We start from the raw sequence: 56647 nt of genomic DNA on the forward strand, positions 1-56647 counted from the left end.
CGGGGCAGAAGAACTCGCCGTCACCCACGGTCCGCCACAGAGTGCGAACGCCTATCACACACAGATCCCGGCCGCGTCGGGCTTGCGCGTGCGCCACGTCACACCTCCATAACGCTTCGGCCACGTTGCCGCGCTGACGTGATGCTAGCCACATCCATGATGCGGCGTCAGTACCCCGAACGGAGACAACAGGCCAAAGACGGAACCCCGCCCGCCGTGACATCCGGGTACACGGCGGGCGGGGCCCATGTGGGTGAAGGCGTTTCGTGGTGCCTTACGCGGTTGACGCGGCCCCCGCGGCAGGGGGCGGCGGGTCAGCGGCCGGCGCGGTTGACCGCCGAGACGACGGCCTTCAGGGAGGCCCGCACGATGTTGGCGTCGACGCCGACGCCCCACAGCACCTTGCCGTCGATCGCGCACTCGATATACGCGGCGGCCTGTGCGCCCGCACCCTCGCTGAGGGTGTGCTCGGAGTAGTCCAGCAGCCGAACGTCCACGTCAATGGCGGCCAGGGCGTCGAAGAACGCGGCCAGCGGGCCGTTGCCGGAGCCGGTCAGCACGGTCTCGGCGCCGTCCACGACCGCCTCGACGGTGAGCGCGTCGGTGCCCTCGCTCGTCGTCGAGGTCTGCGCGGTGCGCAGCGAGATCCGGCCCCACTGGTTGTCGTCGGTGGGCAGGTACTCGTCCTGGAAGACCGACCAGATCTGGGCCGGGGTGACCTCGCCGCCCTCGGCGTCGGTCTTGGCCTGAATAATCTTCGAGAACTCGATCTGCATCCGGCGCGGCAGGTCCAGCTTGTGGTCGTTCTTCAGGACATAGGCGATGCCGCCCTTGCCGGACTGCGAGTTGACGCGGATGACCGCCTCGTACGAACGGCCGACGTCCTTGGGGTCGATCGGCAGGTACGGGACCGCCCACTCGATCTCGTCGACCGTCCTGCCCTGCTCGGCCGCGCTCGTCTCCATCGCCTCGAACCCCTTCTTGATGGCGTCCTGGTGGGAACCGGAGAAGGCGGTGTAGACCAGATCGCCCGCGTACGGGTGGCGCGGGTGGATCTCCATCTGGTTGCAGTACTCGGCGGTGCGACGGATCTCGTCGATCTGCGAGAAGTCGATCTGCGGGTCGATGCCCTGGGAGAAGAGGTTCATGCCCAGCGTCACCAGGTCGACGTTGCCGGTGCGCTCGCCCTGCCCGAACAGACAGCCCTCGATACGGTCCGCGCCCGCCATGATCGCCAGCTCGGCGGCGGCGACGGCGGTGCCGCGGTCGTTGTGCGGGTGGACGGACAGGCAGACGTGCTCGCGCCGGGACAGATGGCGCGACATCCACTCGAAGCGGTCCGCGTGCGTGGAGGGGGTGGAGCGCTCGACGGTGGCGGGCAGGTTGAGGATGATCTCGCGGCCGTCCTCGGGCTGCCAGACGTCCATGACGCCCTCGCAGACCTCCAGCGCGAAGTCCAGCTCGGTGTCGGTGAAGATCTCGGGGCTGTACTGGTAGCCGAAGACCGTCTCGTCGCCCAGGATCTTGTCGGCGTACTCCACCACCAGCCGGGTGCCGTCCACCGCGATCTGCTTGACCTGCTCGCGCGAGCCCCGGAAGACCACCCGGCGGAAGACGGGCGCGGTGGCGTTGTACAGGTGGACGGTCGCCTTGTGGGCCCCGCGCAGGGACTCCACGGTGCGCTCGATCAGCTCCTCGCGGGCCTGGGTGAGGACGGAGATCGTCACATCCTCGGGGATCGCGCCCTCTTCGATGATCGACCGTACGAAGTCGAAGTCGGTCTGGCCGGACGAGGGGAAGCCGACCTCGATCTCCTTGTAGCCCATGCGCACCAGCAGGTCGAACATCTCGCGCTTGCGGGCCGGGGACATCGGGTCGATCAGGGCCTGGTTGCCGTCGCGCAGATCCGTGGACAGCCAGCGGGGGGCGGCGGTGATGCGCTTGTTCGGCCAGGTGCGGTCGGGGATGTCCACGGCCTCGTAGTGGCCGTACTTGTGGATCGGCATCCCGGACGGGCGCTGGGTCACGGTCGCGGCGGTGATCGGCGTACGACGGCCGACGGGGCTCTGGGCGCTCGCGGAATGATCAGACGTGCTCATGATGCGTGGGGCTCCTCGTATGTCCGCTGGGCGGCCGACGGGGCGAATACACCGCAACACCGAACTCCGCGGGGAGGGGGTCGGCCTACGACTACAGGCCCTCGCCGCGGCAGCTAAGAAGAAGCAGCCCGAAACGCATGATGCGTAGAAGCGTAACCGAGACCCAGGGGACCGGCTGACCCGTATCACTATGCGGGACGACGCATTCGCCACTCTCACTTGGCACGATTGGTCATCAACCACTCGTTTTCAGGAATCGTGACGTCAAGGCGTGACAAGCGATGCACAGACTGCCACATTGCCTCGCATGGACGCCAACGCGAACAACCACGCTGTTCCCCGCACCCCTGTTTTCTGCACCATCGTGCCGCCGCACGTCCTCGACAAACTGGCCCGCGCCCAGGACCCCGCGCTGGCCGAGCCCGCCCGCCGCACCCTCGAGCGCGACGCCCTGGAGCGCACCCGCCGCCGCATCACCACCGTCCGCGGCCTCGCCGCCCCCACCGGCGCCCCCTCCGACAAGCCCAAGCGCACCATCTTCGACGCCGGGCACAAGGAGACCCTGCCGGGGAAGAAGGCGCGCGCCGAGGGCGGCCAGGCCACCGGCGACGCGACGGTGAACCGCGCGTACGACGGCCTCGGCTCGACCTTCGAGATGTTCCTCAAGGCGTACGGCAGGCACTCCATCGACGACTCCGGGCTGCCGCTGAACGCGACCGTCCACTACGGCCAGGAGTACGGGAACGCCTTCTGGAACGGCGAGCAGATGGTCTTCGGCGACGGCGACGGCGAGATCTTCAACGACTTCACCATCCCGGTCGACGTGACCGCCCACGAGCTCACCCACGGCGTCACCCAGTACACGGCCAACCTGGAGTACTTCGGCCAGTCCGGCGCGCTCAACGAGTCCCTGTCGGATGTCTTCGGCTCGCTCACCAAGCAGTTCCAGCTCGGCCAGACGGCCGACGAGGCCGACTGGCTGATCGGCGCCGGGCTGCTGGCCGACCGGGTCACCGGCGTCGCGCTGCGCTCCATGAAGGCCCCCGGCACGGCGTACGACGACGACGTCCTCGGCAAGGACCCGCAGCCGGCGACGATGGAGCACTATGTGCGCACCTCGCAGGACAACGGCGGGGTGCACATCAACTCCGGCATCCCCAACCACGCCTTCTACCTCGTCGCCAAGGCCCTCGGCGGCCACGCCTGGGAGCGGGCCGGGAAGATCTGGTACGCCACCCTGACCGGCGGGGAGCTGACCGTCGACGCGGACTTCGCCGCCTTCGCGCAGGCGACGGTGGCGACCGCGCAGTCGCTCTACGGGGACGGCGAGGAGCAGCGGGCGGTGCTGGACGCCTGGGCCAAGGTGGGCATCTCCGACCTGCGGGCGCGGGCGGGGGCGCGCTAGCCCCTACGGTGCGTCGGGGTCCTGTCGGGGGTCGTGTCGGGGGCCGTACGGACGGATCTTCGGTGGATCTCCGCGTCTGCGGCGGGCCGCGGCCCGTACCGGGTAGTGATGGATCCATGCGCATTTCCGTCACCCGCACCGGCGGGTTCGCCGGTATCGAGCGCCGGGCCGAGCTGGACACCTCCGGCCGGCCCGACGCCAAGCATCTGCAGGCCCTGGCCCACCAGGCCGTCGAGACCGGACACATCACGCCCACGCGCGGCGTCCCGGACGGCTTCCACTACGAGATCACGGTGGACGGGCGCACCGTCCACGCCGCCGACCCGCATCTGAGCGACGCCCAGCGGGAGCTGGTGCGTACGGTGCTCAAGGAGGGCGCGTAGGGTGGCCGCGCCGGCCTCCGGCCGGCGGTGACCAGTGCGGCTAGAACCCCAGCTTCCGCAGCTGCTTCGGATCCCGCTGCCAGTCCTTCGCGACCTTCACATGCAGGTCCAGGAAAACTGGCGTGCCCAGCAGCGCCTCAATGTGCTTGCGGGACTTCGTCCCGACCTCCTTCAGGCGCTTGCCCTTGGGGCCGATGATGATGCCCTTCTGGCTGGGGCGCTCGATGTAGAGGTTGGCGTGGATGTCGAGGAGCGGCCGGTCGGCGGGGCGGTCCTCGCGGGGCAGCATCTCCTCGACCACCACGGCGATGGAGTGCGGCAGCTCGTCCCGGACGCCCTCCAGGGCCGCCTCGCGGATCAGCTCGGCGACCATGACCTGCTCGGGCTCATCGGTGAGGTCGCCCTCCGGGTAGAGCGCCGGGCTCTCCGGGAGCAGCGGCACGAGCAGGTCCGCGAGCAGGCCCACCTGGTTGCCTCCGGTGGCGGAGACGGGGACGATCTCGGCCCACTCGATGCCCAGCTCCTTGCCGAGCCGGTCGACGGCGATCAGCTGCTCGGCGAGCTGCTGGGAGTCGACCAGGTCGGTCTTGGTGACGATGGCGACCTTGGGGGTCTTCTTGATCCCGGCCAGTTCGCCCGCGATGAAGCGGTCACCGGGGCCGAGCTTCTGGTCGGCGGGCAGACAGAAGCCGATGACGTCGACCTCGGCCCAGGTGGTCCGTACGACGTCGTTCAGGCGCTCGCCGAGCAGGGTGCGCGGCTTGTGCAGGCCCGGGGTGTCGACCAGCACCAGCTGGGCTTCGGGCCGGTGCACGATGCCGCGGACGGTGTGACGGGTGGTCTGCGGGCGGTTGGAGGTGATCGCGACCTTCGTCCCCACCAGTGCGTTGGTCAGGGTCGACTTGCCCGCGTTGGGGCGGCCGACGAAGCAGGCGAAGCCCGCGCGGTGCGGGGTCGCCCGCGGCTCGGGCTGGGAGGGGGACGTAGCGGCACTCATGGCGCCCATTGTCCCCGATGCCCCGGCCCTCGCCGACCGCGCGGTTCGGACCGTCGGCCCGACGGTCCGACCTGTACCTACGGGCCGCTCAGGCCTGGAGCGTGGTGCGCAGCCCGCCGTCGGGGCCCGCAACCAGCACCGGGGTGCCCGCCCCGCCCAGGTCCCGTACGGCCGCGCGGTCCTCCTCCGGAAGGTCCTCGGCCTCGGTCACGACGGCCGCGGCCTCCAGGGACTTGGCGCCGCTGGCGACGGCCATGGCGACGGCGGTCCGCAGCGCGCTCAGCGGGAGCGAGGGGAGGGCGACGGTGCCGGCGACATACGTACGGCCCGTCTCGTCGCGTACGGCGGCGCCCTCGGGCACGCCGTTGCGGGCTCGTGCGGAGCGGGCGAGGGTGATGATCTTGCGGTCTTCGGGGTCCAGAGGTGCGGCTTCGCTCATGCGGATGAGCATAGGCGGGGCGGGCGGGGCTCATGGAGGCGACGCCGGGCGGCAGACGCCGGGCGGTATTCGACAGCCATGGGTACGGCCAAGGGTGCGGCGCGACGGTCGCCGCCGCTACTACTGCGGCGGCTGCGGGAAGCCCTCCGGCCAGATCATCTTCGCACCGGCGAGGGCGCCGCCGTCCACCGGCACCGAAGCCCCCGTCATGAAGACGAACTGGTCGGACGCGAGCGCCAGTACGGAGTCCGCGATCTCCTCGGCGGTGGCCATCCGCTGCAGACCGGGCACGTTCAGCGGCCCCCACGCCTTCTTGTACGCCGCCCAGTCGGCGTCGGACACCCCCGCGGGCCGCACCAGCGGGGTGTCGGTCGTGCCGGGCAGGATCGCGTTGACACGGATGCCCGGGCCGTAGTCGAGCGCGGCGGACCGCACGATGCCCTCCACACCGCGCTTGCTCGCCGTATAGCCGGCATGGCCCGGACGGGCCCGCTCCGCCCCGGCGGACGCGGTGCACACGATCACGCCGCCGCCCCGCTCCAGCAGGTGCGGGATCTCGTACTTGATCGCCAGGAAGACCCCGCGCTCGTTGGTGCCGATGATGTTGTCCCAATCGGCGACGCTCGTCTCGTGCAGCGGCTTGGAGAACTCGATGCCCGCGTTGTTGAACGCGACGTCCAGACCGCCGTAACGGCTCGCCACCGTGTCCACGAATGCCTGGACCTGGTCCGCTTCACGGACGTCGGCCCGGATGTAGACGGCCTCGCCGCCGGCCTTCCGGATCTCCCGCTCGACCTCGGCGCCGAGGTGCTCCCGGCGCCCGCAGAACCCGACCTTGGCGCCCTCGGCGGCGAACGCCTTGGCCGTCGCCCGGCCGATGCCCGACGTCGCACCCGTGATGACCACCACCTTCCCGGCGAAGCGCCCCTCGCCCCCGGCCCTGGCACCGCTGCGCCGCGCGCCCGGCGCGGCCTGCGCCCCCTGCGCCCCGGCGGTGGCCGCGGCGAACCCGGCGGCGCCGGCCAGCGCTCCCGAGATGACTCTGCGGCGGTCGAAACGGTTGAAGGATTTCTCGGACACGATCCGGCTCCTCGACCCTCGTGAGTGGTGTGCTTCTGTCGGGTTCGAGCTTCCGCCGGGGAGCGGGGCGCGGGCATCTGTCATATCGACTGGTCACCGGTGCGCCCAGCCCACTCAGCCGTACCGGATCAGCACCGGTCGTTCCGTGACGCGCACCGTGTCCCGGTGGTCGACCTCGCGCGTGGTGCTGTCCAGGTACTCGACGGTGCGGGCGTCGGCACCGGCGCGGGTGTCGGCCGTACCTGCGTGGGTCCAGCGGATGCGGGCCGTACGGTGGGTGCCTCGTCCATCAGGGATGAGGAATTCGCACTGCCAGACGTTCTCGGGCAGGGCGATCTGGACGCCGTGGCCGCAGGAGCGGAGGTCCGCGTCGGCCAACCACTGCTGGAGGCGGTCGACGAACCGCCCGGCCCTGGTGGGCGGTTGACCCTCGGCCTGGAGGACAAGGGGTATCTTGCCGTTGCCCCAGGCGTAGAAGTACATGCGCGCCAGGTTCCAGTTCCGGGCGTACAGGCCCGTCAGATAGAAGCGGACCGCGTGGTCGGCTGCTGTTGCTTCCTCCAGTGGATCGTTCAGCGGCAGGGTCTGCGTGGTGCCGGTGTTCCACAGCGGCAGGTGGTATCCCGCCAGCTGGAACGTCCGATCGACCTTCCGCACTGCCTCGAGCATGGTCTCCGGCGGGTCGGCGATCCGACGCTGGTACAGCTTGATCCCCGCTGCATCGCAGTACTGGTAGCCGCCCAACTCGGCGAACCGCAGCAGGTACTCGTGTGCCTCGGCCGACCACAGCTCGGTGATCGACGGGCACACCACGGTCGCGTTCCTGTCGACTTCCCGGATGATGCGGCTCGCCCGCCGGGTCATCTCGACGAGTGTCGTGACGCTTCCGTTGTAGTGATGCCCATGGTTCGCCATGACCCACAGTTCGTAGGCATCGATACGGGTACCCGCATGCCGTACGAGAGCGCGCACGAATGCGTCCCAGTCGTCGAGGTCGTCCGGAGGCGCCGCTCGGGAACCGTCCGGATACGGGGCCTTCCGGGCGTCCGGGGCAGCCCAGGCGGGCGTACCGCCGAAGACGAACAACGCGGGCAGGCCCTCCCGTTCCGCGCCGTCGAGGAGCCGGTCGAGCGTGGACCAGTCGTACTCTCCGCGCGCCGGTTCCACCTGGGCCCAGCGGGTCTCGCTGTCCCACAGCCTCAGTGCGCCGGTCCGAAAGGAGGGCATGGCCCCGCTGGAGCTGTTCATCGTCACACCGAACAGTTCCGGATCGACGGGCTTCGGTGCCCGCGCCCAGCTCGTCGCCCCGCTCGGCGCGGGCACGGACGCCGGCACGGCCGCCGTCGCGGCCTCGTACGGGGCGCTTGCGACGGCGGTGCAGAGAACGACGAGTGCCATGACGGCGGCGAGGACGAACCGCATGCCGGGGGCAGGCCGCCTCGTTGTCGGACCAGCGGTAGCGGCGCTGACGGCCGCTCCGGCGGAGGCGGTGCCCACGACGGGAGACGGGCCGCGATCCACCGCGGCGGACACCGGACCGGGATCTTGCCCCTGCCCCGTCGCAGCCCTCCAGTATCGCAGCAGCTTGTTCAGCTCGTCCGCGTCGGCTCCGCACTCCTTGGCGATACGGACGATGAGGTCGTAGTCCCCCGGCGTCCCCTTCCCGTTGCAGTACCGGTGAAGGGTGGAACTGCTCGTGAAAACTCGCCGCCCCAACTCCTGGTAGCTGAGGCCACTACGCTCCTTCAGCCCCGCCAGGACGCCGGCTAACTCCTGGACGCCCTCTGACCCGTCCAAGCCCTCCACCCCCGTGGCGTCTGCCTCCGAATCCCGTCCCAGCATTCCACACGCGCGTCCCATTCCATCTGCAACACACCAGGTCAGCAGGGCAGCGTACGTCCCACGCCGACTTGGAACGCGAGATGGCTGGCCCTCGGCCGGGGCGGAACAGCACAGTTGATCTCGCCGACACGACACATCGGCATCACAGCGGTCCACACTCTGCTGAACTCACTTGCTGTCATTGCCGCATCGGGTGAATCACGGGGTGCGCCCGCCTCACACATCGGGGGATCGAGAATGAAGCTTTGCCTGCCCATGCTCACCGCGGGCACGGTGGCGTCCGTCATGGTGCTGTCCGCCTGCTCGTCGCCGACCCAGACGGATGACGCGAAGGACAGCAAGCCGAAGGCCGCTCAGCATGAGGCCAAGGCCGCGGGGACCGGTGACCCGACGTACATGGCCGCCGCGTCGTCGTCGTGCACGTACAACTCCTACAGCTCTTTCGGTCCCGGCGAGGTGGTCACGCGCAAGGGAAGCGGCTCGAACACGCAAAACGACGGCTACACCGACAAGCACGGCCGGAAGCTCCAGCTGGCCACCGGGAAGCTGTACGACCGCTCGGCGGGCAGGCTGACGCACGCCAAGAAGGGCGACAAGGTCTGGGTCGACATCAGCCATGACAAGGGCAGGACCTGGAAGGTCTGCGGGTCCGTGACCAAGGGCAACACCATTGGGCACGTCCTCACCAGCAAGATTTTCATCCACAGCAGCGGCGACGTGAAGAACCGCTACATGCGGGCCTGCGCCAAGACGGGCGACAAGACCTGGTGCGCCGACATCGGCAACAAGAGCAACAAGAACGTCGTCGGCGACAACTGGACGCGCTACTGGTGGACCGACAGCTGAGCCTGGACGGGGTGTGCCGCATCCAACGGGGGGGGGTACCACCGGTATGAAGCGATTGTCCGTTCCTGTCTGCCTCGGCACACTGATCGTCGCGGTCGCCATGACCGGCTGCACCGCGGTCGCCACCGGCGAACCCCCACAGCCGCGGAAGGCAGGAGCCCAGACCCCGGGCCGCGAGCTGACCGATGCCGAGCAGGTCCGGGTGGAGCGCGCCGAGGAAATTCTCGTCAAAAAGTGCATGGAGCGGGAAGGCTTCAAGTACTGGGTGGGGCGGGTGCCGAGTGTCCCGGAGCGCCAGAGCTACAGCTACGTGCTGGACGATGTCGGCTGGGCGGAGAAGTACGGCTACGGCACGCAGCTCCAACAGGAAGCCGAGGAAGCTCGGCTGAACGACCGGAACATCGCGTTCGAGAACGCGCTTCCCAGGGCAGGGCGCATCCGTTACTCCAAGGCTCTCGACGGCAGGCCGTCGAGCGATGTCCTGTCGGCCGAGCTGCCCGGAGGCGGCACCATCGAGACGCCCCGCAGCGGCTGTCGCGCCGACGCCAAGGACCAGCTCTACGGCGATTTCCCGGCCTGGTTCCGCGTCGAGAAGACCGCAACGAATCTCACATCCCTGTACGTGCCGGATCTCGTCAAGGACAAGCGCTTCCTGGGCGCGGTCGGTACGTGGTCGGCGTGTATGCGCAAGGAAGGGCACGACTATGCCGACCCTTCCGAGCTCCGCCAGGAACTGCCTGCCCTCACCAAGGGGCTGAGCCCCGCGAAAGCGCACACCACCGAGGTGGAACTGGCAGTCGTCGAAGCCACTTGTGCCACCGAGACGTCACTGGGCAACACAGTACGCACACTCGAGAACGAGTACCGGGACAAGAAGCTCAAGCGCTACCGCGACGACATCGCCGTCCACCAGCGGATGGGGCTCGCCGCACTGGCCCGGGCCGAGCACATCACCGGCTCAAAGGGCTGATCCCCAGGACCCGTTCGGTTCTCCCGGGCTCCCGAACCGCTCAGTCTTCCTCAGCCTCGTAGCTGCGGGATGTCCCCACAACACCTCATGAAACAAGGAGTGATGCACCATGCGCAGAATCACCGCCACACTCGCGACGCTCGCCCTCGCGGGCCTCGGGGCGACAGTCCCCGCGTCCGGCGCACAAGCGGCCTCCGCACACTGTGACGAAAAGTGGAACAACACGAGGTCGGGCCTCGTCGTCGCCTATGGCGGCGCCAACTGTTACGGCGATGTCCTCGGCTGGACCGAGAGCTGGGACTCGGACTGGGGCAACAGTTCCGGCCCCTTCGAGCACGGAGACACCAACGAGGCGACTTCGGTCCTGCACAAGGGTACGTCCGGTTACGCCGTCCAGTTCTTCAACGACACCGGGCAGGACTGGACCGGCGGCCACAGTTGCCTCAAGAAGTCCGAGAAGTACGCCTCGGACCTCTCCGACAACTACTTCACAGTGTCCAACGGAGCCGTGCGCGGCGTGAACAACGCCATCAGCTCCCACCGGTGGGTACCGGAGAACAAGTGTGACAAGTTCATGACCTGACCGGGCCGCCGCGCGCCAAGCCCGCCAGGCGGGTGTCCCGTGTGCGCCGGCTGGTCACCGATGCGCCCGGCGATACGCTCGGCGCATGGGACCTCTGTGCGGACGGGACAGCGAGCAGGCCGCCGTCCGCGGCGTCGTCGCCGACGCGGTGGCCGGGCGGGGCCGCGCCCTGCTGGTGCGCGGGGAGGCCGGGATCGGCAAGACGGCGCTCCTGGGCGAGGCCGTCTCGTACACGGCGCGGGAACACCCGGCGGCCGTGGTGCTGCGCTGCACCGGTCTGGAGTCGGAGGTCGCGCTCGGTTTCGGCGGGCTCCAGCAGCTGCTGTCTCCGGTGCTGCCCCAGGCCGAGGACCTGCCGGGTGCCCAACGGGCCGCCCTGCACGTCGCGTTGGGTCTGGCCGACGGTACGGCGAGGGACCTGATGGTGTGCACAGCCGCGCTGGCACTGCTCGAGCGGGCCGCCGGGCGCTCGCCCCTGCTGCTGGCCGTGGACGATCTGCAGTGGCTGGATCCGGCGACCCTCACGACGGTCCTCTTCGTGGCCCGGCGGCTGGGCGGGCTGCGGGCCTCGGCCCTGCTCGCGGCGCGCGACGACATGGGCGGCGGCGGGTCTGTCCGCGCCGACGACCTGCCCGGTCTGCGACTGGGCGGACTCGGCCCGCAGGACGCCGCGGCCCTGCTGGCCGGGCGCGGGCGGGGCATGAGCGGCCCGGAACTCGCCGCGCTGGTGGCCGACACGGGTGGCAACCCCCTGGCGCTGCTCGAACTGACGGGGACCGCAACGACGGCCGATGCGCCCCGGCCGACGCCTCCAGGCGCCCTCGGCCCGCCGCCCCTCGGCTCGGCCTCCCCCGACCCGGTCCCCGTCAGCCCAGTCCCCGTCAGCCCAGTCCCCCACGGCTCGCTGCCCCTCGGCTCACTGCCGCTGACCGCGCGGCTGCGCGAGGCGTTCGCGGTCCGGGTGCGTACGCTGCCCGCTGCCGAACGCACCCTGCTGCTCGTCGCGGCGGCCGAGGACCGGGGCCGCACCGACATCGTGCTGGCCGCTGCCGCACGGCTGGGCGTCACCGCCGCCGCGCTCACCTCGGTCGAACGCGCCGGTCTGGTCCAGGTGTCGGGCCCCGACATCCGCTTCCGCCACCCCCTGGTCCGCTCCGCGGTCCACACCGACGCCCCGTTCCTGGAGCGCCGCGCCACCCACCTGGCCCTCGCGGCCGAACTGGCCGCCTCCGGCCTGGCCACCGCCGCCGCCTGGCACCGCGCCCTCGCCGCCACCGGCCCCGACGAGGACATCGCGGGCGCCCTGGAACGCGGCGCGGACGAGATCGCCGACCGTGGCGGGCTCTCCACCGTCGCGTCCGTACTCAGCCGCGCCGCCGACCTCAGCACGACCGGCGGCGCCCGCGCCCGACGCCTGGCGGCGGCCGCCCACGCCGCCTGGAAGTCAGGCCACCAGGACACGGCCCGCCGCCTCGCCGCCCGGGCCACCGCCATGAGGCCGGGGAGGCCTGTCGCCGACCGCGCCCACGACGGCCCCGGTCCGGCGGCGGTGCCCCCGGAGGCGCACGCCTCGGACCGGGGTGCCCAGATCGCGCTCGCCCGGCTGCGCGGGCTCATGGAGCACTCCGGCGGGCATCAGGACGCCGCGCTCCGGGAGCTGACCCACAGCGCCGACGCGCTCGCCCCGCACTCCCCTGAGGCGGCGGCCGCGCTGCTGTTCATGGCGTGCGACGCGGCCGACCACGCCGACCGGCACGACCGTATGCGCGAGGCCGCCCTGCGCATCGCCGACCTTGACCTCGACTCCCGCTACCGGCGCTACGGACGGTTGCTCGCAGCCGCCTTCGACGGGGACACCGCCTCCTCCGGCGCCGACCCGTGGCGGATTCTGCGGGAGGCGCCCGAGGAACTCGGGACGAGCGGTGTGCACCGCTGGCTGTGGCCGCTGGTGATCACCCGCGACGGTCCCGCACCGCGCTGCGCCCGGAACTTCGCCCTGGCCGCATGCGAGACCATCCGCTCCTCCGGCACGCTCGCGCTGCTCGCCCTGCCGATGATCTGGCTCGCCGGGCTGGAGTGCGAGCTGGGCCTGGCGCGGCCCGCCGAGGAGCACGCCGAGGAGGCGCTGCGGCTGACCCGGGACATGGACCAGCAGGTGCGGGCCGCCGATGCGCTGGCGGTACTCGCCCGCCTGGCCGCGCTGCGCGGCGACGACGCCGCGTGCCGTGCGTACGCCGGGAAGGCGCTGGCAATCGCCCTCCCCCTCGGCAACCGCTCGGCCGCCGCCGAGGCCACCTGGGCGGCAGGGCTGCTCGCTCTGGCCCGCGGCGACCACGGCGAAGCGTGCGAGCGGCTGACGGCGGTGCACACGCCCGGCTCGCCGTACGCGCACGGGCGGATCGCCCGCCGGTCCGCCGCCGATCTGGTCGAGGCGCAGCGGGCGGCGGGCGACTGGGCCGCCGCCCGCGCGGTGGCGGAAGGGTTCGCGGGGTGGGCGGTCGGCAGCGGTCTGCCGTGGGCCCGCGCGCAGTGGCACCGCTGTCGTGCGCTGCTGGCCGACGCGGACGACGCGGAGGGCGCGGAGGGCGCGGAGGGCGCGGAGGAGGCGTTCCGAGAGGCCCACCGCACGGACACCGGCACGGACACCGACACAGGCACCGGGCCCGGCGCGGACGGCCTGCACGACCATCCCTTCACCCGTGCCCGCTCCGCGCTGCTGCACGGCGAGTGGCTGCGGCGGGCACGGAGGCCGGGCGAGGCGCGGGCGCATCTGCGGCTCGCGGCCGATCTGTTCGAGGGGCTCGGCGCACCCGTGTGGCGGGACCGTGCGCTCGGCGAGCTGCGGGCGGCCGGCGGTTCGGCGCGGCGCGGCGGCGAGGACGCGGCCTCCCGGCTCACCGGGCAGGAGCTGCAGGTGGCGCGGCTGGCGGCGGGCGGGCTCACCAACCGCGAGATCGGCGCACGGCTGGGGGTGAGCCCGCGCACCGTCGGCTACCACCTGTACAAGATCTTCCCGAAGCTGGGCATCACCGCGCGCGGCGAGCTGCGCACCCTGACACTGGACGGGGCGGCGCTCCCGCCGTAGTCCGCGCCTCCCCGATCCGTGCGGGCGCTCGGTCCCTTCAGTCTCCGGGTCGGTCTTCTCAGTCCCCGGGCTCGGTCTCCGCCGTCGCGCGGACCGGCTCGACCAGGACCGTGACGATGCGGTTCCGGCGGCCGGCGGGGGACTCGGCGGTCAGCCGGAGGGACTTGAGGTCGGAGTCCGGGCCGCCGTCCTCGACCGCGACCTCCGCCGTGGCGCCCGCGATCGGCACCCGCCCCAGCGACTTGGCCAGCAGCCCGCCGACCGTCTCGACGTCCTCGTCGTCCAGGTCCGTCCCGTACAGCTCGCCGAGGTCGTCCAGGCCGAGCCGGGCGGTGACCCGGTGGGTGCCGTCGCCCAGGTCCTGGATCGGCGGCAGCTCGCGGTCGTACTCGTCGGTGATCTCGCCGACGATCTCCTCGAGGATGTCCTCGATGGTGACGATCCCGGCCGTGCCGCCGTATTCGTCGACGACGACCGCGACGTGGTTGCGCTCCTGCTGCATCTCGCGCAGCAGATCGCCCGCGTTCTTGGTGTCGGGCACGAAGGCGGCGGGCCGCATGGCGGTGGAGACCAGCTCGGACTCGGCATCGCGGTTGATATGCGTCTTACGGGCCAGGTCCTTGAGGTAGACGATGCCGACGATGTCGTCCTCGTTCTCCCCGGTGACCGGGATCCGGGAGAAGCCGGAGCGCAGTGCGAGGGTCAGGGCCTGCCGGATGGTCTTGAAGCGCTCGATGGCGACGAGGTCGGTGCGCGGCACCATCACCTCGCGCACCAGCGTGTCGCCGAGCTCGAAGACGGAGTGGACCATGCGCCGCTCCTCGTCCTCGATCAGCGACTCCTGCTCCGCGAGGTCCACCAGGGCGCGCAGCTCGGCCTCGGAGGCGAAGGGGCCCTTGCGGAAGCCCTTGCCGGGGGTCAGCGCGTTACCGATGAGGATCAGCAGCGGCGGGATGGGGCCCATGACACGGGCCAGGGGCAGCAGGACATACGCGGCGGCGGTCGCCGTGTTCAGCGGGTGCTGGGCGCCGATGGTGCGCGGCGAGACGCCGACGGCCACATACGAGACGAGGACCATCACGCCGATCGCGATGGTCAGCGCCTTCCATGTCTCGTCGAACTCGCGCAGACACGCGTACGTGACGACCGCGCCGGCCGCCATCTCGCAGGCGACCCGCACCAGCAGCGCCACGTTCAGATAGCGGGTGGGGTCCTCGGCGACCTGCATCAGCTTGGCGCTGCCGCGCCGCCCGGCCCGCACGGCCTCCTCGGCGCGGAAGCGGGTGGTGCGGGCCAGGCCGGCCTCGGCGCAGGCCGCGAGCCAGGCGACCACCACCAGCAGGACGGCGGCTGTGATCAGCGGGCCGTTCATCGGGTCGTGGGGGCCGGGGAGGGGCCGGTCATGCCGCGCTCGGCGCGCCAGCCGTCGACGATGGCGGCCTGCAGCCCGAACATCTCGGCCCGCTCGTCCGGCTCCTCGTGGTCGTAGCCCAGGAGGTGGAGGACGCCGTGGACGGTCAGGAGCTGAAGCTCCTCGTCCATGGAGTGTCCGGTCGGCGCCTCCTCCCCCTGCTTCTTGGCCACCTCGGGGCAGAGCACGATATCCCCGAGGAGGCCCTGCGGGGGCTCCTCGTCGTCCTTCGCGGGCGGGCGCAGCTCGTCCATCGGGAAGGACATGACGTCGGTGGGCCCCGGCAGGTCCATCCACTGAATATGAAGCTGCTCCATGGCGTCGGCGTCGACGACGATCACCGAGAGCTCGGAGAGCGGGTGGATACGCATCCGGGCCAACGCGTAGCGGGCGACGTCCAGCACCGCCCGCTCGTCGATCTCCGTGCCGGATTCGTTGTTGACGTCGATCGCCATGAGAGTGTTGTTTTACTTTCCGTTCCGGCTGTCGTACAGCTCGTACGCGTCGACAATACGGCCGACCAGCCTGTGGCGGACCACGTCGGTGCTGGTGAGCATGGAGAAGTGGACGTCCTCGACGCCCTCCAGGATTTCCCGCACCTGGCGCAGACCGCTCTTGGTCCCGCCCGGGAGGTCGACCTGGGTGATATCACCCGTGATCACTATCTTGGAGTCGAAGCCGAGCCGGGTGAGGAACATCTTCATCTGCTCGGGGTTCGTGTTCTGGGCCTCGTCGAGAATGATGAACGCATCGTTGAGCGTGCGGCCGCGCATATAGGCCAGCGGCGCGACCTCGATCGTGCCCGCGGCCATCAGGCGCGGGATGGAGTCGGGGTCGAGCATGTCGTGCAGCGCGTCGTACAGCGGACGCAGATACGGGTCGATCTTCTCGTAGAGCGTGCCGGGCAGGAAGCCGAGCCGCTCGCCCGCCTCGACCGCCGGCCGGGTCAGGATGATCCGGGTGACCTGCTTGGACTGCAGGGCCTGGACCGCCTTGGCCATGGCCAGGTAGGTCTTGCCGGTACCGGCCGGGCCGATGCCGAAGACGACGGTGTGCTTGTCGATGGCGTCGACGTAGCGCTTCTGGTTGAGGGTCTTCGGGCGGATGGTGCGCCCACGGTTGGAGAGGATGTTCTGCGTGAGCACCTCGGCCGGGGTCTCCACCCCGCTCTCGCCGTTCTCCGCCGCGCGCAGCATGGAGATCGAGCGCTCCACCGCGTCCTCTGTCATCGGTTGACCGGTGCGGAGCACCAGCATCATCTCATCGAACAGGCGCTGGATGAGGGCGACTTCCGCGGGGTCCCCGGTCGCGCTGACCTCATTGCCCCGCACATGGATGTCGGTCGCCGGGAAGGCCTTTTCGATGACGCGCAGCAGCGAATCGCCCGATCCCAGCACCATGACCATCGGGTGCTTGGTCGGGACCGTGAACTGCGCATGCGCCTGGCGTGCTGTGGTTGGTTGCGTCATGGGCCGGCTCTGAGGCCTGCTCCTACCTCCTCTTACGGGGTTCTCGTTGCTCGACAACCTCGAGTACAAGGGTACGACGGAGCACTGACAAGACCCGAGTGCTTTTACTCCACTCCCTCATGCCTCTCCGTCACGCCTGCCGGAAGCCGATCGTGGGCACGGCCCGGCGCAGCGGCCAGGGACGGGCGGCGGCCGGGAGGATCCGGTCCAGGAAGGCGTAGCGGCGCAGCGCGGAGGGGTCCTGGTCGTCGTACGACTTGGCGTGCTGCCACCAGGCGGCGATCTCCACCCAGCCGGGGGCCGACAGCGAGCCGCCGAACTCCTGCACCGACAGCGCGGCGCTCAGGCCCGCGAAGGCCAGCCGGTCGGCGAGCGGCCACTGGGCGAGGGTGCCGGTGACGAAGCCCGCGACGAACACATCGCCCGCGCCGGTCGGATCCAGGGCCTCCACGGCGATCGCGGGCACCTCGGCGGTCTCGCCGGTGCGCCCGTCCACCGCGTACGCCCCCTCGGCGCCGAGGGTGACCACCGCGAGCGGCACCCTGTCGGCGAGCGCGCGGGCGGCGGCGCGCGGGCATTCGGTGCGGGTGTAGCGCATCGCCTCGGCCGCGTTCGGCAAAAACGCCTCGCAGTGCTCGAGATCGGCCAGGTCGGCCGGGTCCCAGCGGCCGGTGTCGTCCCAGCCGACGTCCGCGAAGACCATGCTGCCGTGGCCGACGGCCTGGGTGACCCACTCCTCGCGGCTCCCCGGGACCAGGGAGGCGATGGCGGCGCGGGCCGGGGGCGGGCAACTGGGGGCGGGCTCCTCCGGCGGCGGCGCCTCATGGCCGTGGGAGACCATCGTCCGCTCGCCCTCGTAGGCCATGGACACGGTCACCGGGGAGTGCCAGCCGCGCACCGTACGGGACAGCGACAGGTCGATGCCCTCGCCGCGGTCCAGGGCGTCGCGGCAGTAGTCCCCGTACATGTCGTCGCCGAAGGCGGCGGCGAGGGAGGTACGCAGACCCAGGCGGGCCAGGGCGGTGGCCATATTGGCCACCCCGCCGGGGCTGGAGCCCATACCGCGGGCCCAGGACTCGGTGCCGCGCACGGGGGCGGAGTCGAGGCCGGTGAAGATGATGTCCAGGAAGACCGAGCCGGTGAGATAGACGTCACAGGCCGGGTCACCGGGTCTGCGGACGGCCTCGAGCGGGTCGAGCAGGGGGTACTCCGCCGGGTACGCCGCCGCGAGCGGCTGGCCGTGGTCTGTGGTCACCGTGCGCTCCCAGATCGGACCGGCCTCGTCGCCGGTCCCGTTCCATGAATCTCGTTCAGTGAATGCGATGCGGATGAATGTGGATGAATACAGTTGCCGCCAGTCTGCCCGATGGCACTGACAGCGGCGGGCGCCCCGGGCGATCAGCGCCGCTTGGGCAGCACCACGCTCATCAGGTCCTGCGCCACCGTGAGCTCCCCCTCGAAGCCCGCCGCCCGCGCCTGGCGCTCGAAGTCGGTGGGGTCGCCGTACCGCTGTGAGAAGTGGGTCAGCACCAGATGCCGCACCCCCGCCTCCGCGGCCAGCCGAGCCGCCTGTCCGGCGGTGAGATGCCCGTACTCGACCGCCAGCGGCTCGTCCTCGTCCAGGAAGGTGGACTCGATCACCAGCAGGTCGCAGCCCTGGGCCAGGTCATGGGCGCCCTCGCACAGCCGGGTGTCCATGACGAAGGCGAAGCGCTGTCCGCGCCGCACCTCGCTGACCTCCTCCAGCGTGACCGTGCGCCCCTCCCGCTCCAGCGCCCCCTCCTGCTGCAGCCGGCCGATCTCCGGCCCGCGGATGCCGTGCGCCACGAGCCGGTCCGGCAACATGCGGCGGCCGTCGGGCTCGATCAGCCGGTAGCCGTAGGACTCGACCGGGTGGGAGAGCCGGCGCGCCTCCAGCGTGTACGCGGCGGTCCGCACCAGGACGCCGCCCTCCCCCGCCACCGGCGCCTCGGCCAGCGACACGGTTTCGCGGTACGCGGTCGCGTACCGCAGCCGCTCGAAGAAGCGCTGTCCGCTCGCCGGGTAGTGCGCGGTCACCGGGTGCGGCACCCGGTCCAGGTTGATCCGCTGGACGACCCCGGCCAGGCCCAGCGAGTGGTCCCCGTGGAAGTGGGTGACACAGATCCGGTTGATGTCATGGGCCGCGACCCCTGCCCGCACCATCTGGCGCTGGGTGCCCTCGCCGGGGTCGAAGAGGATGCCCTCGCCGTCCCAGCGCAGCAGATAGCCGTTGTGGTTGCGGTGCCGGGTCGGCACCTGGCTCGCGGTGCCCAGGACGACCAGTTCGCGTACGGACAACGGGATTACCCGGGGGGCCAGTTGAAGCCGCGGCCGCCCAGGATGTGGGCGTGCGCGTGGAAGACGGTCTGGCCCGCGCCCGAGCCGGTGTTGAAGATGACGCGGAAGCCGGTGGCGTCGATCTCTTCGTCGGCGGCGACCGCACCCGCCTCGCGCAGTATGTCGGCGGCGATCTGCGGCTCCGCGTTCGCGAGGGAGGCGGCGTCCGGGTAGTGGACCTTGGGGATCACCAGGACGTGGGTCGGCGCCTGGGGGTTGATGTCCCGGAAGGCGACGGTCGTCTCGGTCTCGCGGACGACGGTCGCCGGCACCTCCTTCGAGACGATTTTGCAGAACAGGCAGTCGGCCTGCGGTTCTCCCGCCACCGGTGGCTCCTTACGCAACGTCGGCTGGTACGGAACCGGATGCTACCGGGACGCCCGGAGGGCGCGCGCCGGAACCGCATGGTGCCCTTGGCGCCGGCTTGTCCCGCCTGCCTGTGCCGCCTGCCCGTCCCGCCTACTTGTCGCTGCCCGCCGTGGTCTTCCGGTCCCACGGGTGGGTGGTGTGCCCGGACGGCCGGGGATGCTTCGTCTTCCGCGCGTTGCAGTCGCCGATCACACTGGCCTGGAAGACCTGGTGCCCGTCCACCTTGGCGGTCAGATCGCCCCGAACGCAGATGTTCTTGCGCTCGTAGGTGACGGTGCCGCTGACCTTGATGGTGCGGTCGTCATCGGTCTTGCCCCGGCAGTGGACGGATGCCTTCGCGTCCTGCGACGGGCCGGACGTGTGCTTACCCTTCACGTCCGCGTTGCACGTCATCCACCGCACGTCGATACCGCCCTTTTCGAGCGCGCGCGTGCTGACCCGGTCCGTGGTGACCGCCACCCCGATGGCGTTGAGCCCGGTGTCGTCCCTGGGCTCGCACGCCGCCACGGCGACGATCGTCAGAGCCGCCGCCACCACCGCGAAGAGCGCGTTCCTTTGATGCCTCATTGCCCCCATAAGAAAAGGTTCCCACCGGAGCGGGGGGAACCGGAAGAGCAACCTCGGCCACATGATCCGCCGGGTGGGGGCCATCCGGGCCCGTCCGGGCCGGGGTTACGTCAGCCCCAGCGGCCCGTGCGGCCCAACAGCAGCGCGACCGCCGCCGTTCCGGCCGTGGAGGTGCGCAGCACGGTCGGGCCCAGGCGGTACGGACGCGCCCCCGCCTCGGCGAAGGCCGCCAACTCCTCGGGCGATACGCCCCCTTCAGGGCCGACCACCAGCACGACGCTGCCCTCGGCGGGCAGCGGCGCGGTCGCAAGCGGCTCGGCGCCCTCCTCGTGCAGCACGGCCGCGAAGTCGGATTCGGCCAGAAGCCGAGCAACCTGGCGGGTTGTCATCGCGTCCATCACCTCGGGAAAGAGGAGCCGGCGCGACTGCTTGCCCGCCTCCCGGGCCGTCGCGCGCCACTTTCCCAGCGCCTTCAGGCCGCGGTCGCCCTTCCACTGGGTCACACAACGCGCCGCCGTCCAGGGCACGATGGCGTCCACGCCGGTCTCCGTCATGGTCTCCACTGCCAGTTCGCCGCGGTCCCCCTTCGGCAGCGCCTGGACGACGGTGATCCGCGGGCTCGGCGGCACCTCATGGCGTACCTCGGCCACCTCGACCAGCAGCCGGTCCTTGCCCTCGACGGCCGCCACGGCGCCGAAGGCGCCCGTACCGGCCCCGTCCGTCAGCACCACCGGCTCGCCCACGCGCAGCCGGCGCACCGACACGGCATGCCGCCCCTCCGGTCCCTCGAGCGCCAGCCGCGCCCCTACGGCCGCCCCCGCGAGGGAGTCGGCCAGGAAGACAGGGGCGGTCACGACACCGCCCCTCTGTCCCACGTAACGCCCAAACCCTCACGTGCCGCGTCCAGTTCGGCCGCCAGCACCTCCACCAGCCGCGCGGCGGGCAGCTCCCGGGCCAGCCGGTGCCCCTGCCCCGCCCACAGCGCCATGCCCTGCGGATCGCCGGCCTTCGCCGCCGCCTTCCGCAGCCCCGAGGTGAGGTGGTGCACCTGGGGGTAGGCGGCCGGGGCGTACCGGCCGTGCTCGCGCATGAAGCGGTTGACCAGCCCGCGCGCGGGGCGCCCGGAGAAGGCGCGGGTCAGCTCCGTACGGCCGAAGACCGGGTCGGTCATGGCCCGCTTGTGCAGGGCGTTGGCCCCCGACTCGGGGCAGACCAGGAACGCGGTCCCCAGCTGGGCCGCGACCGCGCCCGCCGCCAGCACCCCGGCGATCTGCGAGCCGCGCATCAGCCCGCCCGCCGCGATGACCGGAATCTGCACGATCTCCCGGACCAGCGCGAGCAGCGACAGCAGGCCGAGCCCGGCGCCCGTCCCGTCGGCGCGCGGGTCGTCGCGGTGGGTGCCCTGGTGGCCGCCCGCCTCGACACCCTGCACGCATACGGCGTCGGCGCCCGCCCACTGGGCGGCCTGCGCCTCGGCGGGCGAGGTCACGGTCACCACCGTCCGCGTCCCGACCTTCCCGAAGGCGTCGAGCACGGCGCGGGCGGGGCAGCCGAAGGTGAACGAGACGACCGGGACCGGGTCGTCGAGGAGTATCGCCAGCTTGGCGTCGTACGCGTCGTCGGAGCCCGCGTCGGGGTCGCCCAGCGGGGTGTCGTACCAGGCCGCCTCCCCGGCCAGCTGCTCCCGGTAGACCTCCACGGCGGCGGGGTCGGCGGTGAGCGCGTGTGGCATGAACAGGTTCACGCCGAAGGGCCGGGCGGTCTGCCCCCGCAGCTGCTTGATCTCCTCGTACATCGCCTCCGGCGTCTTGTAGCCGGCGGCGAGGAACCCGAGGCCACCAGCCTCGGAGACGGTGGCGGCCAACTGCGGGCAGGAGGCCCCACCCGCCATCGGGGCCTGCACGATCGGGTACCGAAAGAGATCGGTCAACGCGGAGGACATGGCGACATCGTGTCATGTCCTCCGCGTGAATCCGTACTCGGCTCGGTGCCGCTCAGGGCCGCCTCAGGCCCGCGGGGGCGCCTACCGTCCGTTGAACGCATCCTTCAAACGCGAGAACAACCCCTGCTGCCCTGGCTTACTGCATTCCCCCGGGGGGCAACCCCCGGACCCCCGGCCGGGGGCGCCTACCGTCCGTTGAACGCATCCTTCAAGCGCGAGAACAACCCCTGCTGCCCTGGCTTGAATTCGCCCGTCGGCCGCTCCTCGCCCCGCAGCTTGGCCAGCCGCCGCAGCAGCTCCTCCTGCTCCGGGTCGAGCTTGGACGGGGTCTGCACCTCGACGTGGACGATCAGGTCGCCTCGGCCGCCGCCACGCAGGTGGGTGACGCCGCGCTGGTGGAGCGGGATCGACTGGCCGGACTGGGTGCCGGGCCGGATGTCGACGTCCTCCCGGCCGTCGAGCGTGTCCAGGGGCACCTTCGTGCCCAGGGACGCCGCCGTCATCGGGATGGTCACCGTGCAGTGCAGATCGTCGCCCCGGCGCTGGAAGACCGGATGCGGCAGTTCGTGGATCTCCACGTACAGATCGCCCGCCGGGCCGCCGCCCGGGCCGACCTCGCCCTCGCCGGCGAGCTGGATCCGGGTGCCGTTGTCCACACCGGCCGGGATCTTGACGGTCAGCGTCCGGCGCGAGCGGATCCGCCCGTCGCCCGCGCACTCCGGGCACGGGGTCGGCACCACGGTGCCGAAGCCCTGGCACTGCGGGCACGGCCGGGAGGTCATGACCTGGCCGAGGAAGGACCGCGTCACCTGGGACACCTCGCCCCGGCCGCGGCACATGTCACAGGTCTGCGCCGTGGTGCCGGGCGCCGCACCCTCGCCGCTGCACGTCGTACAGACGACCGCGGTGTCGACCTGGATGTCCTTGGTGGTCCCGAAGGCCGCCTCGGTCAGCTCGATATCGAGGCGGATCATGGCGTCCTGGCCGCGCCGGGTCCTGGACCGCGGGCCGCGCTGGGACGCGGTGCCGAAGAAGGCGTCCATGATGTCGGAGAAGTTGCCGAAGCCGGCGCCGAAGCCGCCCGCGCCGCCCCCGCCGCCCGCGGCGGACAACGGGTCTCCGCCCAGGTCGTAGACCTGCTTCTTCTGAGGATCGGACAAGACCTCGTAGGCGGCGTTGATCTCCTTGAACCGCTCTTGGGTCTTGGGATCCGGATTCACATCCGGATGCAGCTCACGGGCGAGCCGGCGAAATGCCTTCTTGATCTCGTCCTGTGAGGCATCACGCCGCACGCCCAGGACTGCGTAGTAGTCCGTCGCCACTTACGACTCCGCCAGGATCTGTCCGACGTAACGTGCCACTGCGCGTACCGCTCCCATCGTTCCGGGGTAGTCCATGCGGGTCGGTCCGACCACGCCGAGTTTGGCGACCGCCTCGTCGCCCGAACCGTAGCCGACTGCCACGACCGAAGTGGAATTCAGGCCCTCGTGAGCATTCTCATGACCGATCCGTACGGTCATGCCCGAGTCCTTCGCCTCGCCCAGCAACTTGAGCAGCACGACCTGCTCCTCAAGCGCTTCGAGCACGGGCCGGATCGTCAGGGGGAAATCATGCGCGAAGCGGGTGAGATTGGCGGTGCCGCCGATCATCAGCCGCTCCTCGGTCTCTTCGACCAGCGTCTCCAGCAGGGTGGCCAGGACCGTCGAGACGGCACCCCGGTCCTCCTGCTCGAAGGACTCGGGCAGATCCTGCACCAGCTGCGGCACATCCGCGAACCGCCGGCCCACGACCCGGCTGTTCAGCCTGGCCCGCAGGTCCGCGAGCGACTCCTCGCTCACGGGCGCCGGACAGTCCACCATGCGCTGCTCGACCCGCCCGGTGTCGGTGATCAGCACCAGCATCACCCGCGCCGGGCTCATGGCCAGCAGCTCCACATGGCGGACCGTCGAGCGGGTCAGCGAGGGGTACTGCACCACCGCCACCTGCCGGGTCAGCTGCGCGAGCAGCCGGACCGTACGGCCCACCACGTCGTCCAGGTCCACGGCGCTGTCCAGGAAGTTCTGGATGGCCCGCCGCTCCGGCGTGGACAGGGGCTTCACCCCGGCCAGTCTGTCGACGAACAGCCGGTAGCCCTTGTCCGTGGGAATGCGCCCGGCGCTGGTGTGCGGCTGGGCGATATAGCCCTCGTCCTCCAGGGCCGCCATGTCGTTGCGCACCGTGGCCGGGGAGACGCCCAGCCGGTGCCGCTCGGTGAGCGCCTTGGAGCCGACCGGCTCCTCCGTGCCCACATAGTCCTGGACGATCGCACGCAGTACCTCGAGTCTGCGTTCGCTGAGCACCGCGCGCACCTCCAGTCCAGCCGTCTCATCAGGTATTCCCCCTGGCACTCAATGGTCACGAGTGCCAGAACCCCTCAGCCAGTGTACGGCGGGGTGCCGTGGCCGGGGCAAGAGCCGCCGCTTTGCCACCGCTGGAGCTAGCGTCTCCGTATGGACACCCGTTGGGAAGAGGCGCGCTGGGAAGATCTCGCGCCGTCCGTCGTCCGGTGCCGTCTGCCCGGCTGGGACGCGACCGTCGGCGCGATCGCCGGCCGGACCGGCGTCCTGGTCGTCGACACCGGCGCCGACCTGGCCGAGGGCGCCTGGGTTCGGCGCGAGGTCACCCGGCTCTTCGGCCGCCGGCCCACCCACATCGCCCTCACCCATCCCCACTTCGACCATGTCTTCGGCACCGCCGCCTTCGCGGGCTGCGAGGTGTACGGGGCGGCCGGGCTCGACGAGCTGCTGCGCCGCGAACGGGACGCGCTGCGCGACGACGCGGTGCGCCACGGCCTGGACCCCGGTGCCGCCGCCGGGGCCGCCGACCATCTCGTACGCCCGCACCATCTGGTGTGCGGCGAGCTCACCCTGGACCTGGGCGACCGGCCCGTCCTGCTGGCGAACGTGGGCCCCGGCCACACTGCCCACGACCTGGCCGTCCTCGTCCCCGGCCGGGCCCCGGGCGAGCCCGAGGTGGTCTTCTGCGGCGATCTGGTCGAGGAGTCGGGGCCGCCCCAGGCGGGCCCCGACGCGATCCCAGGCCAGTGGCCCGCCGCCCTGGACCGGCTGCTCGCCCTCGGCGGTGAGGACGCGGTGTACGTCCCGGGGCACGGCGCCGCCGTGGACGCCCGTTTCGTCCGGGCGCAGCGCGATGAACTCGCGGCTCGTTTCGGCCGCTGAACTCACGGCTCGTTCCGGCGTGTCCTCCTGAGGTCGCCGCCACGGCGCTAGGGTCATGCGGATGCGACAGTACGACCCGGACCTGACCCCGCCCTGGAAGCGCCAGGCGCCCGCGCCCGAGGTGCCCGCCGAGCCCGACCTGGTCGTCGAGGAGGTCACCACCGGGTTCTGTGGCGCCGTGATCCGCTGCGAGAAGACCGCGCAGGGCCCCACGGTGACTCTGGAGGACCGTTTCGGTAAACATCGGGTCTTCCCCATGGAGCCGCGCGGCTTCCTTCTGGAGGGTCGCGTCGTCACCCTGGTACGCCCCCGCGCCGCCGCCCCCACGGGCCCGCGCCGCACGGCCTCCGGCTCCCTCGCCCTCCCCCAGGCCCGCGCGCGCGTCGCCCGCGCGGGGCGCATCTATGTGGAGGGGCGCCATGACGCGGAGCTCGTCGAGCGGGTGTGGGGGGACGATCTGCGCATCGAGGGCGTGGTCGTGGAGTACCTGGAGGGGATCGACGACCTGCCCGCGATCGTCCGCGACTTCTCCCCCGGCCCCGACGCCCGTCTCGGCGTGCTGGTCGACCATCTGATCCCGGGCACCAAGGAGTCCCGTATCGCGGCCGAGGTCACCGGCGAGCACGTACTGATCGTCGGACACCCCTATATCGACGTATGGGAGGCCGTGAAGCCCTCCTCGGTCGGCATTCCGGCCTGGCCGGCGGTGCCGCGCGGCCAGGACTGGAAGACGGGTGTGTGCCGGGCTCTGGGGTGGCCCGAGAACACGGGGGCGGCCTGGCAGCGGATCCTGTCCTCGGTCCGCTCGTACAAGGACCTGGAGCCGGCCCTGCTGGGGCGGGTGGAGGAGCTGATCGACCATGTGACCGTGGGCGGCCCGGCCGGGCCGTAGGGGGCCTGTGGGTCTGTGGGCCTGTGGGGTCCGGGTCGGTCGTCCGACGTCAGGTCAGGGCCTCGGGTCGGGCGGGCGCGCCGGGTCGTCCTCCGGGCCTCGGGTCGGGCGGGCACCTCGGATCAGGCGTCAGTCCACCAGATCGCGCACCACCGCGTCGGCCAGCAGCCGCCCTCGCAGGGTGAGCACCGCCCGGCCCGCGCCGTACGGCTCCTGCTCCAGCAGGCCGTCCGCCACGGCCCGGGACGCCGCGGCGGCGCCCGCCGGGGCCAGCAGGTCCAGCGGGCAGCCCTCCGCGAGCCGCAGCTCCAGCAGGATCCGCTCCACCCGGCGCTCCTCGTCGGTCAGCACCTCGCGGCCGGCCCCCGGGGACCGGCCCTCGCTCAGGGCCTGTGCGTAGGCGCCGGGGTGCTTCACGTTCCACCAGCGCACACCGCCCACATGGCTGTGCGCGCCGGGGCCGGCGCCCCACCAGTCCGCTCCGCGCCAGTACAGCTCGTTGTGACGGCACCGGCCGGCGACCGACGTGGCCCAGTTCGACACCTCGTACCAGCGGAACCCGGCCGCCGACAGCATCTCCTCCGCGATGAGATAGCGATCGGCGTGCACATCGTCGTCGGTCATCGGCACCTCGCCGCGCCGGATCCGCCGGGCGAGCTGGGTGCCCTCCTCGACGATCAGCGCGTACGCCGACACATGGTCGGGCCCGGCGCCCAGCGCGGCCTCCAGCGAGGCGCGCCAGTCCTCGTCGCGCTCCCCCGGCGTGCCGTAGATCAGGTCCAGGTTCACATGGTCGAATCCGGCCGCCCGCGCCTCGGCCACGCACGCCTCGGGGCGGCCCGGGGTGTGGGTGCGGTCCAGTACCCGCAGCACGTGCTGCCGGGCGCTCTGCATCCCGAACGACACCCGGTTGAACCCGGCCGCCCGCAGCCGCTCCAGATAGCGCGGGTCGACCGACTCCGGGTTGGCCTCGGTGGTGACCTCGGCCCCCTCCGCCAGCCCGAACTCGTCCCGGATGGCACCGAGCATCCGCCCGAGGTCGGCAGCCGCCAGCAGGGTCGGGGTGCCGCCCCCGACGAATACGGTCTCGACCGGACGGGGGTCGTCCCCCAGCACCTTGCGGGCGAGGCGGACCTCCTCGACGACCATGTCGGCGTAGTTGTCGCGCGAGGCGAGCACGCCGCCGGATCCGCGCAGCTCAGTGGCGGTGTAGGTGTTGAAGTCGCAGTAGCCGCAGCGCGTCGCGCAGTAGGGCACATGCAGATAGAACCCGAGCGGCCGGTTCGCTGCCCCGGCCACGGCGCTCACGGGCAGCGCGCCGTCCTCGGGCATGGGCTCGCCATCGGGCAGTACGGAAGGCATGCCCCCCATTGTCCGCCATCGGCGCAGCGCGCCGAACGCCGCGCGGCCGGGAGGCCCGCGGCCGGACGCCTCGCGGTCCAGGGGCCCGCCCCGCCAGGGGCTGGGCCGGACCCAGGCCCCTGGCGGGGGCGGAGCCCCGGTGTCAGGCCGGGGAGCCGCCCGGTACGCGGCTCCGCGGCTCCGCCGCGTGGCCGTCCGGAGCGCTTCCTACCGCGCCCGCAGCACCAGCATCGCCAGATCGTCGTCCGGCGGCTCGACCGCGAACGCGTGCACCGCCTGGCGGATCCGCTCCGCCAGATCGCTCGCGTCCAGCCCCACGCAGTCGCCGAGCAGCGACGCCAGCCCGTCCCCGTCGTCGAACTGCCGGGCGCCGGATCTGTGCTCCGTCACCCCGTCCGTCACGCACACCAGCGTCTCCCCGGGCGCCAGCTCGAAGGTCTCGCTCTGGTACGCGACGTCGTCCACGACGCCCAGCAGGATCTGCGGCTCGGCGACCGTGCGCACCGACCCGTCGGGCCGCAGGACCAGGGGCAGCGGATGTCCCGCGCTGGCGAGCGTGCAGCGGATGCCGTCCTTGCCCTCCTCGCCCAGCGGCACCAGCTCCCCGTACAGCAGCGACAGGAACCGCGACACCCCACCGCCCACCGACAACCCCACGCCCGCGGCCACGGCCTCCGCCGCGCCCTCGACGGCGGCCTCGACGGCCTCCTCCCCGAGCATCCGGTTGAGTCGTTCCAGCACCGCCCCGACGTCGTACCCCTCGCGCGCCAGCAGCCGCAGCCAGGGCCGTACCAGCCCGGTCACCACGGCCGCCTCCGGCCCGTTGCCGCATACGTCGCCCAGGACGAAGACCCAACGGCCGTTCCCCGCGGGGAAGATGTCGTAGAAGTCGCCCCCGGCCGAGGTGCCGCCGGTCGGCTCGTACACCACCGCCGACTCCACGCCCGGGATCCGCGCGATACGGGACGGCAGCAGGCCGCGCTGGAGCACCCGGCTGATCGTCTCCTGGCGCGTGTACTGCCGGGCGGAGGCCAGCGCCAGCGCGACCCGGCGGGCGAAGTCCTCGACCAGTCCGGCCACCTCGCCCGGCACCCGCATCAGCCCGGCCCGGCCGAGCAGCAGCGTGCCGACGGTGCGCCCGCCCGCGATCAGGCGGCAGGCCAGGGCCGCGCCGCCGGGCCCGTACGCGGAGGGGTCGCTGGGCCACTGCCAGGGCACGGCCCGGCCGCGTGCGGTGGCGGGCAGGGCCGGCGGCTCCTTCTCGAGCAGCTGGCGGAGGGTTTCGATCCGGCTCTCGCTCGCGTGCCACACCTGGGCGAGCCGCGGCGGGCCGCCTTCCGTGTCGAGCCACACCGCGCTCCAGTCGGCGAACCGCGGTACGAGCAGCTGGGCGGCCAGCGAGGTCACCATGTCCTCGTCGAACTGTCCGACCAGCAGCTCGGACGCCTCGGCGAGGAAGGACAGCGCGCCCTCGCGGATCCAGTCGGCGTCGGCGTCGCGCCCGCCGACGCGCCGGGGGTCGGGGGCCAGGAGCTCGACGGCGTACGCATCGCCGCGCGAGTCGCCGTTCAGTGTGTCGCCACTCGACGGATCGCCCTTCAGGGAGGCGCCGTTGAGGGAGCCGTCCTTCAGGGGGCCGTCGCCCGAGGCGGTGGGCAGATCGGTCGGCAATGAGCCGTCTGAAAGTGGTTCCCCCGGAAGGGCGACGGACTCGACCGCGGTGACGGGCAGTTGGAACCACACCGTCTTGCTGTCCCGGCGATAGGCCGTGCCCCAGCATTCCGCGAGCTCGGCGACCAGCCGCAGCCCGTGCCCGGCGCACACCGGGTCCTCGCCCTCGTCGGGGGGCTCACCGCGCAGGAAACGGGTGGGGTGATGGTCCGTCACCTCCACGACCACGGAGGGCACTTCGCCGTCCCCGGTTAAGACGTCCAGCGCACAGCTCACCTCGACCGCCGTCCCGGCGTGCACCACGGCGTTGGTGACCAACTCGCTCACCAGCAGTACGACCTCGTCCGCGACCCGGTCGGGAATCCGGCCGACGGCGGGGAAGTCGAGCGAGGTCCAGTCCGCCAGGGCCGTGCGCGCGAACCGGCGCGCGGCGGAGGCCGCCAGCGGATTGCCGGGCAGGCTGGTGCGCGCGGCGGCGATCCGAGCGGCCGGTACGGCCCCGGGCACGGCCACGAGCGCCGGCCCCGGCCCGGATCCGGGCCGGGGGCGGGGCACTACGCCCGGCACCGCCCCCGGCGCCGGATCAGATGTGACAGAAGCAGGTGTGACAGAAGCAGGTGTGGCAGAAGAAGGCGTCCCCACTGTGCGGCTCCTGAGCAGTCCCGGCCTAACGCCGTAGTCCGACACCGACAGAGTGGCAGACATGCCGCCCTCATATGCGCCGAGTTACGCAAGTGAGCCGCGATGAGGGGAAAAATCAGGTGAACAGTGTGTCGGAGCTGCGGCACCTGTGCGGATGTTACGCCTCGGGTGGCGCATCAGCCCCACCCGACACCCCCGCCCGACACCCCGGCCCGGGATACCCGCCACATACGTCCGCTCAGTTCTCCCTCGTGCCCGCGTACATATCCTCCAGCAGGTCCTTGTATTCCCGCTCGACCACCGGTCGCTTGAGCTTCAGGCTCGGCGTGAGCTCACCGTGCTCGACGTCCAAGTCGCGCGGCAGCAGCCGGAACTTCTTGATCGTCTGCCAGCGCTGCAGCCCCTCGTTGAGCCGCCGCACATAGCCGTCGATCAGCTCCCGCACCTCGTCCGTGGCCACCAGTTCGGCGTACGACTTGCCCTCCAGGCCGTGCTCCCGCGCCCAGTCCATGATCGTGGGCTCGTCGAGGGAGATCAGCGCGGTGCAGTAGTTGCGGTCCGCGCCGTGCACCAGGATGTTGGAGACGAACGGGCACACCGCCTTGAACTGGCCCTCGACCTCGGCCGGCGCGACGTACTTCCCGCCCGAGGTCTTGATCAGATCCTTCTTGCGGTCGGTGATGGTGAGATAGCCGTCCGGCGAAAGCTCGCCGATGTCTCCGGTGTGGAACCAGCCGTCGGACTCCAGCACCTGCTCGGTCAGCTCCGGCAGCCCGTGGTAGCCCTGCATGATCGACGGTCCGCGCATCAGGATCTCGCCGTCCTCGGCCACCCGCACCTCCAGGCCCGCGAACGCCTTGCCCACCGTGCCGGTGCGGTACTCCACGGGGTTGAGGAAGCCGGGGCCGCTGGTCTCGGTGAGCCCGTAGCCCTCCAGGATGTTGATGCCGGCGCCGGCGAAGAAGTAGCCGATGTCGGGCGCGAGCGCGGCCGCGCCGGACACCGCGGCCCGCAGCCGCCCGCCGAACGCCTCGCGCAGCTTGGCATAGACCAGCTTGTCGGCGACGGCGTGCTTGGCCTTGAGGCCCATGGGCACGGAGGCCGTGCCGGTGCGGCGGAAGTTGTCCTGGGAGGTCTTGGCGTACTCGCGGGCGACCTCGGCCGCCCACTGGAAGATCTTGTACTTGGCGCCGCCGCCCGCGCGGGCCCGCTGCGCCACGCCGTTGTAGACCTTCTCGAAGATCCGCGGCACGGCGCACATGTAGGTGGGCCTGACCACCGGCAGATTTTCGATGATCTTGTCCTGCCGGCCGTCCACGGCCGTCGTGTGGCCGACGTACACCTGCCCCGCCGTCAGCACCTTGCCGAAGACATGCGACAGCGGCAGCCACAAATACTGCACATCGTCCTCGAAGAGGATCCCGTCGAGATTGCCGATCACGATGGCCATGTACGACCAGGTGTCATGCGCCAGACGTACGCCCTTGGGGCGCCCGGTGGTACCGGAGGTGTAGATGAGCGTGGCCAGCTGGTCGGCGCGGAGCGCGTCCATGCACTCGCGCACCGCGTCCGGGTGGTTGTCGAGGTGGGCCGTGCCGCGCTTCTCCAGCTCGGCGAGCGAGAGCACCCAGCCCTCGGGGTCGCCCTCGGCGGGGATCGCGTCCTCGGCCTTGATCACCACGACATGGGCCAAGTCGGGAAGTTCCTCGCGCTGCTCCCGCGCCTTGGCCAGCTGCGCCCCGTCCTCGGCGATCAGCACCCGGCTGCCGGAGTCGGAGAGGATGAAGGCCGTCTCCTCGGCGTTGGTGTTCGGGTAGACCGTGGTGGTCGCCGCGCCCGCGCAGAGCACCCCGAGGTCGGTCAGGATCCACTCGATACGCGTGGAGCAGGCCAGCGCCACCCGTTCCTCGGGGCGGACGCCGAGGTCGATCAGGCCGGCGGCGATCGCGAAGACCCGGTCCGCGGTCTCGCGCCAGGTCAGGGGCTGCCAGTCGTCGGGGCCCTCGCCCGAGGCGGGCGGGACCGGATAGCGGTAGGCCTCGGCGTCCGGCGTCGCCTCGACGCGCTGGAGGAAGTGCGTCGCCAGGGACGGCGGGCGGTTCTCGAGCAAAGTCTTCGTGTCGGTCACGGTCACGGCATCCTCCGGAGCCCGCCTCAGTGCTTGTCTCGCTTGCCTCGCGCTTATTAACTCGCGAGTAACCTTTGAGCAGTGATCAGGGTAAGGGCCGGAACCGTACCGCGTAAGGGGGCTTCGGCCACCTTGTTGAAACTTAGGGCGCGCCAGTCCTTAAACGTGGGGAAGCAGTCGTGCAACGAGGGCAGTGGGCCTGGCGCGCCGCGCGCCGGACCCACTGCCCGCCGGCCCGCCCTACTTCTTCGCTTTCGCGTCACCCTCGGAGTCGGAGGACAGCACCGCGATGAAGGCCTCCTGCGGGACCTCCACGCTGCCGACCATCTTCATCCGCTTCTTGCCTTCCTTCTGCTTCTCCAGCAGCTTCCGCTTCCGGGAGATGTCACCGCCGTAGCACTTGGCGAGCACGTCCTTGCGGATGGCGCGGACCGTCTCGCGGGCGATCACCCGGCTGCCGATGGCGGCCTGGATCGGCACCTCGAAGTTCTGCCGCGGGATCAGCTCGCGCAGCTTGGCGACCAGCCGGACGCCGTACGCGTACGCCTTGTCCTTATGGGTGATCGCGGAGAACGCGTCGACCTTGTCGCCGTGCAGCAGGATGTCGACCTTGACCAGGTCGGAGACCTGCTCGCCGGTGGGCTCGTAGTCGAGCGAGGCATAGCCGCGGGTCTTGGACTTCAGCTGGTCGAAGAAGTCGAAGACCACCTCGGCGAGCGGAAGGGTGTAGCGGATCTCGACCCGGTCCTCGGAGAGGTAGTCCATGCCGAGCATCACACCGCGGCGGTTCTGGCAGAGCTCCATGATCGCGCCGATGAACTCGCTCGGGGCCAGGATGGTGGACCGTACGACCGGCTCGTGCACCTTGTCGATCTTGCCCACGGGGAACTCGCTGGGGTTGGTCACCGTGTGCTCGGAGCCGTCCTCCATGTCCACGCGGTAGATCACATTGGGCGCGGTGGCGATCAGATCGAGACCGAATTCGCGCTCCAGACGCTCACGGATGACCTCCAGATGCAGCAGGCCGAGGAAGCCGACGCGGAAGCCGAAGCCGAGGGCCGCCGAGGTCTCCGGCTCGTAGACCAGCGCGGCGTCGTTGAGCTGGAGCTTGTCCAGCGCCTCGCGCAGTTCCGGGTAGTCCGAGCCGTCCAGCGGATACAGCCCGGAGAAGACCATGGGCTTGGGGTCCTTGTAGCCGCCCAGCGCCTCGGTCGCCCCGCGGGTGAACTGGGTGATCGTGTCGCCGACCTTGGACTGGCGGACGTCCTTCACCCCGGTGATCAGATAGCCCACCTCACCGACGGACAGTCCGTCGGCAGGGGTCATCTCGGGCGAGTTGGTGCCGATCTCCAGCAGCTCATGGGCGGCGCCGGTGGACATCATCTTGATGCGCTCGCGCTTGCCCAGCGTGCCGTCGACGACCTTGACGTAGGTCACGACGCCCCGGTACGCGTCATAGACCGAGTCGAAGATCATGGCTCGGGCCGGGGCGTCCTTGACGCCCACCGGGGCCGGGACCAGCCTGACGACCTCGTCCAGCAGTTCGGCCACGCCCTCACCGGTCTTGGCGGAGACCTTGAGCACATCGGAGGGGTCGCAGCCGATGATGTGGGCCAGCTCGGCGGCGTACTTCTCGGGCTGGGCGGCCGGGAGGTCGATCTTGTTGAGGACCGGGATGATCGTGAGGTCGTTCTCCAGGGCCAGGTAGAGATTGGCCAGGGTCTGCGCCTCGATGCCCTGGGCCGCGTCGACCAGCAGGATGCAGCCCTCACAGGCCGCGAGGGAGCGCGAGACCTCGTAGGTGAAGTCCACGTGGCCAGGGGTGTCGATCATGTTGAGGATGTGGGTGGCGCCCGCATCCCCGCCTTGATCCCCGCCCTGGGGTGCCCAGGGCAGCCGGACCGCCTGGGACTTGATCGTGATGCCGCGCTCGCGCTCGATATCCATGCGGTCGAGGTACTGCGCGCGCATCTGCCGCTGCTCGACCACACCGGTCAGCTGGAGCATCCGGTCGGCGAGCGTCGACTTGCCGTGGTCGATGTGCGCGATGATGCAGAAGTTACGGATGAGAGCCGGGTCGGTACGGCTCGGCTCCGGCACATTGGTAGGGGTCGCGGGCACGCAGGGTCCTGTGTCTAGGCGGGACTCGGTGTTGTCAGTCAGTGATGTCAGTCAGTCGTCAGTCCATGGTCCCACGACTGGCGACCGCGCCCGGGTTCGGTACGGCGACGGCGCCCGGGTTCGGTACGGATGCGGCTCCGTTTAGGAGGCCGCGAAGCCTGCTGGTAACCTGGTCGACTGTGTCTCGTGCCGCTCTCGCGAGTGACACCGGATGCGAAACGAAACAGCGAAATCCAACGAACCTGCGAAGGCTCTTTACGTGGCGAACATCAAGTCCCAGATCAAGCGGAACAAGACGAACGAGAAGGCGCGCCTGCGCAACAAGTCCGTCAAGTCCGAGCTGAAGACCGCGATCCGTCGGACCCGCGAGGCCGTCGCCGCCGGTGACGTCGAGAAGGCCACCGCCGCCGCCCGCGTCGCGTCCCGGAAGCTGGACAAGGCCGTCAGCAAGGGCGTCCTCCACAAGAACAACGCCGCCAACAAGAAGTCGGCCCTGGCCAGCCAGGTCGCCGGCCTCCAGGGCTGATTCCGGGGGCCACCGCCCCACCCCGCCGTGGGAACATTCGAGCCCTCTACCTCGAATCACGGACAGTCTTCGTAGTACGCCACGCTACGTTTCAATGCCCCCGGGCCCACTCCGGGGGCATTGCTGTGTCCCGGACGTCACCAGAGCCGTCACCACAGCCGCACGCGCCAGCACCTGCCGGGCGGCTCACCGGCCTTGCCGCTCTTGCAGACTCTGAGCGAGAGGTGTGCCGCCTCGTGGATATCGCGCGAGGACTCCTCGCATACCCCGTCGTCACTGGTGTCGCTCCCCTTGATGAGAGCGTCCCCGCCGTCGGCCCAGATGTCCGTGCCGGCCGGAGTGAAGACGTACGCCCGTATGCCCACCCCATCAGGGGTCTGATCGCAGACCCGCAGGGTGTCCGCGTCCTCGATCCACCGCACGGCGTCCCCGTCGAAGGTCGTCGGCACGTCGAACGGCATCCGCGCCGCCACGTTCCCCGGCGGCACCCACGCGTAGTGCACCAGGGTGGCGGCCGCCACCCCCGCCATGAGCAGCCCACCCCACAGCGTCAGGCGCCCGGCCCGGCCCGCAGGCAGGCGGACGCGGGCGCTCATTCACTGCGGCACCAGAGCGTCCGGCGCATTCCGCAATGGCTCCGCGGTGGCGGGACGTTTCCCCAGGGCAGCGTGGGGGTTTTGGCCTTTATCGGGTATGTTCACGTCATGTCGATACCGGGGGAGTCTCCCAACCCGTACGGGCCGCCGCAGCAGCCCCAGCCACCTCAGCCAGGCGCACCGGCCCCACAGCCGAACCCCTACGCGCAGGGCCCGCAGCAGGGACAGTCGCCGTATCCGTACGCGCAGCCGACGATGCCCGCCATGCCCGCCGTCACCTCGATGCCCCCGGGCCCCCCTGGTCCTCCCGCGCCTCCCGGGGCCGGTGGCTGGTCCACACCCGAGACTGCGGCCGGGGCCGGCTACGGCCCGATGGGCGGTCAGCCGCCCATGCCGCCCGCCGGGCCGGGCAACCCCGGCGGCCGGGGCAAGGGCTGGCTGTGGGGCCTGGGCGGGGCGGTCGTCGCCTCGGCGGTATGGGCCGGGGTCGTGTTCTCGACCGGCGGCTTCGGGAGCGGCGAGAAGAAGGCCGACCTGGGGACCTACCAGTACGCCGGCAACCTGTGCTCCTCCAGCGACTTGACCCCCATCGAGAACGCCTCCTTCAAGGAGAAGGACTCGACCAGCGGGACCAATCCGCAGCACAGCAGCTCGGAGGACCCGGCCATGGACTCGATGACCTGCAACGTCGACTACGAGCCCAGCTCCTCGTCCAGCAGCGACTACTCCTCCGCCTGGCTCTACACGACGGCGTATCTGCACCGGAAGACGGACCCCACGCCCGAGTTCAAGGCGACCTACATGTCGTACAAGAACCAGAAGACCTCCACCACCCACTACAAGGTGTCCGAGGTCAGCGGTGTCGGCGACGAGGCGTATGTGGTGGCCCAGGAGTACGAGGGCACCAGCAACACCAGTGCCTATGTGATCCTCGGGGTGCGCGACGGCTGGATGACGTACCAGACGACGTGGTCGCAGTACGCGTCCAGCTCGTCGGACAGCCCGGTCAAGAGCAATGCCGAGATCACCGAAATGCTCAAGGCGAGCGCCAAGGGGACGCTGGAGAAGCTGCAGAAGTAGTCGGCCAGTTGGCCAGTCGGCCCGAAGCGGCACCCGCGCGGGCTGTCACCGTCGGACCCGTCCGGTCGCCCCGGGCGGGTCCGGGGCTTTTCTGCCAGACCCTTGATGGACCTCCGCCGGACCTCTGCCGGATCTCTGCCGGATCTCCGTGGGAGAAGGGGCCTAGCGGCCCGCTCGGGCGGCACGGGCGACGGTGACCACCGCCTTCTCCAGCGCGTACTCCGGGTCGTCGCCGCCACCCTTGACCCCCGCGTCGGCCTCGGCCACGGCGCGCAGCGCCACCGCCACGCCATCCGCCGACCAGCCGCGCATCTGCTGCCGCACCCGGTCGATCTTCCACGGCGGCATGCCGAGCTCACGCGCCAGATCGCCGGGGCGCGCACCGCGCGGCGCTGAGGCGAGCTTGCCGATGGCGCGCACGCCCTGCGCGAGGGCGCTGGTGATCAGCACCGGGGCCACGCCCGTGGACACGGCCCAGCGCAGCGCCTCCAGGGCCTCGGCGGTGCGCCCTTCGACCGCGCGGTCGGCGACGGTGAAGCTGGACGCCTCGGCACGGCCCGTGTAGTAGCGGGCGACGACGGCCTCGTCGATCGTGCCCTCCACATCGGCGACAAGCTGCGCGCAGGCACTCGCCAGCTCGCGCAGATCGCTTCCGATGGCATCGACCAGCGCCTGGCACGCCTCCGGCGTGGCGGACCGCCCGGTGGCCCGGAACTCCGCCCGCACAAAGGCCAGCCGGTCGGCCGGCTTGGTCATCTTCGGGCATGCGACCTCGCGCGCGCCCGCCTTGCGGGCGGCGTCCAGCAGCCCCTTGCCCTTGGCGCCGCCGGCATGCAGCAGCACGAGGGTGATCTCCTCGGCGGGGGCGCTCAGATACCCCTTCACGTCCTTGATCGTGTCCGCCGACAGATCCTGTGCGTTGCGCACCACCACGACCTTGCGCTCGGCGAACAAGGAAGGGCTCGTCAGCTCGGCGAGGGTGCCGGGCTGCAGCGCGTCGGGCATGAGGTCGCGCACATCGGTGTCCGGATCGGCGGCCCGGGCCGCCGCCACGACCTGCTGCACGGCACGGTCGAGCAGCAGGTCCTCCTGGCCCACGGCGAGAGTCACGGGGGCGAGCGGATCGTCGGTCGTCGTCTTCCTGGCCATCGCCGTCCAGCATCCCACGACCCGCCGACAGCCCCGACAGCCCCGCTCCCCGGATGCCCGACAATGATCCGGTGACCGATGCACGCCTCGACCCCGTACGACATGTCCTCGTCCTGCCCGACCGCGACGCGGCCGAGGAGGTGGCCGAGGGCCTGGCCGACCGCTTCGGCTTCGCCGAGGAACCCCATCTGATCCGGGACGCGCTGGCGGGCGAGGACGACGCGGAGGACGCGCAGTGGCTGGTGGTCGTGGAGGACCCGGCCAAGGCCCTGGACCCGGCGGCGCTGGACGCGTACGCGGCCGAATACGAGGGATGGCTGGAGGCCGAGTAGTCCCGGGGCTGTGTGGCCACCCGCCACCGCCGAGCGTGACCCGCGTCATCTGACCGCCGCCCTCAGGTCCGGGCCGGTGATCGCGATCGGACCGGCGGAGTCGGTACGCAGAACGGCGGCGCCCTGGGCGCGGAGGGCGGCGACGGTTCGGGGGGATGGGTGGCCATACGGGTTGTCCGCACCACAGCTGATCAGCGCGAGGCGCGGGCTCACACGGCGGAGCAGGCCCGGGTCCTGGTAGGCGGAACCGTGGTGGGCGACCTTGAGGACGTCCACCTCGGGCAGCGTGGGGTGGGCGGCCAGCAGAGCGCTCTGTGCGGGTGGTTCGAGATCGCCCAGGAGGAGGAAGGTCAGGCCCGCCGTGCGGACCAGGAGCGTGACGCTCGCGTCGTTCGGGCCCTCGACAGGCGGCCCGGCCGCGCCTTGCCCCAGCGCGGGCGATACGGCCGCGCCTCGTCCCTCCGCGGAGCGCACGGCCGCGGGCGGCGGCCACAGCACCTCCCAGGACAGGGAGCCGACCCGGCGGCGCTCCCCCGGTGCGGCGGTGATCATCGGGATATGCGCCACCCCGGCCCGGCGGCGCACGGACTCGGCCTGATCCGGCGGGTCCCTCAGGGGCGTCGTCTCGATCGCGCCCACCGCCCTGCCGCGCAACGCGCCGCTCAGCCCTGCCACATGGTCGGCGTGGAAGTGGGTGAGAACGAGCAGTGGAATACGGACCACGCCCAGCCTCCGCAGACAGCGGTCCACGGCGCGCGGCTCAGGCCCGGTGTCCACGACGACGGCCGTACCGGGGCCGGCCGAGAGGACCAGCGCGTCGCCCTGGCCGACATCGCAGACCACCAGGCGCCAACCGGGCGGTGGCCAGCCGGAGATGACGCGGGCCAGTGGAGCCGGGCGGATGAGTACGAGCAGCAGGAGCAGCGCGCAGAGCGCGCACAGCAGCCGGTGCCCCAGCAGGCGGCGGCCAGTGAGCACGGCGACGGCGGTGACGGCGGCCAGCAGCAGCCCGCCGGCCCAGCCGCCCGGCCAGGCCAGCTCCGCCCCGGGCAGCCCCGCGCCCGCGCGAGCCACGGAGGCAATCCACCCGGCCGGCCAACCCGCCAGCCAGGCCAGGCACTCGGCGACCGGGAACGCGAACGGGGCCGCCGCGAGGGCGGCGAAGCCGAGGATCGTGGCGGGGGCGACCGCGAGCTCGGCGATCAGATTGCAGGGGATCGCCACCAGACTCACCCGGCCGGCCAGCACCACGACCACCGGCGCGCACACCGCCTGGGCCGCTACGGCCGCGGCCAGCATCTCGGCGGGCCGCGGCGGCAGTCCGCGCCGCCGCAGGGCGACACCGAGCCCCGGAGCGAGGGTGAGCAGCGCGCCCGTGGCCAGCACGGAGAGCAGAAAACCGTAGCTCCGCGCCAGCCAGGGGTCGTAGAGGACCAGTACCAGGACGGCGGCGGCCAGGGCCGGCAGCAGGGACCGGCGGCGGCCGGTGGCGATGGCCAGCAGGGTGATCAGCCCGCACGCGGCTGCGCGCAGCACGCTGGGGTCGGGTCTGCAGACGATGACGAAGCCGAGCGTGAGCCCACCGCCGAGCAACGCGGTCATCCGCAGCGGGATGCCCAGCCGGGCGGCGAGCCCGCGCCGCTCGGCCCGGGCGGCGAGGTGGGGCGGTCCGATGAGCAGCACGAGGATCACCGACAAATTGCTTCCGCTGACCGCCAGCAGATGCGTCATGTCCGCGGCCCGGAATGCCTCTTCGAGATCCGGCGACACCCGTGAGGTGTCCCCCACCACAAGCCCCGGGAGCAGCGCCCGCGCGTCCGGGGCCAGCCCGTCGGTCGCGGCCCGCAGACCGCCCCGCAGCCGCCCGGCCACGCGTTGGGCCGCGGTGGGCCCCGCGACGATCTGCGGCGCCCCGCCGCCGTTGACACGCACCACGGCGGCGATGCGGTCGCCGTCGCGCATCGGCGGGGCGAGACGGCCGTGGACGCGCAGGCGCGTGGAGGGCAACAGCCGCAGCCACGCGGCCTGCTGCTGCGGCCGTGGCTGGGCGATCACGAGGACGGGAGCGCGGGTGGTGGCCGCCGAGCCGCCGTGGTCGGCGGCCACACGAGTGGCCTCCGCCTCCAGCACCATGGACACGGGCGCGGGCGCGGCGCCCCGCACCCGGGGACGGGTGAGGCGCGGATCGCCCGTGACAGTCAGCTCGACGGAAGCCCCGGCGTACACCCGGGCCAGCGACGGCACCGGCCCCCGCCGCACATCCGCCCCATGCGCCCAGGCCACGGCAGCCGCCGCAGCCCCGCACACCAACGCCGCAGCCACGCTCCCCCGAAGCCCACGCCACCGCGCCCCGGCCGCCGACGCGGCCCCGCCTCCCTGGGCTGCAACCGTTCCCGGACCGTCTGCAGCTGCTGGGGCTGCTACGACTTCCGGAGCGGCTACCTCTCCCGGGGCGGCTGGGCCTTCCGGGACGCCCGCAGTCCCCGGGACAGCCGCGCTTCCCGGGGCCGCTACAGCTCCCGAGGGCGCCGCGCCTCCCCGCGCTGCCCCGCCTCCCGCGGACGCCACACCTCCCGCTTCGCAGCGACCTGTCGGTCCCGCTCGCGAGGCTGTGCCCTGGGCCCTGCCCGGGCCTCGGGTGGCGCATCGGGGCGGGGCGGGGGGCGTGGACCGCGGCGGAGTGTTGGGCGGGGGTGGGGCGGCCGCCCGGGGGCGGTGGGTGGCCCACATCAGGGCCGTTGCGGCGAGGCATGCTCCCGCGCAGGCCAGAGCCACCGTGCGGCCGGACGCCCCGAGGGCGAGGGCCGCCGCAAGCCAGGCGGCGAGGGCAGGTGGTACGAGGCGTAAGTCGGGCGGGCCCTCCTGGCGTGGGGCGGAGGCTCCGCGTGGGGAGGCGGCCTCGGCGTGCACCGGGGCGCGGGGGCGCGGGGCCTGTCGGGGTGTCATGGGCGGACCAGCGGGCGGAGGTCGGCGAATCGGCGGTCGCCGATCCCGTTGACCTCGCGGAGTTCGTCGACGGAGCGGAAACCGCCGTGCTGGGTGCGGTAGTCGAGGATGTGCCGGGCCAGCACGGGGCCGACCCCGGGAAGGGTGTCCAGTTGGTCGACGGTGGCGGAGTTCAGGCTGACCGGCCCGGCGGGCGCCGGGCCCGCGCCGCCCGACTCGGCCGTGACGGCGGGGCCGCCGCCAGTGGGGGGCAGGGCAGGGGGCGTGCCGACCACGATCTGCTCGCCGTCCGCCAGGACACGGGCCCGGTTCAGCCCGCTGAGATCCGCGCCCGGCCGGGTCCCTCCGGCCGCCTTCAGCGCGTCGGCGACCCTCGAACCCGATCGCAGCCGATGCACCCCCGGGTCGCGGACCTTGCCCGATACATCCACCACGACCGACCCCGGCCCCGGCCCCGCCGTAGGCCCCGCCCCGGGCGACGGAGCCAGAGCCGAAGCCGGTTCGGAGGCCGCCGGGCGCGGCGGCTCCGGGGGCGGTGCCGCGACCGTCTGCGGTCGGCCGGTCAAGAAGTGGTACGCCGCGAACGCTGCCGCGACGAGCAGTGCGACGGCCAGCGCGGCCAGGGTCCGCAGTTCGATACCGCAGCGGAGCTGAAGCCACAGCGGCAGCCGCTCCTTCAGCGCCAGCCGCAGGCGGTCGCGGCGTGGCATCCCCGGGTTGCCGGCGGCCGCTTCCGCCTCGGCCGCTCCGGCTGCTTTGGCTGCTTCAGCCGCTTCGGCCTCGTTGGCTGCCTCGACCGGCTTGGTGACGTCCGCCGTACCGGTACCCGTGCGCTCTTCGCTCGCCTCGTCCCGGGCGCCCGGCGGCGGCTGGGGCGTGGCAGCGGTGACTCGTGGTGCGCTGGGGAAGAGCGCGGTCGCTCGCGCATGGCGGTGGTACGCGGCCGCCGCCGGGCGCGTACCGACGCCGGGGCGGCGGCGGAGCAGATGGCGGCCCGGGCCGGAGGGCGGGCGGCGGTCGTGACGGCGGGCGGAGCCCGGCCGGGTGGTTACTGTGCGTGAGCGTGCTCCCATGCGCCTGACCGTAGGCGACCTCGGCCGATCTCGCCGACGCACCTCAATTTCCGGGGATAACCCACCAGTTGTGGATAACCCCGTCACCCGGACGGGCGCACCCGGCCTCTCCCCGCCCCGCTAGCGCGGCGAGACCACCGCGCCCAGCAGACCGGGACCGGTGTGGGCGCCGATCACCGCGCCGACCTCGCTCACGTACAGCTCCTCGAGCCCGGGCACCCGCTCGCGCAGCCGCTCCGCGAGGGCCGCCGCCCGCTCGCCCGCGGCCAGATGCTGTACCGCGATGTCCACGGGGCTCAGGCCGGCCCGCTCCACCACGATCTCCTCCAGCCGGGCGATGGCCTTGGACGCGGTGCGGACCTTCTCCCGCAGCTCGATCCGGCCCTCGTCCAGCTGCAGCAGCGGCTTGACCGCGAGGGCCGAGCCGAGCAGCGCCTGGGCGGCCCCGATGCGGCCGCCGCGGCGCAGATAGTCGAGGGTGTCGACGTAGAAGTAGGCGGCCGTGCTCTCGGCGCGCTTCTCGGCGGCCGCGACCGCCTCGTCCAGCGTGCCGCCGCTCTCGGCGGTCTCGGCCGCCGAGAGGGCGCAGAAGCCGAGCGCCATGGCCACCATCCCGGTGTCCACCACCCGCACCGGCACGGGCGCGTCCTGGGCCGCGAGCACGGCTGCGTCGTATGTGCCGGAGAACTCGGCCGACAGGTGGAGGGAGACGATCCCCGTCGCGCCCGCCTCGGCGGCGGCGCGGTAGGCGGCCGCGAACATCGCCGGGCTGGGCCGGGACGTGGTCACCGGTCTGCGCTTCTGCAACGCCTGCGCGAGGGACCGGGCCGAGATCTCGGTCCCCTCCTCCAGTGCCCGGTCTTCGAGCACCACCGTCAGCGGCACCGAGACGATGTGGTGCCGCTCCATGGCCTCCTGCGGAAGGTACGCCGTGGAATCGGTCACGATCGCGACATGGCGGGACATGACTGGGAGGTTATCGGGGGATGGCCTGGGCGAACAGCGCGACCCCGCCGGATGATCAGGTCACGTCGTGTTCTTACGGCGCGCGCCCGCCGGGTCGGCGGCCGGTGTCCCCGCGGCATCAGCCGGTGATGTCGCTGCCTGCCACCAGCTGTCCGTCCCCGCCGTGGAGCCGGGGCCACTGATGGACCGGGGCGGCTCGCCGGACGTGGGCGCGGGCGCGGCAGGCCCGGCGGGCCCCGCCGCGGTCCCGGAAGCCGCTGGGGAGGAGGGCTCGGGCTCCGGCGCCCAGTGCCGCAGCGCGCCCGCTTCGACCTCGATCTCGCGGTCCAGCGCGTCCAGGTCGTCCCGGGCGAACCGCTGCGCCCGGTCCTGTGCCGCCCAGCGCAGCGAGTCCGCGGAGCGGGTGATCCGCTCCGTACGCTCCCGGAGCTCGGGCAGCTGGGCCTCCAGGCGGGTCCTGGTCGGCTCCTGCTCCAGCCGCTTCAGCTCCTCGTCCAGCTCCCGCCCATGGGCGCTGAGCCGTTCGAAAAGGCCCAACGCCTCGGACAGCGACGGATCTTGGGGCGCCCCCGCCCGCAGCACCTCATGGGTCGCCCGCATCGAAGTGCGCAGCGACAGGCGCAGCTCGGCGAGCTCGCCCGCCGGGCCGGGCTGTACGAACTGCTTGGCCCGCAGCCTGGTGTCCTCCACCGTGCGGCGGGCCTGGCTGACGGTGCGGTCGATACCGCGCTTGGCCGCCTTCACCGCCCGGACGCCCGCGTAGACCCCCACCGAGACGAAGAGCAGGAAGACAAGCAGCAGGATCCAGACAACGGCTTCCATGCGCGCTCCTTCGCGGCGGCGGGCCGGGCGGCTCCGGCCGACGGCATCGGTCGTCTTCCCATCCCACCGTAAACGCAACGGGTGGGTCACGGGTTCCCGGCGAACCCCCAACCCACCCGTAGGTGGAATCCCTGACGCCCCAGCGGTCAGTGGTCAGCCATCACGCGGGGACGATGTTCACCAGCTTCGGCGCCCGCACGATCACCTTCCGGATCCCCGCGCCGTTCAGCGCGGCCACCACCGCGGGGTCGCCCAGCGCCAGCTTCTCCAGCTCCTCCTCGGAGACCGAGGGCGCGACCTCCAGCCGTGCCTTGACCTTGCCCTTGACCTGCACCACACAGGTCACGGTCTCGTCGACGACATACGCCGGGTCGGCGACCGGGAAGGGCTCGTGGACGACCGACGTGTCGTGGCCCAGCTTGCGCCACAGCTCCTCGGCGACGTGCGGGGCCAGCGGCGCGATCAGCAGCACCAGGGCCTCGGCGACCTGGCGCGGCACCTCGCGGGCCTTGGTGACGTGGTTGTTCAGCTCGGTGATCTTGGCGATGGCGGTGTTGAACCGCAGGTTCACCATGTCCTGCCGTACGCCGTCGATCGCCTTGTGCAGGGCGCGCAGCGTCGCCTCGTCGGGCTCGGCGTCCACGACGGTGACCTCGCCGGATGCCTCGTCCACCACATTGCGCCACAGGCGCTGCAGCAGCCGGTACTGGCCGACCACCGCGCGGGTGTCCCAGGGCCGCGACACATCCAGCGGCCCCATGGCCATCTCGTACAGCCGCAGCGTGTCGGCCCCGTACTCGGCGCAGATCTCGTCCGGGGTGACGGCGTTCTTCAGGGACTTGCCCATCTTGCCCAGCAGACGGGTGACCTTTTCGCCCTGGTAGTAGTACGCGCCGTCGCGCTCCTCGACCTCCGCCGCCGGGACCGCGATACCGCGGCTGTCCCGGTAGACAAAGGCCTGGATCATGCCCTGGTTGTACAGCTTGTGGAACGGCTCGGCCGACGAGATGTGGCCCAGGTCGTACAGCACCTTGGACCAGAAGCGCGCGTACAGCAGGTGCAGCACGGCGTGCTCGGCGCCGCCGACGTACAGGTCGACGCCGCCGGTCGGCTGCCCCTCGCGCGGCCCCATCCAGTACTGCTCGATGTCCGGGTCGACCAGCCGCTCGGCGTTGTGCGGGTCCAGGTAGCGCAGCTCGTACCAGCAGGAGCCGGCCCAGTTGGGCATGGTGTTGGTCTCGCGGCGGTACCGCTTGGGCCCGGCGCCGTCGCCCAGGTCCAGCTCCACATGGACCCAGTCCTCGTTCCGGGACAGCGGGGTCTCCGGGGAGGTGTTGGCGTCGTCGGGGTCGAAGGTGCGCGGCGAGTAGTCCTCGACCTCCGGCAGCTCCAGCGGCAGCATCGACTCGGGCAGCGGGTGGGCCACGCCGTCCTCGTCGTAGACGATCGGGAAGGGCTCGCCCCAGTAGCGCTGGCGGCTGAACAGCCAGTCGCGCAGCCGGAAGTTGACGGTGCCCTCGCCGATGCCGCGGGCGGTCAGCCACTCGGCCATCCGGGCCTTGGCCTCGGCGACGCCCAGGCCGTCCAGGGAGATGTCGTCGTTGGACGAGTTAATGATCTTCGCGTCGTACGACCCGAAGGCGTCCACCCACGTCGCGGTGTCGGTGCCCCGGCCGTCGGTCGGCTCGACGATGCAGTGGATCGGCAGCTCGAAGGCGCGCGCGAACTCGAAGTCGCGCTGGTCGCCCGCCGGGACGGCCATGATCGCGCCGGTGCCGTAGCCCATCAGGACGTAGTCGGCGATGAAGACCGGCACCCGGTCGCCGTTGACCGGGTTGATCGCGAAAGCGCCCGTGAAGACGCCGGTCTTGTCCTTGACCTCGGCCTGCCGCTCGACGTCGGACTTGGCGGCGGCTTGCTTGCGGTACGCGGCGACGGCCTCGGCCGGGGTGCTGTGGCCGCCGGTCCACACGTCGTGCGTGCCCTCGGGCCAGGCGGCCGGGACGATGGCGTCCACCAGGCCGTGCTCGGGGGCCAGCACCATATAGGTCGCGCCGAACAGGGTGTCCTGGCGGGTGGTGAAGATCGTGATCTTGGCGTCGGAGTGGTCCGCCACCGGGAAGTCCACCCGGGCGCCCTCGCTCCGCCCGATCCAGTTGCGCTGCTGCAGCTTGATGGCCTCGGGCCAGTCCAGCGCCTCCAGGTCATCCAGCAGCCGGTCCGCGTAGGCGGTGATCCGCATGTTCCACTGGCGCAGGTTGGCCTTGAAGACCGGGAAGTTGCCGCGCTCGGAGCGGCCCTCGGCGGTGACCTCCTCGTTGGCCAGCACGGTGCCCAGGCCCGGGCACCAGTTGACCGGCGCGTCGGAGGCGTACGCCAGGCGGTAGCCGCTCAGCACGTCAGCGCGCTCGACGGCGGTCAGCTCCGCCCAGGGGCGCCCGTCCGGGGTCGCCCGCTCACCGGAGACGAACTGCTCGACCAGGGTGGCGATCGGGCGCGCCTTGTCGGCCTCCTGGTCGTACCAGGAGTTGAAGATCTGCAGGAAGATCCACTGGGTCCACTTGTAGTAGTCCGGGTCGATCGTCGCGAAGGAGCGGCGCGGGTCGTGGCCCAGCCCCAGGCGGCGCAGCTGGCGCCGCATGTTCTCGATGTTGGCCTCGGTGCTCACCCGGGGGTGGGTGCCGGTCTGCACGGCGTACTGCTCGGCGGGCAGGCCGAAGGCGTCGAAGCCCAGGGTGTGCAGGACGTTGTGGCCCGTCATGCGGTGGTAGCGGGCATAGACGTCGGTGGCGATATAGCCCAGGGGGTGGCCGACGTGCAGGCCCGCGCCCGAGGGGTACGGGAACATGTCCATGATGAACTTCTTGGGCCGCGCCACGGCCTCCGGCTCCCCTGCCAGCTCACCGCTCGGGTTGGCGGCGTCGTACGTGCCCTGCGCGTCCCAGAAGTCCTGCCAGCGGGCCTCGATGTCGGCGGCCAGCGCGGCGGTGTAGCGGTGCGGCGCGGCCGCCTCGGCGGCATTGGTCTCGCTCATGGTCCTCAAAGCTCCATCGGGTCGTCTCTGCCTGCGGTACCGGGCGACTCTCCGTCGCAGTCGCATCCGAGCAGTCGCGTCTGAAACAAAAAGACCCCTCGCACAGGAGGGGACGCCGCGCCGATTCCGACCCTGGTGGATCACCGGTCGGGACTGATCAGCGCGGCCCGCTAAGCAGAAGGCGTACGGCACGCATGGGGTCAGGTTACCGCAGGGCACCAATGGCGCGCACAGAGGTTGCCGCCGGACCGGACTCGTCGCCAACGCCCCGGGCCCATGACGATGGGCGGGCCGTCCTCACCGGACGGCCCGCCCATTCACTCACACTGTGGAGCTAAGGAGAATTGAACTCCTGACCTCCTGCATGCCATGCAGGCGCTCTACCAACTGAGCTATAGCCCCAGGTCTTGCTCCGCCCGGTCCCCCCGGCGGCATCGCCTACATTACACGGACCCCACGGCCGTCTGCCAAATCGGTTTCCTTATGCCGTCGCGAACGAGTAGAAGCGCTTCAGGGTGCAGTGCTCGTCGAGGAGCCGTCCGTAGATCGGCTCCCCTTCGAGCTCCCTGTACGTCTCGATCGGGTCGCCCTTGATGATGAGCGCCCGGGCGCACTCCACACACCAGTACTGGTAGTCGGGGTTGAGCGGTTCCATGTCGCGCACGATCGGCGTCCCGCTGCCACACCAGTCGCACTTCCGGCTGTGTGCTCCCAATCTCACTCAGCTCCAGCTGTGGCCGCAGGCCGTACACACGTAGGAAACACCGCCGTTGTCACCAAGACCTTGGGATCCCCCTCCGGCCGCCGATTCTGCCATGGGAGGGCGCCCAGGTCAGCGGAGATACCTCACACGTATCACCAGACCAACAATCGCTCCGCACAGCGCCGCGCCCGCCAGCGCCAGACAGCTCACCCACAGGGCGTCCGCGGAGGCGTCCACGCCCGACCCGTGGCCCAGGAAGACCGCGCCGAAAACGGCGACGCCGCTCAGCAGGCCGAGTTGAGCGGATGTCACCAGCACCCCGCTGGCGTCCGCCGCGTCCTGCGGCCGAACGGTCGCCAGGGTCCGGGTCAGCACGGGGCTGTAGGCGAAGGCGAGGCCCATCCCGACGCCCACGAGGGCGACGAACAGCCAGGCGCCGCCGTCGGACCCGTCGCGCAGCGCCAGCCCGACGCCGACGAACGAGACGGCCGCCAGCACGAATCCGGCCGGTACGGTGACGGGCTGCCAGCGCGACGGAAGGCGCTGCCAGTTGAGGCCGACGAGGCCGAACGCCACGGCGGTGGGCGCGAAGGTGCAGCCGGCCCGCAGGGCGCTGTAGCCGAGCCCACCCTGCACATGCAGCGTCATCACGAACAGAAAGCCCCCGTTGGCCGCCATTCCCAGCACGATCCGCACGATCGCCAGCGGCATGCCCGGCGCCCCCGCCACCCGCGGCGAGATCAGCGGCGCCCCGCCACGACCGGCCAGCCGGGCCTCGTACGCGGCGAAGGCCGCCGCCAGGACCGCGCTCAGGCCCAGCATGACCCAGCCCCACAGCGGCCAGCCACGCTCCTGGCCGAGCACCAACGGCACGGTGAACAGCAGCACCGCCGCCGCGAGCAGCAGCAGACCGGTCAGGTCCAGGGTTCCGGACCGCCCCGCCGCGCCGCCGCCCGCACCCGCCGCCGGGCGCTCCTCGGCGCCGCCCAGCCAGCGCGGTCCCAGGACCAGCAGCGCAAGGCCGATCGGCACATTCACCAGGAAGACCGGGCGCCAGCCGGTCCCGAACAGATCCGCCTGCACCAGCGCCCCGCCCAGGACCTGCCCGACGGCCGCGCCGGAGGCCAGCACCGCCGAATAGGCGCCGAGCGCACGGGCCCGCGAAGCGCCCGTGAAGGTGCGCTGGATGAGGCTGAGCACCTGCGGCAGCATCACCGCCGCGCCCGCGCCCTGGATGAACCGGAAGGCGATCAGCGCGCCCGTCCCGGGGGCCAGCCCGCAGGCCAGCGAGGCGGCGGTGAAGACCATGAGCCCGGCGAGGAACGCCTGCCGGTGGCCGATCAGGGCGCCCAGCCGCGCGCCGGTGATCAGCAGCACGGCGTACGAGATCGTGTAGCCCGCGACGATCAGCTGCAGCCCGGCGCCCGAGGCGTGCAGATCGGTGCTGAGGGCCGGTGCGGCGACGTTGACGATGAAGACGTCGAGCACCGCCATGAGCTGCCCGACCAGGACGATCGTGAGCAGCCGACCGGGGCCCGGCGCCCGGCGCCGGGGCCGGGGCCGGTTGTCAGTGGCATCGCTTTTACTGGATCCACCGGTGTCGTCGAGCGCGCCGGGCGGCACCGAAGTGGTCGGGGTGGTGTGTGTCATGGATCGAGCCTGGAGCCGGGCCGGTACGGGTAACGAGAGCCCGCCGATGCTGGTACTGGCAGCACCTGGCAGCCACCCGCCGCGGCGGGGACCATGGCACGATGACAGTGAACACCCGCCGCCGGCGGCCGGAGCTGGCCGCCTTCCTGCGCATACGCCGCGCCCGGGTGACGCCCGCCGACGTGGGCATGGCCCCGGGTCTGCGCCGCCGCACGCCGGGGCTGCGCCGGGAGGAGGTCGCCCAGCTCTCCGGGGTCGGCGTGACCTGGTACACCTGGCTGGAGCAGGGCCGTCCCATCAACGCCAGCGCACAGGTGCTGGACGCGGTGGCCCGCACCCTGCGCCTGGACCAGGCCGAGCGCGAGCACCTGTACCACCTCGCCGAGGTGCCGTACGTCCCCGACCTGGCGGACGAGGCGCAGACGGTCCGCCCTGAGGTGCAGGGCATCATCGACGCGATCGACCCGCTCCCGGCGGTGGTCTACAACGCCCGGTACGACCTGCTGGCGCTGAACGACACGTACAAGCGCCTCTTCCCGTCGCTCGCGATAGCCCCCCGCACCGAGCGGAACGCGCTGTGGCAGCTGTTCTCCCACCCCGGCTGCTGCTCCATGTTCATCAACCGGGCCAATGAACTGCCGCTCATGGTGGCGACGCTGCGCGGCGCATACGGCCGCCATGTGGGCGAGCCCGCCTGGGAGGATTTCATCAACCGCCTGCTGGGCCTCAGCAAGGAATTCGCCCGGATGTGGCACAGCGGGGATGTCGCCCCGCCCGGCTCCCGGATCAAACTCGTACGGCACGCCTCGGTCGGCGATCTGCGGCTGATCTCGACCTCCCTGGTGATCCAGGGCGCTCCGGAGAGCCGCGTCGTGGTCTACACCCCGAGCGATGAGCAGAGCCGGTTGTTGCTTGACCGGCTGCGCACGATGGACGACCTGCTCATCGGCTGCCCCCGGCACGCCCGGCACGTCTCCGAGATCCTGGCGGAGTGGGCGGCGGCAGCGGAGGCGGAAACGAAAAATCCCGCCTCCCTGTGAGGGAAACGGGATCGTCGTGGCCCAACTTCTGTGGAGCTAAGGAGAATTGAACTCCTGACCTCCTGCATGCCATGCAGGCGCTCTACCAACTGAGCTATAGCCCCGCTCTCCGTCGCGCCGGAGCGCTTCGAACGAGATGAAGCTTAGCCGGTGACCTGCCGGAAAAGGAAATCCGCCCAGTCGTCGGAAATCCGCTCAGTCGTCGTCGCCGAGCACCGGCTCCGGCAGCGACCCGGCGTTGTGCTCCAGGAGCCGCCAGCCGCGCGCTCCCTCGCCCAGCACCGACCAGGAGCAGTTGGACAGCCCGCCGAGCGCTTCCCAGGAATTCGGGTCGAGGCCGAGCAGCCGCCCGATGGTGGTGCGGATCGTGCCGCCGTGGCTGACCACGACGAGCGTGCCGCCGTCGGGCAGCTTGTCGGCGGCCTCCGCCACGACCGGCGCGGCCCGGTCGGCCACCTCGGTCTCCAGCTCGCCGCCACCGCGCCGCACCGGCTCGCCGCGCTTCCACGCCGCGTACTGCTCGCCGAACCGCGCGGTGATCTCCTCATGGGTGAGCCCCTGCCACTGCCCGGCGAAGCTCTCCCGCAGCCCCGCGTCGTAGTTGACCTCCAGGCCCGTGACGGTGGCCAGCTCGGCGGCCGTCGCCTTGGCGCGGCTGAGGTCGGAGGCGAGGATGGCGTGCGGCTTCAGCGCGGCCAGCAGCCGGGCCGAGCGGCGCGCCTGTACGACACCCGTCTCGGTCAGCTCGATATCCGTGGTCCCCTGGAAGCGGCGCTCGAGATTCCAGGCCGTCTGGCCGTGGCGCCACAGGACTATGCGGCGGCCACGGCCGCCCTGCGAGCCGTTCAGCGCAGCTCACCGTCCAGTCCGCCGTCGACAGCCTGCGCCTTCGCGTACTCCTCCGCCTTACCGCGGGTGGCCTTGGCGTCGGCGGGCAGCTCCAGCTGCGGGCAGTCCTTCCACAGCCGCTCCAGGGCGTAGAAGACGCGCTCCTCGCTGTGCTGGACGTGGACCACGATGTCCACGTAGTCCAGCAGCACCCAGCGGGCCTCGCGGTCGCCCTCGCGGCGCACCGGCTTGGCGCCCAGCTCCTTGTTCAGCCGCTCCTCGATCTCGTCGACGATCGACTTGACCTGGCGGTCGTTGGGAGCCGAGGCGAGCAGGAAGGCGTCGGTGATCGAGAGCACATCGCTGACGTCGTACGCGATGATGTCGTGCGCGAGCTTGTCGGCGGCCGCCTGAGCGGCGGCGTTGATGAGCTCGATGGAGCGGTCAGTGGCGGTCACAGGCAAGGCTTTCAGTCGGTGGGACGTGATACCCCAAGGGTCTCACGCCCCACCGTCACCCCGTCCGGCCGCTCGCCGCCCGGTCAGCTCTTCGGCTTGTAGTCCGGGCCGAGGAGGACCGTGATGTCCGCGTTCGAGGCGACCTTGCCCTTCTTCGCGGCGGTGGCGGCAAGCCCGAGCGTCTTCGCGACTTCCTTGGCCTGGGCGGCCTGCTTCGCGTCCGCGTACAGCACCCGCGAGGCCGCCTGCGGAGTGCCGCCCTGCTCGGTGGCGCCGACGACCGTAAAGCCGCCGTTGACCAGGGTGACCTGGGCCTCGTTGGCCGCGCCCGGCGCCGAGCCCGCGTTCTTCACGCTGACCCGCGAGGCCGTCTCCTGGTCGGTGTTCTTGACCGCGCCGCCGAGGATGGTCTTGACCACCTTGTCGGTGGACTCCTCGCTGAGCGTGCCGTCCGGCTGGACCGGCAGCATGGTGGTGTCGTACGAACCGCCCTTGGCCTGCTCGGCCAGCCGGGCCAGCGACGCGCCGAGCGCCTTCTCGCTCAGCGACGGGTCCGGGATCTGGGCCAGCGACTCCACGGTGTTCGTGGCGCCGTCCTCATCGCTGGAGATCTTCTTCAGCGCCGCGTGCATGACCTGCCCGAAGCGCGCGAGCTGCTTGGTCTGCGTCTCGCCCTGTCCGCGGTAGGTGGCGTACGCGACGGCGGCCTCGCCGCCCAGATCGCGCTGTTTGCCCCGCTCGACCAGCGGGTCGTCGCCCTTCGCCGCCCCCGGGACGGTGGCGTCGGCGTCGAGGGTGATGCCGCCGACCAGCTCGACCAGGTTCTCCAGATACGGGGTGTCCAGCCGCCAGGTGCCCTGGATCCGCGAGCCGAGCAGCGTGCTCAGGGACTCACGGGTGGCGTCGGAGCCCTCGTCGACCACCGACTTGCCCAGGGTGGTCGGGCCGCCGTCCTCGGTGGACAGGGCGAGCGCGTTCGGCAGCAGGACGGTGGTGCCCCGCTTGGTGGTCTCGTTGTCGACCAGCAGCGCGGTGGAGGTGCGCCCGCCCTTGGTCTCGCGCAGATTGACCACGATCACATCGCGCTTCTGCGGTCCCCCGGCGGCGGCGGTGCCCTGCTCGTCGTCGGACAGGCCCGGCAGCTTGCCCGCGTACCAGAGGTAACCGACCCCGCCCACCACGGCCAGGACCATGACCACCACCAGCGCCACCAGGCGGTTGCGGCCCTTGCGCTTGCGCTCGTCGCGCCGCTCGCTGCGGGTCTCGGCGAACTTGAGCCAGTCGATGACGTCTTCGGAGTCCTCGTCCGGCTCCTCGACGAAGGAGAACTGCTCGGTGCGGTACGCCTCGCCGTCGGACTGCTCGGCGGACTTCCCGCCGGACTGCTGCGCGGACCGCTTGCCGGGTTGCCCATCGGGCTGCCGGTCGGCCTGTCTGCTGGTGCGGGCGTCAGCCCGGGAGGGAGCCCGCTCACGCTCGGAGGCGCCGGGCTCCTGGTACGCATCGCCCGGCGCCTGGGCCGGGGCCGGGGCGAGGGCCGCCGGGTCGCGCTGCGGGGGGACGTTCGGGCGCCCGCCGGGGGCGTAGGGCGTCTCGTAGGGGGCCGCGCCGTAGGAGGTGCCCTGCGAGGTGTCGTACGGGGCGTAGTCGTAGCCCTGCTGCTGCGGCGGCTGCGGCTGCGGCTGCTGTGGGTCGTGCTGGTGCGGGTACTGCTGCTGCCCGGCGTACAGGTCGTACTGGGGCTGCCCCTGCCCCTGCCCGTAAGGCTGCTGCGGCTGCTGCGCGTACGGGTCGTAGCCGTAACCTTCCTGCGGCGGCTGCTGCGGCGGCTGCCCCTGCGCATACGGGTCGTAGCCCTGCTGCGCGTCCTGCGGCTGGTACACCGGCCGGCCATAGGCGTCGTAGCCGTAGATCTGCGGGTCCTGGGGATAGGAATCCCGCGCGTACGGGTCGTACGGGTCCTGTCGGTCGTTCACCGGTGCCCCTTCAGCAGTCGTGCCGGTACAACTCGCGCTTGTCGATGTAGCGCACCACGCCGTCCGGCACCAAATACCAGACCGGCTCGCCGTGTGCGACCCGCGCGCGGCAGTCCGAGGAGGAGATCGCCAGCGCCGGCACCTCGACCAGCGACACCCCGCCCTCCGGCAGCCCCGGATCGGCCAGTATGTGGCCGGGTCTGGTCACCCCGATGAAGTGCGCGAGCGAGAACAGCTCCTCGGCGTCCCGCCAGGTGAGGATCTGGGCCAGCGCGTCCGCGCCGGTGATGAAGAACAAGTCCGCGTCACTGTTCAACGCGCGCAGATCGCGCAGCGTGTCCGTGGTGTACGTGGGGCCGCCCCGGTCGATGTCGATGCGGCTGACCGAAAACTGGGGGTTCGAGGCCGTCGCGATCACCGTCATCAGATAGCGGTCCTCGGCCGGGGACACCTTCTTGTGGCTCTTCTGCCACGGCTCCCCGGTCGGCACGAACACCACTTCGTCGAGGTGGAACTGTGAAGCGACCTCGCTGGCGGCGACCAGGTGGCCGTGGTGGATGGGATCGAACGTCCCACCCATCACCCCGAGTCGCCGCTTGACGTGGCCCATCTGCTCTCCCATGCGAGCAGACCCTACTGGGCCCGGCCCGGCGCCGGGACCCATGGGGACTGTGACCTCGGTCAGCGGTCCCGGTTGAAGCGCGTGGTGACCCACAGCAGCAGGAGGAGGATCACCAAGGCCCCGCCGCCGGTCATGAAGGGGCTGATGCTCGGATGGTTGTCGACGTGCTCGCCCTCGGCGGCGAGGGTCGTCAGGGTGGCGTGCGCGGTGCTGAGAGCGGTCATCGCAGGCAGAACCTATCCGGATCGAGGCGGGCAAGTGCGTCCGCCACATCGTATGCGAGCCGGATCTCAGTCCTGCTTGTACCCGCGCAACAGGAACCAGGCCAGCAGCACGGCGCCCACGATGCCCACCACCAGGACGATGCGCAGCAGCGCGCCGGGCCCTCCCTCGTGCTTGGAGGTGGCGGCGAGCGCTTCTGTGAGACCAGTCATGTCGGGCATGCCTCCACGCTAACCCTCCCCCGGCCGAAGGCCGTCACCAGCCCGGGCAGTGTCGGGCCCGGCGCTGCCCGCCGCGGGCCGCGGCCGAGGGCCTAGGCTGGTTGGGGCACGGACCGAGCAGTCCAGCGAGGGGGCCAGATGAGCGACAGCAACACGCCTGGGGCCGGGCACGGCGCGGGCGGCGGGCAGGAGCGGGTGCCGGGGCGTGACCGGCGGCGGTTCCCGGGCATCTCCTCGCGTGCGTACGAGCATCCGGCCGACCGGTCCGCGCTGGTCGCACTGCGCAAGCTGACCGGCTTCGACACGATCTTCAGGGCGCTGAGCGGGCTGCTGCCCGAGCGGAGCCTGCGGCTGCTGTACCTGTCCGATTCGGTGCGGGTGAGCGACCGGCAGTTCGCGCACCTCCACGACATGCTCCGGGACGCCTGCTACATCCTGGACCTGGACAAGGTCCCCGCGATGTACGTCACACAGGACCCGCGGCCGAACGCGATGTGCATCGGCATGGACGAGCCGATCATCGTGCTCACCACCGGCCTGGTCGAGCTGCTGGACGAGGCGGAGATGCGGGCGGTCGTCGGCCATGAGGTGGGCCACGCGCTGTCCGGGCACTCCGTCTACCGCACGATCCTGCTGTTCCTGACCAATCTGGCGATGAAGGTCGCCTGGATACCGCTCGGCAATGTCGCGGTGATGGCCGTGGTGACGGCGCTGCGCGAGTGGTTCCGCAAGTCGGAGCTGTCGGCGGACCGGGCCGGGCTGCTGGTGGGGCAGGACCTGAAGGCGTCGATGCGCGGGCTGATGAAGCTCGCGGGCGGCCACCATCTGCACGAGATGAATGTGGACGCCTTCCTGGAGCAGGCGGAGGAGTACGAGGCGGGCGGCGATCTGCGCGACTCCGTACTCAAGATCCTGAACATGCTGCCGCGCAGCCATCCGTTCACCACCGTGCGCGCCGCCGAGCTGAAGAAATGGGCCGCCGGGCGCGACTACCAGCGGATCATGGACGGTCACTACGCGCGGCGCGACGAGGACAAGAACACCTCGGTCAGCGACTCCTTCAGGGAGTCGGCGAACCACTACGCGGAGTCGGTGCGCGGCAGCAAGGACCCGCTGATGGCGTTCGTACGGGATGTGGCGGGCGGCGCGGGGGACCTCGGCAGCAAGCTGCGCGAGAAGTTCACCGGCACCGGGGGCGCCTCGGCCGCCAAGGAGCCGCCCAAGGACGGCCCGGGTGGCTCGGGTGGCCCGGGTGGCGACACCCCGCCCAAGGACGGTCCCGAGCCGGACCTTCCGTAACCGTCAGCAACCGTCAGCAGGCGCCGGGAGGCGTCAGCGTCAGGAAGCGGAACCCGGCAGATGCGGCAGGGCCCCCGGGGACAGGACACCGCACAGGGAGGCCGTGGAGCGGCCTGAGCTGTACGGGTCCGTACCGGGCGGTGCGTCGCCCTTGGCGCTCTGCCCGGCCAGCAGCGGCCGCAGATACCCGGCGGCATTCGCGGCGCATGCCTGCGGGCCCGCCAGCACGGAGCTGACCACCACCTCCAGGTGGTGGTCGCGCAGATCGTCGCGGTCGAAGCGGAACCGCGTCTCGCGCCGCACGGTGAACAGCGAGGCGTGGTCGGTGCCTCCCTCATGGGGGCGCTTGACGGCGTAGACGAAGGTGTGGTCGGCGGTGACCTCCAGCGTCGATGTGCTCCGCTCGGTGGCCGTCAGGGTGCCGTGCACCCGTACCGCCGGGGCGGCCAGCGCCGCCTCGGCCGGGTTGAAGCGGTTCAGCCAGCCGGTGGCCGCGTACCGCCCGTCGTCGACCGGGTGCTCGAGGCTGCGGTCGAACTGGTCGAGCTGGTCCGGGTCGAGCAGCAGCCGTACGGACCGCGCCTCGCCGCCGGCCAGCACGGCCGGGTCGAGCGCCGACTTGACGATGTATTCCTTGGCCGTGGTGAGCGCGCCCATCACCTGGCTCTCGGAGAAGCTGTGGGTGCGCCGCGCACCGGGCAGGGTGACGCCCGCGGCGCCGGTGGCGAACGCGGAGGCCGGGCTGTTCTCGAACAGGGCCGCGGGCTCCCCGCCGGGGACCTGGCCGCGCGGCGCGAGCGGCACCACGCTGCTGCGCAGTGGCTCGACGGCCTGCGGCGGGGGGCTCTGGTAAGGGTGACGCACGCCCAGATAGACGGCGGCGGCGAAGGCGAAGGCAATCAGCAGCACCAGGATGACGGCCTGGCGCGAGGCACCCGCCCGAGCCCATGCGTGCCGGCTGCGCACCGCTCTGGCGTGTTCACCCATGCGCTCCTGGGCCGAGAATTCCTGGAGCCGGGCAGCGCGAACGAACGACTCGTCGAAAACGACGGAGCGATACTCGTCGTCACCGCCTCCCGGGACGCCCTCGGGTGTCCCCTCAGGAGGGTTTCCACGCCCGGTCATATCTCAAGAGTAGGTCGCGAGGGGCGCCGGTAAACGCGGTGATACTCCACAACTTCCGCTTACGGCGAGCGCGGCACGGTCGTCGCGGCGCCGGTCGGCT

Annotated in this window: 51 protein-coding genes and 2 tRNA genes (2 of these 53 running past the window's edge); 13 read left to right on the forward strand and 40 right to left on the reverse strand. The window is 71.6% G+C overall.

All coding sequences use genetic code 11. From position 1 onward, the window contains the following. Both ACFV2X_RS02845 and leuA read right to left on the reverse strand, forming a co-directional pair. Window positions 1-97, reverse strand: the 5' end (the start) of a protein-coding gene (locus tag ACFV2X_RS02845) for a TerB family tellurite resistance protein (protein WP_385610561.1). It extends 671 nt beyond the left edge of the window; the window shows 97 of its 768 coding nt (coding positions 1-97); it begins with the start codon at window positions 95-97; its stop codon lies off the left edge, out of view. Between the two features lie 217 nt (window positions 98-314). Beyond that, window positions 315-2099, reverse strand: a complete 1785-nt coding sequence (gene leuA / locus ACFV2X_RS02850; protein WP_385610563.1) for a 2-isopropylmalate synthase — start codon at window positions 2097-2099, stop codon at window positions 315-317. Between the two features lie 307 nt (window positions 2100-2406). Between leuA and ACFV2X_RS02855 the strand changes: the two genes are divergently transcribed. Both ACFV2X_RS02855 and ACFV2X_RS02860 read left to right on the forward strand, forming a co-directional pair. Beyond that, complete coding sequence (locus ACFV2X_RS02855; protein WP_385610566.1) at window positions 2407-3504, forward strand: M4 family metallopeptidase; 1098 nt, start codon at window positions 2407-2409, stop codon at window positions 3502-3504. Between the two features lie 116 nt (window positions 3505-3620). Next, window positions 3621-3887 (forward strand): protealysin inhibitor emfourin, encoded by a 267-nt coding sequence (locus ACFV2X_RS02860; protein WP_385610569.1) that lies wholly within the window; start codon window positions 3621-3623, stop codon window positions 3885-3887. Between the two features lie 40 nt (window positions 3888-3927). On the opposite strand, the gene era is transcribed toward ACFV2X_RS02860, so the two are convergent. From era to ACFV2X_RS02880, 4 genes are all read right to left on the reverse strand, one after another. Next, on the reverse strand, window positions 3928-4893 hold the full coding sequence (gene era / locus ACFV2X_RS02865) for a GTPase Era (RefSeq protein ID WP_385610572.1): 966 nt from the start codon (window positions 4891-4893) through the stop codon (window positions 3928-3930). Between the two features lie 79 nt (window positions 4894-4972). Then, window positions 4973-5323 carry a cytidine deaminase gene (locus tag ACFV2X_RS02870; RefSeq protein WP_385610574.1) on the reverse strand — a complete coding sequence of 117 codons (351 nt, stop codon included), beginning with the start codon at window positions 5321-5323 and terminating at the stop codon, window positions 4973-4975. A 120-nt stretch (window positions 5324-5443) separates the two neighbouring features. After that, entirely contained in the window at window positions 5444-6403 is a 960-nt protein-coding gene (locus ACFV2X_RS02875; protein WP_385610576.1) for an SDR family NAD(P)-dependent oxidoreductase, read from the reverse strand. A gap of 114 nt (window positions 6404-6517) precedes the next feature. Continuing rightward, entirely contained in the window at window positions 6518-8200 is a 1683-nt protein-coding gene (locus ACFV2X_RS02880; protein ID WP_385610579.1) for a helix-turn-helix domain-containing protein, read from the reverse strand. Window positions 8201-8482: 282 nt separating this feature from the next. On the opposite strand from ACFV2X_RS02880, the gene ACFV2X_RS02885 reads away from it, so the two are divergent. From ACFV2X_RS02885 to ACFV2X_RS02900, 4 genes are all read left to right on the forward strand, one after another. Next, a complete protein-coding gene (locus tag ACFV2X_RS02885; RefSeq protein ID WP_385610582.1) occupies window positions 8483-9091 on the forward strand; it encodes a hypothetical protein in 609 nt (202 codons plus the stop codon). 46 nt (window positions 9092-9137) lie between these two features. Further along, window positions 9138-10061 (forward strand): hypothetical protein, encoded by a 924-nt coding sequence (locus tag ACFV2X_RS02890; protein ID WP_385610585.1) that lies wholly within the window; start codon window positions 9138-9140, stop codon window positions 10059-10061. 109 nt (window positions 10062-10170) lie between these two features. Beyond that, entirely contained in the window at window positions 10171-10644 is a 474-nt protein-coding gene (locus tag ACFV2X_RS02895; RefSeq protein WP_385610587.1) for a hypothetical protein, read from the forward strand. 85 nt (window positions 10645-10729) lie between these two features. Beyond that, entirely contained in the window at window positions 10730-13729 is a 3000-nt protein-coding gene (locus ACFV2X_RS02900; RefSeq protein WP_385610590.1) for an AAA family ATPase, read from the forward strand. 58 nt (window positions 13730-13787) lie between these two features. Here ACFV2X_RS02900 and ACFV2X_RS02905 read toward each other — a convergent pair whose 3' ends face one another. From ACFV2X_RS02905 to hrcA, 11 genes are all read right to left on the reverse strand, one after another. Beyond that, window positions 13788-15101 carry a hemolysin family protein gene (locus tag ACFV2X_RS02905; RefSeq protein ID WP_385610592.1) on the reverse strand — a complete coding sequence of 438 codons (1314 nt, stop codon included), beginning with the start codon at window positions 15099-15101 and terminating at the stop codon, window positions 13788-13790. Continuing rightward, window positions 15098-15595 carry an rRNA maturation RNase YbeY gene (gene ybeY / locus ACFV2X_RS02910; RefSeq protein WP_311722500.1) on the reverse strand — a complete coding sequence of 166 codons (498 nt, stop codon included), beginning with the start codon at window positions 15593-15595 and terminating at the stop codon, window positions 15098-15100. Before ybeY ends, ACFV2X_RS02905 begins: the two co-directional genes overlap by 4 nt. Before the next feature lie 12 nt (window positions 15596-15607). Continuing rightward, complete coding sequence (locus ACFV2X_RS02915) at window positions 15608-16609, reverse strand: PhoH family protein (protein ID WP_385610594.1); 1002 nt, start codon at window positions 16607-16609, stop codon at window positions 15608-15610. Window positions 16610-16739: 130 nt separating this feature from the next. Then, entirely contained in the window at window positions 16740-17864 is a 1125-nt protein-coding gene (locus ACFV2X_RS02920) for a PfkB family carbohydrate kinase (protein ID WP_385610597.1), read from the reverse strand. Window positions 17865-18007: 143 nt separating this feature from the next. Next, a complete protein-coding gene (locus tag ACFV2X_RS02925) occupies window positions 18008-18928 on the reverse strand; it encodes a ribonuclease Z (RefSeq protein WP_385610600.1) in 921 nt (306 codons plus the stop codon). Between the two features lie 5 nt (window positions 18929-18933). Then, the gene (locus ACFV2X_RS02930) at window positions 18934-19293 is read right to left on the reverse strand and encodes a histidine triad nucleotide-binding protein (RefSeq protein WP_385610603.1); all 360 of its coding nucleotides are present in this window, start codon (window positions 19291-19293) and stop codon (window positions 18934-18936) included. Between the two features lie 133 nt (window positions 19294-19426). After that, on the reverse strand, window positions 19427-19903 hold the full coding sequence (locus ACFV2X_RS02935) for a hypothetical protein (protein WP_385610604.1): 477 nt from the start codon (window positions 19901-19903) through the stop codon (window positions 19427-19429). A gap of 110 nt (window positions 19904-20013) precedes the next feature. Next, window positions 20014-20757: a 16S rRNA (uracil(1498)-N(3))-methyltransferase gene (locus ACFV2X_RS02940; protein WP_385610606.1), complete on the reverse strand. Its 744-nt coding sequence runs from the start codon at window positions 20755-20757 to the stop codon at window positions 20014-20016. Next, on the reverse strand, window positions 20754-21845 hold the full coding sequence (locus ACFV2X_RS02945; RefSeq protein WP_385610609.1) for a nitronate monooxygenase: 1092 nt from the start codon (window positions 21843-21845) through the stop codon (window positions 20754-20756). Before ACFV2X_RS02945 ends, ACFV2X_RS02940 begins: the two co-directional genes overlap by 4 nt. Before the next feature lie 185 nt (window positions 21846-22030). Beyond that, window positions 22031-23167 carry a molecular chaperone DnaJ gene (gene dnaJ / locus ACFV2X_RS02950; protein ID WP_385610612.1) on the reverse strand — a complete coding sequence of 379 codons (1137 nt, stop codon included), beginning with the start codon at window positions 23165-23167 and terminating at the stop codon, window positions 22031-22033. Next, window positions 23168-24184 (reverse strand): heat-inducible transcriptional repressor HrcA, encoded by a 1017-nt coding sequence (gene hrcA / locus ACFV2X_RS02955; RefSeq protein ID WP_358636095.1) that lies wholly within the window; start codon window positions 24182-24184, stop codon window positions 23168-23170. A 150-nt stretch (window positions 24185-24334) separates the two neighbouring features. On the opposite strand from hrcA, the gene ACFV2X_RS02960 reads away from it, so the two are divergent. After that, complete coding sequence (locus ACFV2X_RS02960) at window positions 24335-25063, forward strand: MBL fold metallo-hydrolase (RefSeq protein ID WP_385610616.1); 729 nt, start codon at window positions 24335-24337, stop codon at window positions 25061-25063. Window positions 25064-25124: 61 nt separating this feature from the next. Further along, entirely contained in the window at window positions 25125-25955 is an 831-nt protein-coding gene (locus ACFV2X_RS02965) for a DUF3097 domain-containing protein (protein ID WP_385610618.1), read from the forward strand. Between the two features lie 129 nt (window positions 25956-26084). Here ACFV2X_RS02965 and hemW read toward each other — a convergent pair whose 3' ends face one another. From hemW to lepA, 4 genes are all read right to left on the reverse strand, one after another. Next, a complete protein-coding gene (gene hemW / locus ACFV2X_RS02970) occupies window positions 26085-27326 on the reverse strand; it encodes a radical SAM family heme chaperone HemW (RefSeq protein ID WP_385610621.1) in 1242 nt (413 codons plus the stop codon). 198 nt (window positions 27327-27524) lie between these two features. Next, window positions 27525-29501 carry a SpoIIE family protein phosphatase gene (locus ACFV2X_RS02975; protein WP_385610624.1) on the reverse strand — a complete coding sequence of 659 codons (1977 nt, stop codon included), beginning with the start codon at window positions 29499-29501 and terminating at the stop codon, window positions 27525-27527. A 367-nt stretch (window positions 29502-29868) separates the two neighbouring features. Next, window positions 29869-31758 (reverse strand): AMP-dependent synthetase/ligase, encoded by a 1890-nt coding sequence (locus tag ACFV2X_RS02980; protein WP_385610626.1) that lies wholly within the window; start codon window positions 31756-31758, stop codon window positions 29869-29871. A gap of 240 nt (window positions 31759-31998) precedes the next feature. Beyond that, the gene (gene lepA, locus ACFV2X_RS02985; protein WP_385610628.1) at window positions 31999-33879 is read right to left on the reverse strand and encodes a translation elongation factor 4; all 1881 of its coding nucleotides are present in this window, start codon (window positions 33877-33879) and stop codon (window positions 31999-32001) included. 259 nt (window positions 33880-34138) lie between these two features. Here lepA and rpsT point away from each other — a divergent pair, with 259 nt between their 5' ends. Further along, a complete protein-coding gene (rpsT, locus tag ACFV2X_RS02990) occupies window positions 34139-34405 on the forward strand; it encodes a 30S ribosomal protein S20 (protein ID WP_089506760.1) in 267 nt (88 codons plus the stop codon). 149 nt (window positions 34406-34554) lie between these two features. Here rpsT and ACFV2X_RS02995 read toward each other — a convergent pair whose 3' ends face one another. Further along, window positions 34555-35001 carry a hypothetical protein gene (locus tag ACFV2X_RS02995; protein ID WP_385610633.1) on the reverse strand — a complete coding sequence of 149 codons (447 nt, stop codon included), beginning with the start codon at window positions 34999-35001 and terminating at the stop codon, window positions 34555-34557. 108 nt (window positions 35002-35109) lie between these two features. Between ACFV2X_RS02995 and ACFV2X_RS03000 the strand changes: the two genes are divergently transcribed. Then, a complete protein-coding gene (locus tag ACFV2X_RS03000; RefSeq protein WP_385610636.1) occupies window positions 35110-36081 on the forward strand; it encodes a hypothetical protein in 972 nt (323 codons plus the stop codon). A 162-nt stretch (window positions 36082-36243) separates the two neighbouring features. Here ACFV2X_RS03000 and holA read toward each other — a convergent pair whose 3' ends face one another. Further along, window positions 36244-37230, reverse strand: a complete 987-nt coding sequence (gene holA, locus ACFV2X_RS03005) for a DNA polymerase III subunit delta (protein WP_385610639.1) — start codon at window positions 37228-37230, stop codon at window positions 36244-36246. 53 nt (window positions 37231-37283) lie between these two features. On the opposite strand from holA, the gene ACFV2X_RS03010 reads away from it, so the two are divergent. Continuing rightward, window positions 37284-37562 carry a hypothetical protein gene (locus tag ACFV2X_RS03010; RefSeq protein WP_385610642.1) on the forward strand — a complete coding sequence of 93 codons (279 nt, stop codon included), beginning with the start codon at window positions 37284-37286 and terminating at the stop codon, window positions 37560-37562. 45 nt (window positions 37563-37607) lie between these two features. Here the strand turns inward: ACFV2X_RS03010 and ACFV2X_RS03015 are convergent, their stop codons facing one another. The 8 genes from ACFV2X_RS03015 to ACFV2X_RS03050 all read right to left on the reverse strand — a co-directional run bounded on the left by ACFV2X_RS03015 (window position 37608) and on the right by ACFV2X_RS03050 (window position 48756). Further along, the gene (locus ACFV2X_RS03015; protein WP_385610645.1) at window positions 37608-40130 is read right to left on the reverse strand and encodes a ComEC/Rec2 family competence protein; all 2523 of its coding nucleotides are present in this window, start codon (window positions 40128-40130) and stop codon (window positions 37608-37610) included. 374 nt (window positions 40131-40504) lie between these two features. Then, complete coding sequence (locus ACFV2X_RS03020) at window positions 40505-41581, reverse strand: helix-hairpin-helix domain-containing protein (protein WP_385610647.1); 1077 nt, start codon at window positions 41579-41581, stop codon at window positions 40505-40507. Window positions 41582-41701: 120 nt separating this feature from the next. Next, window positions 41702-42547 carry a DegV family protein gene (locus ACFV2X_RS03025; protein ID WP_385610650.1) on the reverse strand — a complete coding sequence of 282 codons (846 nt, stop codon included), beginning with the start codon at window positions 42545-42547 and terminating at the stop codon, window positions 41702-41704. 60 nt (window positions 42548-42607) lie between these two features. After that, the gene (locus ACFV2X_RS03030) at window positions 42608-43369 is read right to left on the reverse strand and encodes a hypothetical protein (protein ID WP_385610653.1); all 762 of its coding nucleotides are present in this window, start codon (window positions 43367-43369) and stop codon (window positions 42608-42610) included. A gap of 160 nt (window positions 43370-43529) precedes the next feature. Then, window positions 43530-46403 carry a leucine--tRNA ligase gene (gene leuS / locus ACFV2X_RS03035; protein WP_385610656.1) on the reverse strand — a complete coding sequence of 958 codons (2874 nt, stop codon included), beginning with the start codon at window positions 46401-46403 and terminating at the stop codon, window positions 43530-43532. A gap of 329 nt (window positions 46404-46732) precedes the next feature. Beyond that, window positions 46733-46805, reverse strand: a tRNA-Ala gene (locus ACFV2X_RS03040). 79 nt (window positions 46806-46884) lie between these two features. Beyond that, entirely contained in the window at window positions 46885-47118 is a 234-nt protein-coding gene (locus ACFV2X_RS03045) for a hypothetical protein (RefSeq protein WP_065959277.1), read from the reverse strand. A 117-nt stretch (window positions 47119-47235) separates the two neighbouring features. Then, window positions 47236-48756 carry an MFS transporter gene (locus ACFV2X_RS03050; RefSeq protein WP_385610660.1) on the reverse strand — a complete coding sequence of 507 codons (1521 nt, stop codon included), beginning with the start codon at window positions 48754-48756 and terminating at the stop codon, window positions 47236-47238. 101 nt (window positions 48757-48857) lie between these two features. On the opposite strand from ACFV2X_RS03050, the gene ACFV2X_RS03055 reads away from it, so the two are divergent. Further along, entirely contained in the window at window positions 48858-49796 is a 939-nt protein-coding gene (locus ACFV2X_RS03055) for a helix-turn-helix transcriptional regulator (RefSeq protein WP_385610663.1), read from the forward strand. Between the two features lie 31 nt (window positions 49797-49827). Here ACFV2X_RS03055 and ACFV2X_RS03060 read toward each other — a convergent pair. From ACFV2X_RS03060 to ACFV2X_RS03090, 7 genes are all read right to left on the reverse strand, one after another. Then, window positions 49828-49900, reverse strand: a tRNA-Ala gene (locus ACFV2X_RS03060). Between the two features lie 91 nt (window positions 49901-49991). Beyond that, entirely contained in the window at window positions 49992-50645 is a 654-nt protein-coding gene (locus ACFV2X_RS03065) for a histidine phosphatase family protein (protein WP_385611464.1), read from the reverse strand. Continuing rightward, window positions 50642-51082 carry a ribosome silencing factor gene (gene rsfS / locus ACFV2X_RS03070; RefSeq protein ID WP_089506773.1) on the reverse strand — a complete coding sequence of 147 codons (441 nt, stop codon included), beginning with the start codon at window positions 51080-51082 and terminating at the stop codon, window positions 50642-50644. Before rsfS ends, ACFV2X_RS03065 begins: the two co-directional genes overlap by 4 nt. A gap of 83 nt (window positions 51083-51165) precedes the next feature. Further along, window positions 51166-53058, reverse strand: coding sequence for an LCP family protein (locus tag ACFV2X_RS03075; RefSeq protein WP_385610667.1), 1893 nt, complete (start codon window positions 53056-53058; stop codon window positions 51166-51168). Window positions 53059-53068: 10 nt separating this feature from the next. Then, a complete protein-coding gene (nadD, locus tag ACFV2X_RS03080) occupies window positions 53069-53722 on the reverse strand; it encodes a nicotinate-nucleotide adenylyltransferase (RefSeq protein WP_385610670.1) in 654 nt (217 codons plus the stop codon). A 17-nt stretch (window positions 53723-53739) separates the two neighbouring features. Continuing rightward, the gene (locus ACFV2X_RS03085; protein ID WP_014179706.1) at window positions 53740-53904 is read right to left on the reverse strand and encodes a hypothetical protein; all 165 of its coding nucleotides are present in this window, start codon (window positions 53902-53904) and stop codon (window positions 53740-53742) included. A gap of 66 nt (window positions 53905-53970) precedes the next feature. Then, window positions 53971-54123, reverse strand: a complete 153-nt coding sequence (locus tag ACFV2X_RS03090; protein WP_385611511.1) for a hypothetical protein — start codon at window positions 54121-54123, stop codon at window positions 53971-53973. Window positions 54124-54261: 138 nt separating this feature from the next. Here ACFV2X_RS03090 and ACFV2X_RS03095 point away from each other — a divergent pair, with 138 nt between their 5' ends. Beyond that, entirely contained in the window at window positions 54262-55422 is a 1161-nt protein-coding gene (locus ACFV2X_RS03095; protein WP_385610674.1) for a M48 family metallopeptidase, read from the forward strand. 39 nt (window positions 55423-55461) lie between these two features. Here ACFV2X_RS03095 and ACFV2X_RS03100 read toward each other — a convergent pair whose 3' ends face one another. Together ACFV2X_RS03100 and ACFV2X_RS03105 are read right to left on the reverse strand one after the other, a co-directional pair. Beyond that, window positions 55462-56547 carry a hypothetical protein gene (locus ACFV2X_RS03100; RefSeq protein WP_385610677.1) on the reverse strand — a complete coding sequence of 362 codons (1086 nt, stop codon included), beginning with the start codon at window positions 56545-56547 and terminating at the stop codon, window positions 55462-55464. Window positions 56548-56606: 59 nt separating this feature from the next. After that, a protein-coding gene (locus tag ACFV2X_RS03105; protein ID WP_385610679.1) for a hypothetical protein crosses the window boundary here: on the reverse strand, window positions 56607-56647 show its 3' end. The gene runs 646 nt beyond the window's last position; 41 of the gene's 687 nt are visible here — the last part of the coding sequence; its start codon lies beyond the right edge, outside the window — the gene reads right to left on this strand; it ends in the stop codon at window positions 56607-56609.

Origin of the sequence: Streptomyces sp. NPDC059679 (genome assembly GCF_042734105.1) — a bacterium.
Classification (GTDB): domain Bacteria; phylum Actinomycetota; class Actinomycetes; order Streptomycetales; family Streptomycetaceae; genus Streptomyces.

Excerpts from the sequence above, each read along its gene's own strand:
- leuA (WP_385610563.1), bottom strand. The coding sequence starts at position 2,099 with ATGAGCACGTCTGATCATTCCGCGAGCGCCCAGAGCCCCGTCGGCCGT.
- ACFV2X_RS02855 (WP_385610566.1), top strand. The coding sequence starts at position 2,407 with ATGGACGCCAACGCGAACAACCACGCTGTTCCCCGCACCCCTGTTTTC.
- ACFV2X_RS02860 (WP_385610569.1), top strand. The coding sequence starts at position 3,621 with ATGCGCATTTCCGTCACCCGCACCGGCGGGTTCGCCGGTATCGAGCGC.
- era (WP_385610572.1), bottom strand. The coding sequence starts at position 4,893 with ATGGGCGCCATGAGTGCCGCTACGTCCCCCTCCCAGCCCGAGCCGCGG.
- ACFV2X_RS02870 (WP_385610574.1), bottom strand. The coding sequence starts at position 5,323 with ATGAGCGAAGCCGCACCTCTGGACCCCGAAGACCGCAAGATCATCACC.
- ACFV2X_RS02885 (WP_385610582.1), top strand. The coding sequence starts at position 8,483 with ATGAAGCTTTGCCTGCCCATGCTCACCGCGGGCACGGTGGCGTCCGTC.
- ACFV2X_RS02890 (WP_385610585.1), top strand. The coding sequence starts at position 9,138 with ATGAAGCGATTGTCCGTTCCTGTCTGCCTCGGCACACTGATCGTCGCG.
- ACFV2X_RS02895 (WP_385610587.1), top strand. The coding sequence starts at position 10,171 with ATGCGCAGAATCACCGCCACACTCGCGACGCTCGCCCTCGCGGGCCTC.
- ACFV2X_RS02900 (WP_385610590.1), top strand. The coding sequence starts at position 10,730 with ATGGGACCTCTGTGCGGACGGGACAGCGAGCAGGCCGCCGTCCGCGGC.
- ACFV2X_RS02905 (WP_385610592.1), bottom strand. The coding sequence starts at position 15,101 with ATGAACGGCCCGCTGATCACAGCCGCCGTCCTGCTGGTGGTGGTCGCC.
- ybeY (WP_311722500.1), bottom strand. The coding sequence starts at position 15,595 with ATGGCGATCGACGTCAACAACGAATCCGGCACGGAGATCGACGAGCGG.
- ACFV2X_RS02915 (WP_385610594.1), bottom strand. The coding sequence starts at position 16,609 with ATGACGCAACCAACCACAGCACGCCAGGCGCATGCGCAGTTCACGGTC.
- ACFV2X_RS02935 (WP_385610604.1), bottom strand. The coding sequence starts at position 19,903 with ATGAGGCATCAAAGGAACGCGCTCTTCGCGGTGGTGGCGGCGGCTCTG.
- ACFV2X_RS02945 (WP_385610609.1), bottom strand. The coding sequence starts at position 21,845 with ATGTCCTCCGCGTTGACCGATCTCTTTCGGTACCCGATCGTGCAGGCC.
- ACFV2X_RS02960 (WP_385610616.1), top strand. The coding sequence starts at position 24,335 with ATGGACACCCGTTGGGAAGAGGCGCGCTGGGAAGATCTCGCGCCGTCC.
- ACFV2X_RS02965 (WP_385610618.1), top strand. The coding sequence starts at position 25,125 with ATGCGACAGTACGACCCGGACCTGACCCCGCCCTGGAAGCGCCAGGCG.
- hemW (WP_385610621.1), bottom strand. The coding sequence starts at position 27,326 with ATGGGGGGCATGCCTTCCGTACTGCCCGATGGCGAGCCCATGCCCGAG.
- ACFV2X_RS02995 (WP_385610633.1), bottom strand. The coding sequence starts at position 35,001 with ATGAGCGCCCGCGTCCGCCTGCCTGCGGGCCGGGCCGGGCGCCTGACG.
- ACFV2X_RS03000 (WP_385610636.1), top strand. The coding sequence starts at position 35,110 with ATGTCGATACCGGGGGAGTCTCCCAACCCGTACGGGCCGCCGCAGCAG.
- holA (WP_385610639.1), bottom strand. The coding sequence starts at position 37,230 with ATGGCCAGGAAGACGACGACCGACGATCCGCTCGCCCCCGTGACTCTC.
- ACFV2X_RS03010 (WP_385610642.1), top strand. The coding sequence starts at position 37,284 with ATGCCCGACAATGATCCGGTGACCGATGCACGCCTCGACCCCGTACGA.
- ACFV2X_RS03020 (WP_385610647.1), bottom strand. The coding sequence starts at position 41,581 with ATGGGAGCACGCTCACGCACAGTAACCACCCGGCCGGGCTCCGCCCGC.
- ACFV2X_RS03025 (WP_385610650.1), bottom strand. The coding sequence starts at position 42,547 with ATGTCCCGCCATGTCGCGATCGTGACCGATTCCACGGCGTACCTTCCG.
- ACFV2X_RS03030 (WP_385610653.1), bottom strand. The coding sequence starts at position 43,369 with ATGGAAGCCGTTGTCTGGATCCTGCTGCTTGTCTTCCTGCTCTTCGTC.
- leuS (WP_385610656.1), bottom strand. The coding sequence starts at position 46,403 with ATGAGCGAGACCAATGCCGCCGAGGCGGCCGCGCCGCACCGCTACACC.
- ACFV2X_RS03050 (WP_385610660.1), bottom strand. The coding sequence starts at position 48,756 with ATGACACACACCACCCCGACCACTTCGGTGCCGCCCGGCGCGCTCGAC.
- ACFV2X_RS03055 (WP_385610663.1), top strand. The coding sequence starts at position 48,858 with ATGACAGTGAACACCCGCCGCCGGCGGCCGGAGCTGGCCGCCTTCCTG.
- nadD (WP_385610670.1), bottom strand. The coding sequence starts at position 53,722 with ATGGGTCCCGGCGCCGGGCCGGGCCCAGTAGGGTCTGCTCGCATGGGA.
- ACFV2X_RS03085 (WP_014179706.1), bottom strand. The coding sequence starts at position 53,904 with ATGACCGCTCTCAGCACCGCGCACGCCACCCTGACGACCCTCGCCGCC.
- ACFV2X_RS03090 (WP_385611511.1), bottom strand. The coding sequence starts at position 54,123 with ATGCCCGACATGACTGGTCTCACAGAAGCGCTCGCCGCCACCTCCAAG.
- ACFV2X_RS03095 (WP_385610674.1), top strand. The coding sequence starts at position 54,262 with ATGAGCGACAGCAACACGCCTGGGGCCGGGCACGGCGCGGGCGGCGGG.
- ACFV2X_RS03100 (WP_385610677.1), bottom strand. The coding sequence starts at position 56,547 with ATGACCGGGCGTGGAAACCCTCCTGAGGGGACACCCGAGGGCGTCCCG.